This is a genomic window from Saccharothrix lopnurensis, assembly GCF_042658445.1.
GTDB lineage: Bacteria > Actinomycetota > Actinomycetes > Mycobacteriales > Pseudonocardiaceae > Actinosynnema > Actinosynnema lopnurensis.
Genome location: NZ_JBHSQO010000017.1, coordinates 1 through 44,351, shown reverse-complemented (window position 1 = coordinate 44,351; position 44,351 = coordinate 1). Strand labels below are relative to the sequence as shown.

Here is a 44,351-nt window from a genome sequence, read left to right as displayed (position 1 = left end):
GGCCCGGCACCGCGAGGTGCCGGGCCCGCGACCGGTCGTCAGCCGGTTGTCAGCCGGTCGTGCAGGTGAGCGCCGAGGCGCCGGGCGCCCCGGTGGCCGTGCCGAGGAACCCGAAGGTGGTGCTGCCGCCCGCCGGGACCGAGCCGTTGTGGGAGGCGTTGCGGGCGGTGACCGTCGTCCCCTGGCTGGTGACGGTGGCGTTCCACGCCTGGCTGATCGCGCCGCCGTTGGTGAACGTCCAGGACACGGTCCAGTTGGTCAGCGCCGAGGTGCCTGCGGTGACCCGGACCTCGCCCTGGAACCCGCCGGGCCACTGGTTGGTGACCGCGTACGTCGCGCTGCACCCGGACGGCAACGGCGGCGTGGTGGTCGTGGTGGTGGTGGTCGTCGTGGTCGTGGTCGTGGTCGTCGTCGTGCCGGTCGTGGTCGTGGTGGTGGGTGTCGTCGTCGTGGTCCCGCCCCACCCGGCCGTCGAGTCCAGCCACGCGGCCCGGCGCAGCATCCAGTCCCGCATGGCCTGCACCTGGCCCTGCCAGGTGGGCGCGGTCGGCGTGTTGAAGAAGCCGATCATCCGCGTGGAGAGGTTCGGCCAGCGCTGGAAGTTGCGCTGCGCGGCGTTGGTCAGCGGCCTGGAGAGGCCGTCGACCCTGGTCTGGAGGGAGGCGTCGGACAGCGGCCCGCGGCGCAGCGACTGCCAGCGCGCCTTCAGCTCGTTGACGAAGGCCGGGTCCCGCAGGAGCTGGGTGAACCAGTCGTTGGCCTGCGGCTGCCTGGTCTGCTGGTACTGCCACCCCGCGACCTGGTCGTTCTGGAAGAACCCGCCCACGCCGAAGGTGAGGTCGAAGTCCCACAGCGGACCGGCGAAGATCTTGCCGTCGCGGTCCTTGTGGAAGTAGGTGCTGCGCAGGTAGGCGTCCATGTTCCGGCTCAACTCGTTGACGATCATGTGGTTGATGAAGGAACCGACGTCGATGTACTTGCGGTAGCCGGTGTTCGGGTCGGCGAAGTTCGGCGCCCGCAGCACGTCGTGGAACTCCTGGAGGTGACCTCGCAGCCACTCGCGCTGGGCGGGCTGCAACGGGTCGGGGTCGACCACCTCCAGGTAGTTCCAGCAGGTCGCCGCGGGACCGGTGCACGGCAGCGTCGGCTCCTCGGCGGCCATCCACTCGAACTTCCAGATGTACCCGCCGGTGATCTTGGGCAGGGTGAGGTCGTCCTCGTCCAGCTGCTTGAGGTTGAGCCGCGCCTTGTTGTTCTTGATCGTCTCGACGATCATGTAGACGCCCATGTAGTCGTTGGCGCCCACGCCGGTGCTGTCGGTGTTGAGGTAGAACTCCGCGAACGAGTACCGCGGCACCTGGAGGCCCATCTCCCGACCGAGGTCGTAGACGAGGGCCTCGCGGATCAGCGACTTGTCCGGGAACGGCCCGCGCAGCACCCAGTCGGAGTCGGCGGGCATCCCCAGCACCGGGTAGTCGGCGTCGTCGTCGTCGTTGTCCCAGAACTCGATGCGGTAAGGCGCCTTCTCGAACGAGGACGACGACTGCCCGCGCAGCCGGAACCCGGAGCGGGTGGCCACCGCCGGGGCCGCGGCCAGGGACGTCGTCCCGCCGGCGGTCGGCTGGAAGATCATGGTGGCGGCGTGGAAGTCCTCCCGGGCGGGCTTGCCCGCGCCGTAGGAGTCGATCAGGACCACCGGCAGGTCGTGGGCGGTGGTCGCGGTGGCCTCGCGGGCGACGTACATGGCCGTCCCGGGCGCGCCGGAGGCCGCCTGGCCGACGAACGCCTGCGCCCGCAGCTGGGTGGTGGCGGTGAACCGGAGCGGCGTGCCGGGGTAGAGCGGTGACTGCGCGGTGGGCAGCTGCCCGTTGGTGGTGTAGCGGATCTGGGCCCCGCTGACGGTGGTGCCCAGGGACACCGACACCTGTCCCTGGAAGGTGCCGCTGGGCACGGAGAAGGTGATGTCGCCGACGAGGCTCTCCGCCGAGGCGGCCGCGGTGACGGCGTCGGCTGCCGAGGTGTCGGCCGCGGAGGTGTCGGCAGCGGAGGTGTCGGCAGCCGGGGCGCTCGCGGCGGGGTCGGCCGATCCGGGTCCGGGTTCGGCGCCGGCCGCCAGCGGTAACGGCAGGAGGAGTCCGGCGATGAGCGCGGCGGCGACCGCGATGCCCTTGGTGCGGGGTGTCGACGCGGCGCCGCTGCCGCGTGGGGTCAAGCGCACGATGCCTCCTGCTCGGTTCGGGGGGAGTGGGACGTCGCCGAGACCAGGGGCGACGCGGTGCCGCGGCGGGCCGGGGCGGCGGCGCGGAAGTGGCGGCGCAGCGTCCGCCGCCACGGCGCGTCGGGCAGGTCCAGCCGCAGCGCGGCCAGACCGGTGGCGTACTTGGAGATGCGGGCGGGCCTCAGGCCCTCCTGCCACAGCAGGCGGTCGACCGGGGTGGCGGCCGAGGTGCTCTTGGTCTCGACCACGGCGACGCCGGGCAGCCGCAGCACCGAGTCCGAGGCGCGCCAGATCAGCGCGGTGTCGACGGTGACCCGGCTGTTGGTGGCGGGCAGCAGCAGGGTGGTGCGGTGGTAGTCGGTCACCAGCACCGGGTCCAGGGCGCTGTCCGCGCCGGGACCCAGCGACTCGCGGCCGAGCGCCTCGTCGACGAAGTCGCGCCCCGGCCGCACGGTGCCGCAGTCCCGGACGTGGTAGGGCAGCCGGTGCTTGGTGATGTTGCCCCGCGCCCCGCTGATCTTGACCTCCAGCCAGCACTGGCCGGAGTCGAGGTAGGTGCGGGTGCGCACCTTGAACCGCCTGCGCCTGCGGTAGGCCGCGCAGTGGTAGCTGTCCAGCCCGGGGGTGTCGAAGTACACCGACTCGTAGCGGAAGGTGCGCTCGCCGTCGATGTCCAGCACCCGGGCGGACGGCCTGAGCTGCTCCAGCAGGCGCGGCAGCGCCTCGGTCGGGACGAGGTACTTGCGGTCCACCCTGGTCTGGAGCGCGGCGCGCTCGATCAGCTCGGCGAGGCTGACCGGGGCGATCCGCGCCAGGACCGGCGTGATGGCGATCGTGGTCATCGGTGTGCTCCGGAACGTGCGGGCGAGCCGGACGCGGTGGCCGGCCCGCGAGCGGTCAGCGCGTAGCGGACGTCGACGATCGTGGTCTCGTTCACCAGGTCGATCCGCTGGATGGTGGCGGTGTGCACCCGGCCGTTGAGCAGCTGCTCCAGGTGGGCGATCAGCACGACGTGGTCGGTGATGGCCGAGTCCAGCACCAGGATCTGGTGCCGGTAGTGCCGGAACAGCCGCCGGTGGTCGCCCAGGAACATGGTCAGCAGGATCAGCGCCATCAGACCGCCGTTGAGCCACGCCGAGGAGGTGCTCAGCGCGCCGAGCAGGCCCAGGGCGAGGGCGGAGAAGTAGTACGCGACCTCGTGCTGGTCGAGCTCCGTCGAGCGCAGGCGGATGATGGACAGCACGCCGAACAGCGCCATCCCCAGGCCGAGCCCGGCCCCGACGTTGCTGGTGCTCAGCGCGCTCGCCACCGCCAGGACGCCGATGTTGACGCCCAGGTAGGCGACGACCAGGTCGCGCCGGCGGTGTCGCGGGAAGTAAAGCCCGAAGACGAGCAACACCACCGCGCAGATGTCGATCGCGAACAGGACGAGTTGTGGCATCTCGTACGTCCTCCTGAGCCGGTGCGGGATCGGCCGGGCACCGCCCGCTTCTTGGCGGGGGTCTGCAGGACGGTCGCCGAAACTTTCGAACCTGTGGGTAAACTTTCGGGAACTCCCCGCAAACGATAGGTGCATCCGAGGTGTCGCGTCAATGACCTTCCGGTGCCTCGCGGTGCGCCAAAAGGAGCAAACTTTCCCTGCTCCGGCTTGTTCGGCGGGGGTTGTTGCCGCCGTCTGACGGGCACCGAAGGTCGGTGCGGAGCGTATCGGTACTACGCCACCCAACGTCGAAAGTTTCGGTTTGGGCTGCTGGGAACCGGCGGTGTGGTTCCGGGGGAGTGGGGATCGGTCGCGAGGGTGCCCGGCCGGCACGACCGGGCCGCGCCGTGGGCCGCGTCCAGGCCGGGGCGGGTGCCCCGCGTCGGCCGGGCGCGCGCTGTCTATCCTTCGCTGCGGTCGACCACGGTCACGGGCTCGACGCCGGGACCTGTCCGGAGAGGTGGGTGCGGTGTCCTCCCCCAAGGGGTCTTCCCCAGAGGTGCCCCGCCAGGCGCCCTCCCCGGTCGTCGACGGGCGGGCCCGGGGGCACGGCCTGACGGTCCAGGCGTGGTTCTTCCTGCTGCTCGCGGTGATGTGCCTGCTGGTGCTGGTCGGCGCGGTGGTGGGCGCGGAGGTGCTGCGGCACACCGCCCGGGTGTCGGACCAGCAGCTCCAGGGCGTCCTGCCGGCGCGCGCCGAGGCGTACCGGTTGCAGAACGCCCTGGTGGACCAGGAGAACGGCGCGCGCGGCTACGCCGTCACCGCCGAACCGCAGTTCCTCGCCCCCTACACCGAGGGCGTGGAGGTCGAGCGGCAGGCCGTCGCCCGGTTGCGGGAGCTGCTGCCCGGTCGCGAGCGGCTGCTGGCGGACGTGGCGTCGATCGAGGAGGCGGCGCGCACCTGGCGCCGCGACTACGCCGACCCGCTGGTGGCCGGCGTGTCGCCGGGGACGCCGAGCCGGGTCGACGTCGAGCTCGCCGAGCGGGGCAAGGTCGCCTTCGACCGCCTGCGCGGGCTGTTCGAGACCCAGAACGAGGACCTGCTGGAGGCCCAGGGGGAGGGGCGGGGGGAACTGCTGCGCGCCCGTTCGGTGCGCAACTGGGTCTTCGGCACCGTGGTCGCCGGCCTGCTGCTGACCGCCGCCGCGCTCGCCCTGGTGGTGCGCACGATGGTGGTCGGGCCGCTGGACGAGCTGCGCACGACCTCCCGCCGCGTCGCCCGCGGCGAGTTCGACCTGCGCATCGTGCCCCACGGACCGGCGGACCTGCGTTCGGTCGCCGAGGACGTGGAGGACATGCGCGGGCGCATCGTCGAGGCGCTGGAGGCCGCGCGCGCCAGGCAGGAGCGCCTGGCCGAGCAGGCCGCCGCCCTGGACGCGCGGGCGGAGGAGCTGCGCCGGTCCAACGCGGAGCTGGAGCAGTTCGCCTACGTGGCCTCCCACGACCTCCAGGAACCGCTGCGCAAGGTCGCCTCGTTCTGCCAGCTGCTGGAGAAGCGCTACCGCGCCGTGCTCGACGACCGCGGCGTGCAGTACATCGACTTCGCGGTGGACGGGGCCAAGCGGATGCAGGTGCTGATCAACGACCTGCTGACCTTCTCCCGCGTCGGCAGGCTCAACAGCAACCAGACCAGGGTCTCCCTGGACCGCGGCCTCGACCGGGCGCTGGACAACCTGGCCACCGCGATCGAGGAGAGCGGCGCCCGCGTCGAGCGGCCCGAGCGCCTCCCGGACGTCGTCGCCGACCCCACCCTGCTGACCATGCTGTGGCAGAACCTCGTCGGCAACGCGATCAAGTTCCGCGACCCCGACCGCCCGCCGGTGATCCGGATCAGCTGCGAGGCGGGCGCGCACCCCGACGGGACGGCGGTCTGGGAGCTGGCCGTGACCGACAACGGCATCGGCATCCCGGTCGAGTTCGCCGAGAAGGTGTTCGTCATCTTCCAGCGCCTGCACGCCCGCGACGCCTACACCGGCACCGGCATCGGGCTGGCCATCTGCAAGAAGATCGTCGAGCACCACGGCGGCGCGATCGCCCTGGACACCGACCACTCGCCGGGCGCCCGGCTGCGGTTCACCCTCCCGGTCCCGGTCGACGCGGTCGTGGCGAGCCCGGCGGAGGCCGTGCCGGCCTGAGCGCGGCCTGGCCTGAGCACGGTCCGGCCTGCGCGGTGGCCCGGTCGCGGTCAGGCGGTCGTGGGCCAGCGGGTGTGGAATTCGTCGATCCGGTAGGCGTGGGTGTGGCGCCGCCGCCCGCCGAGGGTGACCGGCGTGGTGGTGGCGGTGGCCAGCACCCCCGCGAGCGGGTAGCACAGCAGCCGGCACGCGTGCGAGAGCGAGAAGTCCGCGGCGAACACCGCGGGCAGGTGGGCGGGGCGGGCGGAGCGGCGCAGCAGGCGGCCGCCGGGGTGAGGACGAGCGAGCAGCCCGCGCCGAGCAGGGCCCACAGCACCAGCAGCGCGGGCCACCGGGCGGCGTCGAGCAGGGCGGTGACCGGCACGGAGAGCGCCGGCACGGCGGTCAGGCCGGCGCAGGCGCGCAGCACCACGGTGCGGCCGGGGTGGTGCGCCAGGACCCGGGGCGGCGCCAGGGCGGCGGTCAGCGAGCCGAGACCGTGGTGAGCGCTGCGGCGGCGAGCAGCGGGCCGAGCAGGCTCTCCAGGTCGTAGGCCAGGCGCGACAGGCTCAGGGCGCGGGTGTGGTCGCGCTCGTCGGGCAGGAGTTCCGGGATCACCGCCCGGAAGACCGGGGTGAACGCCGCCGACGCCGCCTGGAGCAGGAACACCAGCGCGTAGACCTGCCACACCCGGTCGACCCAGGGCAGGCCCAGCGCGAGGTCGGCGCGGACCAGGTCGAGGCCGACCAGCAGGGGGTGCGCGGCAGCCGGGCGGCCAGCGCGCCCGCGAGGGGCGCGACTCCCACGTAGGCCACCATCTTGATCGCCAGCGCGGTGCCCAGGACGGTCCCGGCGTCGGGCCCGGCGAGGTCGTGGGCGAGCAGGGCGAGCGCCACGGTGGCCAGGCCGGTGCCCACCAGGGCGATCGCCTGCGCGGTGAACAACCGGCGGTACGCGCGGTGGGCGAGCACGGTCGGCACGGCGGTCTCCCGTCGGTGGCGAACCGTGGCACTGTACGTGCCCGGGTACCGGTGCGACGACGCCGCAACAGCACCTGACCTGCAACAGCCACCTCTTGGCGGGCTGCCGGCGGGGTCAGGCGACGGGCAGGCCGAGCAGCGCGGCGACCACCCCGAGACCGGCGCAGGTGAGCAGCACCCGCGACATCGGCCAGCGGAGCGCGAAGACCAGCACCAGGGCGATCCCGGTGATCGCGGCGGCCACGGGGCGGAAGCTCGCGAGCTCGGGCAGGTCCGGGCGCAGCGGCCCGAACCGGTGGACCCGGCCGTCGGCGAAGAGGGTGTGCACGGCGAAGTACAGGGCGAGGTTGGCGATCACCCCGACCACGGCGGCGGTGATGCCGGTCAGCGCGGCGGAGAGGAAGCGGTTGTGCCGCAGGCGTTCCACGTGGGGCGCGCCGAGCAGCACGAACAGGAAGCAGGGCACGAAGGTGACCCAGGTCGTCAGCAGCGCGCCCACCACCCCGGCGACCCACGGGTCCAGCTCGCCGGGGTGGTGGTAAGCCCCCAGGAACGCCACGAACTGCACCACCATGATCAGCGGGCCGGGCGTGGACTCGGCCAGCGCCAGGCCGCGCACCATGTCCCGCGCGGAGAGCCAGCCGTAGACCTCGACCGCGCGCTGGGCGACGAAGGCGAGCACGGCGTAGGCGCCGCCGAAGGTCACCACGGCGGTGCCGGAGAAGAAGAGCCCCTGGTGGGTGAGCGTGCTGCCCGTCCCGGTGAGCACCGCGACCGCGACCACCGGGGCGGCCCAGGCGAGCAGGCCGACGCCGAGCACGGTCAGGCCGCGGCGGGCCGAGGAGGTCTCCTGGTGCGGGACGTCGTCGGGGATCAGCGGCGCGGGGCCGTCGTCCGCGGCGTCGTGCCCCCGGGCACGGGCGGTGGCCGGGACGAACCGGCCCAGCGCCCAGCCCGCGCCGGCGGCCGCCGCGACGACGACCGGGAACGGGACCGCGAACAGCGCGAGCGCGGCGAACCCGGTGACGGCGATCGCGACCAGTGCGGGGTGGCCCAGCGCGGTCCGGCCGACGCGCACGACGGCCTGGGCGACGATCGCGACCACCGCCGGGGCGAGCCCCGCCAGCACCGCGAGCACGGCGGTGGTGTCGCCGAAGGCCACGTAGACCGCCGACAGCGCGAGCAGGGCCAGCACGCCGGGCAGCACGAACAGGGTCCCCGCGATCAGGCCGCCGCGACGGCCGTTCAGCAGCCACCCCACGTAGATCGCCAGCTGCTGGGCCTCCGGGCCGGGCAGCACCATGCAGTAGTTCAGCGCGTGCAGGAAGCGCTGCCTGCCGATCCAGCGCCTCTCCTCCACCAGCGTCCGCTGCATGACCGCGATCTGGCCCGCCGGCCCGCCGAAGGTCTGGAGCGAGATCAGGAACCACGCCCGGGTCGCCGTGCGCAGCGGCACCACGTCCCGGTCCGGGGTCGGGGTCGGGGTCATCGGCGGTTCCCTCCTGCGGCCTCCCACGTGGGCACGAGCAAGGTAGTCGCGACCGCGTCCCGGGGCGTGCGGCGCCCACGTGCTGGGCGGGCGGGGTGGCCGACCGGTTGCCGCGGCGTTGCGGGACCTCGACCACCGGGTGTCCGGTAGCCGGCGATGACCCTCCCGCTCGTCCCCGGGCGACCGGCTCCCGGCTCAGGGCCGGCGCGCCTGGATCAGCCACGCCGCCGAGCCGTACCGCACCCCCGGTCGGTCAGGTGGTCGGCCATGTCCGCCCGCAGGTCGGCCACGGCGCGCGCCCGGTCGGCCTCGTCCAGGCCGTCCGTCAGGACGGTCGAGCCCGGCTCGATCGCCGCCGCGGTCAGGAGCCGGTCCTGGTAGCCGGCGACGCCCTCGTCGAAGCGCTCGGCGCGGGCCGCCCAGTACGCGCCCTGGTCACCGTCCCAGGCGCGCAGCTGCTCGGCGTTCGACGGGTCGACCCGCATCGTCGTCCCCTCGCGCACCGCTGAATCCCCCCGGGTCCGGCGGCGGGCTCGTGCCCCCCGCCGGGCGAACCTACGGGGGACGCCGCACCGGGGCGACCCGATTTACCGGGGTCAGGGCATCCGCGCCCAGAAGTCCAGGTGGTGGCCCGCCGCGTAGTCGGTGCCGCCGATCCGGTCGGGCGCCAGGGACTGGACGTGCTCGAAGCGGGGCCAGGCGGGCAGGCCGTCGCCGCTGGGTTCGCCGCCGCTGGGTTCGCCGCCGCTGGGTTCGCCGCCGCTGGGTTCGCCGCCGCTGGGTTCGCCGCGGGCGGCGAAGGCCGCCCAGTACCGGTTCACCCGGTCGCCCAGCTCCCGCTGCGCCGGCGACAGGGGCGGTCCGCCGGGCAGGTCGAACTGGTAGGCCAGCTCGGCGGCGTGCTGGGCCCCGGCCGGGAACCCCGGCACGGGCACGGGCGGCGGCGCGTCCGGGTCGGCGAACTCGTAGAACCAGGTGTCGGTGTGCTCCGCGAGGGCGCGGCCCAGGTCCCAGGCCGGCCGCGCCCAGGCCCGGTCGGTGCAGATCCGCGCCCAGGCGAGGCCGGGGGTCGGGAAGCGGTCGAGCGGGTAGCGCGCGGCGACCTCGTCCGCCGCGTCGCCGAACGCCTCGGCCAGCAGCCGCGGGAGGTCCCCGGCGGTGACCGGGTCGCCGGCCAGGTCCGCGAAGAGGCTGACGTAGAACCGCGCCTCGTCGCTCGTGGTGCCCACCACCACCGGCACCCGGTGGAAGCGGCCGCCGGGCAGGGCCGTCGCGGGCGACTCGGGCAGCGCCGGGCCGCCGAAGGCCGGTCGGGTGAAGGCGGCGGAGGCCGGGAGCAGGTCCGCCACCGGCACCCGGCGCAGCCGCGCGAGCGCCGTCGCCGGGTCGCCGCCCCGCTCGACCCAGCCGTGCTCGACGGCGGTGGCGACGCCGAGCCGCTCCAGCTCCGCCGACGGGGTCCACCGGGTCGGGAGCGCCGGCACACCGGGGATCAGGGTGTGCGCCGGCGTCGGGCCCAGCACCCCGAACGGGCTCTGGAGCACCGCCCGGTGGAACAGCCCGGCCGACCCGGGCGACACCAGGTGCGCGGCGACCAGGAGCGCCCCGTACGACGACCCGACCAGGGTCACGTTCGCCGGGTCGCCGCCGAACCGCCCGATCTCCCGCCGCACCCAGCGCAGCGCCGCCTGCTGGTCCAGCAGGCCGAAGGAGCCGCTGCCGGCCAGGCCCGGGTAGCCGAAGCAGCCCAGCACGCCGAGCCGGGCGTTCGGCGCCACGACGACCACGTCCCCGGTGACGGCGAGCCGGTGGCGGTCGTGGGTGGAGGCGTTCCCGCTCGTCCCGCCGCCGCCGTGCAGCCAGACCACCACCGGGCGCCCGGTCCCGGGGGTCGTCGGCGTCCCCGGCGTCTCCGGCGCGGTGACGTCCAGCGTCAGGCAGTCCTCGTCGAGGGAGGCGGTGCCGTCGAACGCCTGGGCCGCCTGCGGCGGGGGGTTCCCGGGTTCGGTGGCGTCCCGGACGCCGGACCACGGCTCGACCGGTGCGGGCGGGCGCCACCGCCGGTCCCCGACCGGGGCCGCGGCGTAGGGGATGCCCCGGAACGAGAGGTGCCCGTCGAGCCGCCGGCCGCGGACGACGCCCGCGCCGAGCCGCACGGTGGCGTGCCGGGCCGTCACGGGTGCCCCGGCGGAGGTGGCAATATGGTCATATTGCTACGGTAGCCGCACGGGATCGCCCCTGTCTCGGGGGTTTCCGCCCGCGCCGTGCCGAGAGGGGGTGTCAGCGATCGACCGAACCGCGCCGCCCGGTGAACACCGCGGCGACGGCCCGACCCAGCACCTCCCGGACCGGGAACGAGCCCGCGCCCGACAGGACCACCTGGTCGGCCAGGCCCTGCACGGTCGCCAGGATCATGCGGGCCGCCGGCACCGCGTCCACCCCGGCCTCCACCTCGCCGCGCGCCACGCCGTCCTCGACCACCGCCGTGACGTAGCCGAGGATGTCGCGGCCCGCCTTGCGCGCGACCTCCGCCAGCTCGGGGTGGTGCAGCGCCTGCACCTGGAGCCCCTGCCGGACGCGGTACTCGACGTCCCGCTCCGCGTCGAGCGGCAGCAGTTCGACCAGGGTGTCCAGCAGCACCCGCGCGACCGGGAGACCGGCCGCCGCGCCGTCCCGGACGCGGACGCGGACCCGTTCGCCCAGCCTGTCCGCGGCGTCCTCGTAGGCGAAGCGGAGCAGCGCGTCCTTGCCGGTGAAGTAGTGCTGGATGAGCCCGACCGAGACCCCTGCCTCGGCCGCCACCCGCGAGAACGAGACGGCGGCGAACCCCTCCGCGGCGAGCAGCCGCTGGAACGCCCGCGCGACCTGGGCCCGACGCTGATCGTGATCGGCAACCCGCGGCACCCCGGTAGCGTACAACCGCCGGTAGCCCCCGAAGTCCCACCGCCCCACCGGATTGGACCCCCGCACATGCGCGCCACGCTCGGCGAAGCCCTGAAATCGGCCCTCAAGGAACGGGACCGCGTGGCGATCGCCGCGCTCCGCTCCGCCCTGTCGGCGATCGACAACGCCGAGGCCGTGCCCGTCGAGGCCCCGGCGGGGCCCGCGGCGGGCGGCGAGCACATCGCGGGCGCGGTGGCCGGGCTCGGCGCGGCGGAGGCGGAGCGCCGGCAGCTCACCGAGGCGGACGTGCGGTCGATCGTGGAGGAAGAGGCGCGGGAGCGCTCGGTGGCGGCGGCGGAGTACGAGCGGCTGGGCCGCGACGACGTGGCGGAGCGGTTGCGCGCGGAGGCCGGGGTGCTGGAGCGGCACCTGGGGTCGAGCGCCTGAACCGGCTGACGGGGGAGCCCGCGACGTCCGCCGTCGGGCCCCGCCGTCGAGTTCCCCGCAGTCGAACCGGACCACACCGGGGGACCACCGCTCAGCCGGGGAACAACCGTTCCTCCGCCGCCCGCCAGTCCCCGGTACCCCCGCCCGGCTCGTACCGCGCCAACCCGGTCGAGGCCCGCACCAGGGCGCGCAGCTCCGCCAGCCCACCGCTCACCACCCCGAGCGCCCGCGCCTGCACCAGGGCGTTCCCGCAGGCGGCCGCCTCGACCGGCCCGGCCACCACGGGCAGCCCGCAGGCGTCGGCGGTGAGCCGGCACAGCAGCGCGTTGCGCGCGCCCCCGCCGACGACGTGCACGACGTCGACCTGCCGGCCCGACAGGTCGGCCGCCTCGCGCACCGCCCGGCGGTGCGCCAGCGCCAGGCTGTCCAGCACGCACCGCACGACCGCGGCGGGTGTCGTGGGCGGGGGCTGCCCGGTGCGGGCGCAGGCGGCGGCGAGGCGGGCCGGCATGTCACCCGGCGGGATGAACGCCGGATCGCCCGCGTCGACCACGGCGGCGAGGGCGGGCTCGTCGGCCGCGGCCGCCAGCAAGGGGCCCAGGGCCGGGTCGCCCCACTCGCGCAGGCACTCCTGGAGCAGCCACAGGCCCATCACGTTGCGCAGGTGGCGCACCGTGCCGTCCACGCCCAGCTCGTTGGAGAAGTTGGCCCGGCGGCCGGCCCCGGTCAGCACCGGCCCGGCCAGCTCCACGCCGACCAGCGACCACGTACCGGTGGCGACGTAGGCGAAACGGCTCCCCTCGGCGGGCACCGCGACCACGGCCGAGGCCGTGTCGTGCGACCCGACCGCCACCACCGGCACCGGCCCGGTCAGGCCGGTCTCGGCCAGCACGTGCGGCAGCAGGTCGCCGACCACCGTCCCCGCCTCCACCAGGGGCGGGAACAGGTCGGGGTCGAGGTCCAGGCGCGCCATCAGCTCCCGCGACCACGTCCGGGTCCGCGCGTCCAGCAGGCCCGTGGTGGAGGCGTTGGTGACCTCCGCGACGCGCGCCCCGGTCAGCCAGTGGCCCAGCAGGTCCGGGACGAGGAGCAGCTGCCGGGCGGCCGCCAGCTGCGGCGTGCCCGCGGCGGCGGCCAGCTGGTAGACGGTGTTGAACGGCAGCACCTGCACCCCGGTCACGCCGTACAGCTCGGCGGCGGGCACGCGGGCGTGCACGGCGTCGGCCGCGCCGTCGGTGCGCGCGTCCCGGTAGTGGACCGGGTTGCCCAGCAGCGCCCCGGTGGCGTCGAGCAGGCCGTAGTCCACCGCCCACGAGTCGACGCCGACCGCGTCCAGCCGCGGCTCGACCGCCCGCAGGCCGTCGAGCACGCCGCGGTGCAGCGCGAGCACGTCCCAGTGCAGCGTGCCCCCGAGCCGCACCGGCCGGTTGGGGAACCGGTGCGCCTCGGTGAAGTTCATACGGTCGGGGGCGATGTCGAAGGCCATGACGCGTCCGCTGGACGCGCCCAGGTCCACCGCCGCGACCCGCGCGCGCGCCGTCACCGCAGGAACGCGGCGGCGACGCCGGAATCGACCGGGACGTGCAGCCCGGTGGTCTGGGACAGGTCGCCGCCGGTGAGCGCGAAGACCGCGGCGGCGACGTGCTCGGGCAGCACCTCGCGGCCGAGCAGGGTGCGCTTGGCGTAGTAGGCGCCCAGCTCCTCCTCCTTCACCCCGTAGACGGCGGCGCGCTGGGCGCCCCAGCCCCCGGCGAAGATGCCCGAGCCGCGCACCACGCCGTCGGGGTTGACGCCGTTGACGCGGATGCCGTGCGGGCCCAGCTCGGCGGCCAGCAGCCGCACCTGGTGCGCCTGGTCGGCCTTGGCGGCGCCGTAGGCGACGTTGTTGGGCCCGGCGAACACGCCGTTCTTGCTGGAGATGTAGACGACGTCGCCGCCGATGCCCTGGTCGACCATCACGCGCGCGGCGGCCCGCGAGACCAGGAACGAGCCCTTGGCCATCACGTCGTGCTGGAGGTCCCAGTCGTGGGCGGTGGTCTCCAGCAGCGGCTTGGAGATCGACAACCCGGCGTTGTTCACCACCAGGTCCACCCCGCCGAAGGCGAGCACGGCCTCCGCGAACGCCCGCGCCACGGCGTCCTCGTCGGACACGTCCGCGCCCACGCCGATCGCCACGTCGGTCGACCCGATCGCGCCGGCGACCGCCGCGGCCTTCTCCGCGTCCAGGTCGGCCACGACCACGCAGGCGCCCTCGGCGGCCAACCGCTCGGCGACGGCCTTGCCGATGCCCGAGGCCGCGCCCGTCACCAGCGCCACGCGCGCGGCCAGCGGCTTGGGCCTGGGCCGGCGCGCCAGCTTGGCCTCCTCCAGCGCCCAGTACTCGATGCGGAACTTCTCCGACTCCGGGATGGGCCGGTAGGTCGACACGGACTCCGCGCCGCGCATCACGTTGACGGCGTTGACGTAGAACTCGCCCGCGACGCGCGCGGTCTGCTTGTCGCGGCCGAAGGAGAACATGCCCACGCCGGGCACCAGCACGACGGCCGGGTCCGCGCCGCGCATCGCCGGCGAGTCCGCGCCGGCGTGCCGCTCGTAGTAGGCGCGGTAGTCCTCCCGGTAGGCGGCGTGGAGCTCCCGGAGCCGCGCGGTGACCTCCTCGACGGTCGCGGTGCCGGGCAGGTCGACCACCAGCGGCTTGACCTTGGTGCGCAGGAAGTGGTCCGGGCACGAGGTGCCCAGCTCGGCCAGCGGCGCGAGCTTCTCCCGGGCCAGGAAGTCCAGCACGGCCCCGCTGTCGGTGTAGTGGCCGACCTGCGGGTGGTCGGTCGAGACCAGGCCGCGCACGGTGGGGAGGAGGGCGGCGGCCCTGGCGCGGCGCTCGGCCTCGGGCAGCGGCTCGTAGCCCGGCACGACCGCGCCGAACGGCTCGGCGACCCCGTGCTCGGCCAGGAACTCCTCCGCCGTGCGGATGATCTCCAGCGAGTTCGCCTCGCACTCCTCGGACGTCCCGCCCCACGCGGTGATGCCGTGCCCGCCGAGGACGCAGCCGATCGCGGCCGGGTTGGCGTCCGCCACCGCCGCGATGTCCAGCCCGAGCTGGAAGCCCGGTCGCCGCCACGGCACCCAGACGACCCGGTCGCCGAAGCACCGCCGGGTCAGCTCCTCGCCGTCGGCCGCGGTGGCCAGCGCGATGCCCGAGTCGGGGTGCAGGTGGTCCACGTGCGGCGCGTCGACCAGGCCGTGCATGGCGGTGTCGATCGACGGGGCCGCGCCGCCCCGGCCGTGCAGGCAGTGGTCGAACGCGGCGACCACCTCGTCCTCCCGCTCCACGCCGGGGTAGACGTCGACGAGGGCGCGCAGCCGGTCCAGGCGCAGCACGGCCAGCCCCGCCTCGGTGAGCGTGCCCAGGTCGCCGCCCGAGCCCTTCACCCAGAGCAGGTCCACCCGCTCGCCGGTGACCGGGTCGGTGCCGCCGCCCTTGGCGGAGGTGTTGCCCCCGGCGTAGTTGGTGTTGCGCGGGTCGGCGCCCAGCCGGTTCGAGCGCTCGACCAGCCGGGCCGCGGTGGTGTTGTCGGTCATGCGGGAAGGCTCCTCGTGGGGCGGGGGGTGGTCAGGACCAGCCGGCCTGGGTGCCGCCGACGCGCTCGGCGGCGATCTTCGCGGCGTAGCCGGAGGCGCGGTAGGCGGCCATCGGGTCGCGGGGCAGGCCCCTGGCCTCGCGGCGGTCGGCGAGCGCGCCGCGCACGTCGGTGTGGAAGGCGTCCATCAGCACGTCGTGCGCGCCGATCACGTCGCCCTCCTCCTGCGCGGCGGTCAGCGCGGCCGTGTCCACCAGCAGCGCCTTGGCCAGGGCCTGCTCGACGTTGAGGACCGAGCGGACCTGGCCGGCGATCTTGTCCTCGATGTTGTGGCACTGGTCGAGCATGAAGTTGACGCCCGACCCGGGCCGGTGCGCGCCCTGCGCGACGATCTCGACCATGATCCGGAACAGCTGGAACGGGTCGGCCGAGCCCACGATGAGGTCGTCGTCGGCGTAGAAGCGGGAGTTGAAGTCGAACGCGCCCAGCCGCCCGGCCCGCAGCAGCTGCACGACGATGAACTCGATGTTGGTGCCCGGCGCGTGGTGGCCGGTGTCGAGCACGACCTGCGCGCGCTCGCCGAGGGCCTGGCAGTGCAGCAGCGCGGTCCCCCAGTCGGGGATGTCCATGGTGTAGAAGTACGGCTCGAAGAACTTGTACTCCACCAGCAGGCGGTGCTCGGGGTCCAGCGCGGCGTAGATCTCCCGCAGCGACCCGGCCAGCCGGTCCTGCCGGCCGCGCAGCGAGTCCTGGCCCGCGTAGTTCGTGCCGTCGGGCAGCCACAGCTTGAGGTCGGTGGAGCCGGTGGCGCGCATGACGTCGACGCAGTCGAGGTGGTGGGCGACGGCCTTGGCCCGCACGCGCGGGTCGACGTGGGTCAGCGAGCCGAGCCGGTAGTCGTCGTCCTGGAACAGGTTCGAGTTGATGCCACCGATCCGCACGCCCAGCTCCTCGGCGTGGGCGCGCAGCCGGCCGAAGTCCTCGACCCGGTCCCACGGGACGTGCAGCGAGACCCGGGGGGCCAACCCGGTCAGCGCGTGCACCCGCGCGGCGTCGGCGATCTTCTCGAACGGGTCACGCGGGGTGCCCGGTGTGGTGAAGACCTTGAAGCGGGTGCCGGAGTTCCCGTACGCCCAACTCGGCACCTCGATGGTGAACCCGTCGAGGTCGGACAGTGCCTCCTGCGGCGACATCATCACGTCGTTCCTCCCGGGAGCGCGAATACCGGCGAACACGGACGCTAGTAGGTCTTGGAACGTTTCACAACAGGGTCCGAAGTGGATCTCCCAGTCGGGCTCCGCCGGCATCGCCCCTGCTAGGCTCCTCCGAACACCGGGTGCCTTGACGTTTCAGTCCGCAGCCGGTCGGTAGCGGAGGGAGAGGTGCGCAGTGGCCGCGCCGAGCATGAAAGACGTAGCCGCGCACGCGGGGGTCGCGCTGGGCACGGTGTCGAACGTCCTCAACCACCCGGAGATGGTGACCGAGCGCACCCGCAAGCGCGTGCTGGACGCCATCGCCGAACTGGGCTTCGTGCGCAACGAGTCGGCCAGGCAGCTGCGCGGGGGCACCAGCCGCACCCTCGCCTACGTCGTGCTCGACACGCGCAACCCGTTCTTCACCGACGTGGCCGCCGGCGCGCAGCAGGTGGCGGACGAGGCCGGCCGCGCGCTGTTCCTGTGCGACGGCGGCGAGGACGCCGTGCGCCAGGCCAACTACCTCGACCTGCTCGAACAGCAGCGCGTGGAGGGCATCCTCATCACCCCCGTGGAGGCCGACGACCCGCGCATCACCGCCGTGGTGGCCCGGGGCACACCGGTCGTGGTCGTCGACCGGGGCGCCGGACCCGACCGCTGCTCGGTGTCGGTCGACGACGTCCTGGGCGGCGACCTCGCCGTCTCCCACCTGCTCGACGCCGGGCACCGCCGGATCGCCTTCATCGGCGGTCCCCGCGCCATCGGCCAGGTCGCGGACCGCGTCACCGGCGCCGAGCGGGCCCTCGTCCGCGCCGACGCCGAGCCGCTGACCCTGCTGGAGACCGCGCGGCTGGACGTCGCCGAGGGCAGGCGGGCCGGGGAACGCCTGGCCGGCCTGCCCGCCGCCCGCCGCCCGAGCGCGGCCTTCTGCGCCAACGACATGCTCGCCCTCGGCCTGCTCCAGCAGGCCGTGCGCCTGGGCCTGCGCGTGCCGGAGGACCTGGCGATCGTCGGCTACGACGACATCGAGTTCGCCGCGGCCGCCGCGGTCCCGCTCACCTCGGTGTCCCAGCCCCGGCAGCTGCTCGGGCGCACCGCGGCGGAACTCCTGCTGGCCGAGGCCCGGGACCCGGACGGGCACGAGCACGAGCGCCGGGTGTTCGAGCCGGAGCTGGTCGTGCGGGAGTCCACCCGCATCCGCCCGCTGGGCGGGGTGGCCTGAGGGGCCACCCCGCACCGCCGGGCGCGTCAGAAGTCGAACTGGTCGATGTTGTCCCGGTCGAACACCGAGGGCGGCCCGAGCACCACCACCCCGCCTGCCTCGATCGTGTACTCGCCGAGCCTGCCCGCCTCGAACGTCTCGCCCTCCTGGCCGGTGATCCGGCCGGACGCGAGCGCCGCGCCCGCGTAGGCGGCGAGGTAGCCCAGGTCGGCGGGCTTCCACAGGGCGAAGGACCGGACCGTGCCGTCCTTGACGAACTCCCGCATCTGGTTCGGCGTCCCCAGGCCGGTCAGCGCGACCCGGCCCTTGTACTCCGAACCGGACAGGTAGCGCGCCGCGGCGGCGACGCCGACGGTGGTGGGGGAGACGATCCCCTTGAGGTCGGGGTAGGAGCGCAGCAGGCCCTGGGTCTCCTGGAAGGACTTCTGGTCCTCGTCGTTGCCGTAGGCCACGGTGACCAGCTCGATCCCGCTGAACTCCGGCTTGGCCAGCTCCTGGCGCATCAGCTCGATCCACGCGTTCTGGTTGGTGGCGTTCGGCGTCGCGGACAGGATCGCGATCCTGCCCCGGCCGCCGATCTGCTCGGAGATCAGCTCGACCTGGTTGCGCGCGATGCCCTCGGGGCTCGCCTGGTTGACGAACACGTCGCGGCACCCGGGCTTGGTGTCGGAGTCGAACGTGACCACCTTGGCGCCCGCCTGGCGGGCGCTGGTGAGCGCGCCGCAGATGGCGTTCGGGTCGTTGGCCGAGGTCACGATGACGTCGGTGCCCTGCTGCGACAGCGTGTTGATGTAGCTGACCTGGGACGAGGCGCTGGCCTCGGAGGGGCCGACCTCCTTGTAGGAGCCCTTGAACTCCTCCACGGCGCTCTTGCCGCCCCCGTCGGCGACGGTGAAGTACGGGTTGTTCACCTGCTTGGGCAGGAACGCCACGTCCAGGCCCTCGGTCAGCGGTGCGTCCGGGTTCGCCAGGCCGGTCGACCGGTCGCCGGCGGGGGCGTCCTGCCCGGAGCCCCGGGTGGTGCCGCCGCACGCGGCGGTGACCAGCACGGCGGCCATCGCGGTGGCGATCAGGCCGAGGCGCAGGTCGCGCTTGAGCTGGGACATGGCTGTTCCTCTCACGGCGGGACTTCGTCGTTCCGCGGGTTCGCGGATCAGGTCGGGCGGCGTCGTCCGCGCCGCAGGCGGGCCCGGCCCAGGGTGACCGCGTTGGGCACCACGACCGAGGCGATGAGCAGGCCGCCGGTGACGACGTCGAGCGTGTCGGCGGCGACGTCGGCGAGCTGGAGGGCGTTGCGGACCGCGCCGAGCAGCAGCACCCCGGCCAGCACCCCGAGCAGGGTGCCGCGACCGCCGAAGATCGAGACGCCGCCGAGCAGGACCGCGGCGACCACGGCCAGCTCCAGCCCGGCCGCGTTGTCCGCCCGCGCGCTGGCGAACCGCAGCGTCCAGTACACCCCGGCCAGGCCCGACACCGCGCCGGAGACTACGAACAGCCAGGACTTGGCGCGGGCGACCCGGATGCCGGCGAACGCGGCGGCCTCGGCGTTGTTGCCCATCGCGTAGAGGGAGCGGCCGAACGGGGTGGCGTGCAGCACGACGCCGAACACCACCGCGAGCGCCAGCGCGACGACCACCGCCCACGGCACGCCCCCGCCCGCGACGGTGCTGCTCGCGGCGGCGGTCCAGTCGGCCGGGAAGTCCGCCACCGCCTGGTCGCCCAGCACCACGAACGCCAGGCCCCGGTAGGCGGCCAGGGTGCCGATGGTGACCGCGAGCGAGGGCAGCGCGAAGCGGGTCACGAACACCGCGTTCACCGCGCCCAGCACCGCGCCGAGCAGCACGACCAGCACCACGATCAGCTCCAGCGGCAGCCCGGCCACCCACAGCTGCCCCATCACCGCGCTGCACAGGCCGAGCGTGCTCGCCACCGACAGGTCGATCTCCCCGGTGATGACGATGAGCGTGAGCGGCAGCGCGATCAGCGCGATCGCGACCACGTCGAGCAGCAGGAACTGGGCGTTGCGGCCGGTGGCGAAACCGTCCACCGCCAGTCCGGCCACCACCACGACCGCGGCGAGCACGACCAGCAGCGCGGTGTCCCAGCGGGTCAGCGCGGACCGCAGCACCGCGCCCGCGTTCTCCGGGCGGCTGTTCTCCGGGCCGGCGCTCTTCGGGCTCGCGTTCTCCGGGTCTGCGTTCTCCGGACTCGTGTTCTCCGGACTCGTGTTCTCCGGCAGGGTGTCACGCGCCATGGGACGACCTCCCCCGCAAGCGGTTCGCCGTACGGGCCGCCAGCAGGCGGTCGATGCCGATGGCGGCCAGGATCAGGGCCCCGACGACCGCCTGCTGCCAGAACGGGTTGATCCGCAGCACCGCCAGGGAGCTGCCGATGGTGGTCAGCAGCAGCGCGCCGAGCGCGGCCCCGTGGGCGCTGCCGCTGCCGCCGAAGATGGCCACGCCGCCGACCACGGCCGCGGCGACGACCTGGAGTTCGATACCGGTGCCCGCGGTGGCGTCGACGGTGCCGAAGCGGGCCGCGTACAGCACGCCCGCCAGGCCGGCCAGCGCGCCGCAGACGACGAACGCGGTGAACACGCGGCGGCCGACCGGCAGGCCCGACAGCCGCGCGGCGGTCGGTTCGGAGCCGATCGCGTACAGCTCCCGGCCGCTGCGGTAGGAGCGCAGCCAGGACCCGACCACCAGCACCACGGCCACCGCGACCAGCGCGAGCACCGGCACGCCCAGCACGGTCGAGGTGCCCAGGGCCAGGAAGTCGCGCGGCAGGTCGGAGGCGTTGACCTGCTGCCCCCGCGCCCACGAGTGGTCGACGCCGCGGAAGACGTAGAGGGTGCCCAGCGTGATCACCAGCGCGGGCACCCGGGCGGCGGCGACCAGCGCCCCGTTCACCACGCCGCACAGCGCGCCGATCCCCACGCCGAGCAGGACCACCAGCGCGAGCGGCGTGCCCGGCGCGGAGCCGAGCAGCTTGCCGGTCGCGAAGGCGGCCAGCCCCAGCACCGACCCGACCGACAGGTCGATGTTGCGGGAGACGACCACCACGGTCTGCCCGACCGCGAGCACGACCAGGACCGCCGCGCCCAGCGCGAGGTCCCGCAGGCTCTGCGGGGCCAGGAAACCCGGGTTGTCCAGCACCGTCACCAGCACCAGCAGCGCGAGGGCCACGACGATGCCGAACTCCCGCGCCGCCCACGGCCGGCGGGCGGGCCCGGCCGCGTCGGGCGGGGCCGCCGCCCGCTCCTGTCGCGCGCTCACGCCGCCGACACCCCCTGCCCGGTGGCCGCCAGCAGGACCGACTCCTCGGTCGCCTCGGCGCGGGACAGCTCGGCCGCGATCCGCCCCTCGTGCACGACCAGCACCCGGTCGGCCATCCCGAGCACCTCCGGCAGCTCGGAGGACACCACCAGCACCGCCACGCCCTGAGCGGCCAGGCGCGACAGCAGCCGGTGCACCTCGGCCTTGGTGCCGACGTCGATGCCCCGGGTCGGCTCGTCGACGATCAGCACCCGCGGCCCGGTGGCCAGCCACTTGGCCAGCACCACCTTCTGCTGGTTGCCGCCCGACAGCGTGCCGACCGCGTCGGACAGCCGCCCGTACCCGACCCTCAGCCGCTCGGTCCACTCGCGCGCGGCGCGGCGCTCGGCCCGCCCGGTGAGCAGGCCCAGCCGCGCCAGCGACCCCAGCCGGGTGAGCGTCGCGTTGCGCTCGACCGACAGCTCCACGACCAGTCCCTGCTGCCGGCGGTCCTCCGGGACCAGCGCGACCCCGGCCGCCACGGCGGCGGCGGGCGAGCCCGGCCGCAGCTCGGCCCCCGCCACCCGCACCCGGCCCGCGTCGTAGCGGTCCACCCCGAAGACCGCGCGCACCACCTCGCTGCGCCCGGCGCCCACCAGGCCCGCCAGCGCCACGACCTCGCCCGCGCGCACCGAGAAGGACACGTCGGCGAACACCCCGCGCCGGGTCAGCCCGTCGACCTCCAGCACGACGTCGCCCGGCTCGACGTCCTCCTTCGGGAACAGCGCGGAGACGTCGCGGCCGACCATGCGGCGCACCACCTGCTCCACGCCGACCTCGGCCACCGGGTCGGTCGACACCCACGCGCCGTCCCTCATCACGGTGAGCCGTTGGCACAGCGCGAACACCTCGTCGAAGCGGTGGGAGATGAACAGCACCGCCGCGCCCTGCGCGCACAGCGCGCGGACCACCGCGAACAGCCGCTCCACCTCGACCCCGGACAGCGCGGCGGTCGGCTCGTCCATCACCAGCACCCGCGCGTCCAGGGACAGGGCCTTGGCGATCTCCACCAGCTGCTGGTCGGCGATGGACAGGCCGCGCGCGGGCCGGTCCGGGTCCAGGCGCACGCCGAGCCGGTCGAACAACCGCACCGCCCCGGCCCGCTGGGCCGCCCGGTCGACCCGGCCGAAGCGCCCCAGCGGCTGCCTGCCGATGAAGATGTTCTCCGCCACCGACAGGTCCGGGAACAGCGTCGGCTCCTGGTGGATGACCGCGATGCCCGCGTCGCGGGCGACCGCCGGGCTCGTCAGCCGCCGGACCTCGCCGTCGACGGCGATCGAGCCGCGGTCGGGCTCGTGCACCCCGGCGAGCACCTTGACCACGGTCGACTTCCCCGCGCCGTTCTCGCCCACCAGCGCGTGGGCCTCACCGCCGAACAGCGGGAACGACACACCGCGGACCGCCGCGACCGCGCCGAACGACTTGGTGACGTCGTGGACCTCCAGCAGCGGGGCCGCGCGTTCCGGGTCCATCCGGCACCTCCCGTACTGAAATGTTTCAAAGCGGTGATGAAGCGCGAGGTTAGGGGGCCTCGGAAGGGGGCGTCAACGGTTCGGCCGCAACGTTGTGGAGATGCGGAGTTCATCGTTGTGCTGCCGTGCTGGACCGGGCGCGCCTGGCTGGTACGTTTCAAGACCCTGTCCGCCGGGTGCGGGTTGCCGGGTTGCCGGGTGCCGTCGTCGGGCCGCCGGCAGCCGGTCGCGGTGCCGTGGTCCGGTCCACTGTGGACCGGGAGTGCCCACCCCGTCGCCGGGTACCCTCGGGGGACGATCCCGTTCCGGACGAGAGGGGCAGACGTGCCGGGGATTCGGCGGTCCGCGTTGGCGGGAGCGCTGCTGGTGGCGCTGGCGGCGTGCACGGCGGAGCCCTCGGGCGCCCCCGCGCCGGCCTCGACGTCCGGCGGCGAGCCACCCGCCGAGCGCGTGCACGTGTCGCTGGGCGACTCCTACGCGACCGGCTACCGGCCGGCCGCCGCCGGTGGGGCCCAGGGGTCCGCGGAGGGGTTCGCCGACCTCGTGGCCGAGCGGTCGGACCTGCGGCTGATCAACCTCGCGTGCAGCGGCGCCACCTCCGCCCAGCTGCGCGCCGAGCCCGGCTGCGACCCGGCCGACCGCGCCCTGGGCGCGCCGGACCCCGCCGGGCGCACCCAGCTGGACGCGGCCGTCGAGGCGCTGCGCGAGCACCGGGGGAGGGTGGGCCTGGTGACCGTGGTGATCGGCGGCAACGACCTGGCGCCGTGCGCGGGGGCGGCGGACCCGTTGGCGTGCGCGACCCGGGCCGTGGCCGACGTCCGGGCCAACCTGGCGGCCACCCTGCCCGTCCTGCGCGAGGCCGCCGGCGACGCCCCGGTGGTGGGCCTGACCTACCCGGACGTGTTCCTCGGCGCGTGGGTGAACCGGGCGTTCCCGAACGGCCAGGACCTCGCGCGCCTGTCGGTGTCGCTCTTCCGGGACTTCTTCAACAACGCGCTCAAGACCGAGTACGAGGCGGTGGGGGCGGAGTTCGTCGACATCACCGCCGCGACCGGCGGGTACGCGCCCCTGACCGAGGTGACCGACGACCCGACCTACGGCCGTGTCCCGTCCTCCGTGGCGCGGGTGTGCGCCCTGACCCACTTCTGCCGGCACGGCGACGTGCACCCGACGCCCGAGGGCCACGAGGAGATCGCCGACGCCGTCCTGGAGGCCACGGGCCGCTGACCCCGGTCGGAGCCGTCTAGGACGACCACCAGGAGAACCCGTGGTCCTGCTCCTCCGAGTCGCGCGGTCCGGGCATCCCGTCGTCGGTCTGGCCGGACCGGGCCCGCACGGCGGTCAACGCCTCGTCCACGGTCGGGCGCAGCGTCAGCAGGACGTCGACCTCGGTCACCCGCATGGGGTCCACCACGGTGCGCTGCCGGGCGACGACGGCGAACCCGACCCCGGTCTCGTAGGCGCGCTCGTGCACCTCCATCAGCACCGCGATGCCCAGCGAACCGAACACCACCACGTCGCCGAGGTCGACGATCAGCGCCGAGGGGTCGTCCTCCAGGCACGCGAACAGCTGCCGGCGCATGTCCTCGTAGCTGTCGGTGTCGATGTCGCCCTGCACCCCGGCGAACACCACGCCGCGGCGCCTGGCGACCCGGACCGCCACCCCGGGCCGGTCGAACCCGCCGTCCACGCCGTACCCGGGATCGGCGGTCGGCGGCTGCGGTCGGGTGCCCGGCGGAACTGGAGTCACCCGGGGTGTTTACCCCGTCCACGCCCGGTCGACACCCGCGCGCGATGAGGTCCGGCGCCGTGGGCGGTCCCCCGGTCAGGGGTTCAGGCTCAGGAAGGCGCACACGGTGGTGCCGTGCGGGGTGGTGTGCGTGCGGACGAGGTCGGCCAGGTGGTTGACCACCAGCAGGCCGCGGCCGCCCTCCCGGTCCCGGTCGGCCGGTCGGCGGCCGGCGAGCGGGTCGGTCAGCCGGCCGCCGTCCCCGACGGCGCAGACCAGGTGGTCCCCGTCCCGCCAGAGGCTCAGCCGGCAGCCCGCGCCGGTGTGGCGGAGGCTGTTGGTGACCAGTTCGGTGGCGACCAGCGCGAGGTCGGCCGCCCGCCCGGCGGGGAGCCCCAGGCGCTCCGCCTCCGCCACGGCGAACCGGCGCGCCGCGCCGGTGCCGGTGGTGCCGGTGACCGGGAGTTCGGCGGCGTCCGGACCGGCGTCGACCGGCCGGTTGTGGCGGCCGACGACGGCGTCCGGCGCGTAGTCCCCGCTGCCGTAGCGGCGGGTGGTCTCCCACACCTCGGGGTGGGTGGCCAGCGCGTCGGCCAGCACGTGCTCGTCGAGCGCGGCGGTGTCGTAGGGGCAGGCGATGGTGACGTCCCGGCCGGCGAAGGCGCGGTTGATCAGCGCCTCGTGCTGGGCGCACGCCGGGTACTCCACGTCCGTGCGCCCGGCCCAGATCGGTTCGCCGATGATGCGCACGTGCCGCTCGGGGTGGTCGTCGGCGAACCGGCGCAGCACCCCGGGGATGATCCGACCCGGGTTGCGGCCCTCGACCTCCATGTCCAGCAGCAGCACCGCGGCCGCGGCCGCGCCGAGCGCGTCGCGCAGCAGCCGCAGCCGTGCGCCGGGCACGGACGCGGCCACCGGGTGGCCCAGCTCCAGGCCGTCGAGCACGAAGGGCACGAGCAGGTCCAGGTACTCCTCCTCGGAGGCGTAGAACACCGCCGGGTGGACGAGGTCGCCGGGGGGAGGGGCGGTCGCGGTGGTCATGCGAGGTGCTCCACCCGGACGTCGAGGCCGAGCAGGTCCACCAGCGTGGCCACGCCGGGCCAGGCCGTGCGCAGCTCGACGGTCGCGCCGCGCTCGTCGGCGTGGTCGACCAGGCGCAGCAGGCCGCGGTGGTCGAGGAAGGACAGCTCGGCGGCGTCCAGCACCAGCCGACCGCCGCGGGGCGGCGGTTCGGCCCGCTCCAGCGCCAGCGCGAACAGGTCGCCGTTGCCCAGGTCCACTTCGCCGCCCAGGGCGGTGACCCGGTCGCCCGCCGCGTGCAGCCGGAAGCCGGGGTGGGGCGTGTTGGTGCTCGGGTGCATGCAGGCGATCTGCGCGAACGCGTGCTCGTCGACCTCCGCGCCGGAGTAGGCGCACATCGCCGAGAACGGGTGGTCGGCCATGTGGTGGTCGGCCTGGTGCTCGTAGCGGGCGAAGGCCGCCAGCTGCTCGGGCGTGCGCACCAGCGGGGTGCAGTCGGCCGCGACGCGGAACCCGGTGTACCCGGCGGCCAGGGCCGCCTCGGTGGCCTCGGCGTAGACCCGGACCTGGGCGGCGGGCTCGACCACCGCGCCGGCCGGGTAGGTCGCGCCCAGCGGCGTGACCTCGGCGGCGCCGGTCCGCAGCGCCTCGTCGACGCCCTCGACCCCGCGCAGGTCCGCGACCAGGGACCCGACGTCGCCGGGGCCGACGTAGCGGACCCGGTGCCCCAGGGCCAGGCCCTCGGCCAGGAATTCCCGGAGGCGGGCCAGGAACTCGTCCCGGTCGCCGTACCGCCAGCACACGTGGTCGTGGGCCCCCAGGCCCCGCACGTGCGTCACCAGCCCGGATCTCCGCATGTCGACACCTAACCACGTCGTCCCGGAGCACGACCACTCCTCGCGCGTGCCGCCGGGCACCGCGGTGGTCCGCCCGCACGCGGACCCGGACCACCGCCGTCCGGCCCCGCCGGAGGACCGGCCCGGTGCCCGGCGGGGGGCGCCACTGTCCATTGAGGTCAGGATCTGACCTCAATGGACAGTAACTTCCGGGCCATGACCGAAGCACCCACGACCATCCTCGTCTCCGGGGCCACCGGGAACGTCGGCCGCCCGCTGGTCGACCGGCTCCTGGCGGGCGGGCACCGGGTCCGCGCCCTCACCCGCGACCCGGCCCGAGCCCACCTCCCGGAGGGTACCGAACTGCTCCGGGGCAACCTGGCGGACACGGCGTCGCTCGCCGACGCCTTCACCGGGGTCACCGCCGCGCACCTGATCAGCTTCGGCGACGACTACGCCCCGCTGACCAACGGCGAGGAGATCCTCGAACTCGCGCGGGCGGCCGGTGTCCGCCGGGTGACCGTGCTCAAGGGCGACCTGGAGAAGACGGACCTGGACCGGGCCGTCGAGGCCGGCGGTCTCGACCACACCTGCCTGGCCCCGGTCGAATTCATGTCGAACGCGCTGGAGTGGGCCGACCAGGTCCGCGACGGGGGCGTGGTCCGCGACGGGTTCGCGGGGACGAGGAGCGCGGTGGTGCACGACGCGGACATCGCCGCGGTGGCCGCGACCGCCCTGACCACCGACGGCCACGCGGGTCGGGAGTACTGGCTGACCGGGCCCGAGGCGCTCACCGCGCCGGAGCGGGTGGCCGTGCTCGCCGACGTGCTCGGCCGCGACGTCCGGTTCGTCGAACTCACCCGCGACGAGGTGGTCCGGCGGTGGCGGGACCAGGGCTTCTCCGAGGACGACATCGAGTTCTTCGTCATGGTGCGCACGAACCCGCCGGAGGCCGGCTACACGCCCCTGCCCACGGTCCAGGAGGTCACCGGCAGGCCCGCCCGCACCTTCGCGCAGTGGGTGCGGGAGAACGCGGGGGCGTTCGGCGGGGCCTGAGCCCGCGCGACCGGGAACGGGCTCGCCGCGTGGTCGACGACCACGCGGCGAGCCCGTTGCTCCCGCTCAGGCGGTGGCGGACCTGCTCTCGTCCGCCTCGGTCTCCTCGACGAGCTGCTTCTCCTGCGCCCGCTCGATCCGGTACTCCCGGATGGAGTAGGCCAGCGCGGCGGCCCACACCAGGTAGATGACCGCGTAGACCGGCCACTTCACGCTGTCGCTCGCGTCGATCCAGTCGCTCCTGAGCAGCGTGCGGGTGTTGGTGAGGATGATGAGGCCGCCGACCGCCGAGCCGAGCACGCGCGGCGGGATGTGGCGGACCAGCCAGGCCGCGATCGGCGCGGCGATCACGCCGCCGATGAGCAGGGCGAAGACCCAGGTGAAGTCGATGCCCTGCGAGCCGATCCCGAACAGGAAGCCGAGGCTGGCGGCCACGGCCACCAGGAACTCGCTGGTGTCGATCGAGCCGATCGTCTTGCGGGGCTCCAGGCGGCCGCTGGCCAGGATGGCGGGGGTGCCGACCGGGCCCCAGCCGCCGCCGCCGGTGGAGTCGACGAAGCCCGCGACCAGGCCCAGCGGTCCCAGGAAGCGCTTGCGCAGCGGCTTGCCGAGGTTGTGCCGGGGCAGGCCGAACGTGGTGAACCGGACCAGGATGTACAGGCCCAGCGCCAGCAGGATCAGCGACATCACCGGCGCGGCGGTCTCGGTGGACAGGCTGGACAGGAACGTGGCCCCGGCGAAGGCGCCGACCGCGCCGGGTATGCCGATCTTCGCGACGACCTTCCAGTCCACGTTGCCGAAGCGCCAGTGGGCCAGACCGGAGACCAGCGTGGTGCCGATCTCGGCCAGGTGCACGGTCGCGGAGGCCGCCGCGGGGCTGGTGCCGATCGCCAGGAGCAGGGTGGTCGACGTGACGCCGTAGGCCATGCCCAGGCTCCCGTCGACGAGTTGGGCGCCCAGGCCCACCAACGCGAGCAGCACCAGTTGTCGCATTTTCGGCATCCATTCCCTCGCTGCGGATTGACAGCATCATCCGGACTTCGCGCCGGTCGGCCAACAGCGTCCACATGTCGGAACACGGGATTGCGCATGAGGAGGAACGCGTACTTCATCTCACTGCTGTGTCATCAGTGATGACCGAAAGATGCTGGTCACAAAGCTCGGGGACCGAGGAATGTGGCGGAGAACATCGGAGACCGAAGAAAAGGGTGGGAAATGTCGGGTACCGAGGAAAACCGGCGGGAAATGTCGGTGACCGAGTGATTGCGGTGACGGGACCCCGGCGGTGGTCCCGTCACCGACGGCGGTTCAGCCGGTGCGGTGCGGCGAGCACCCCCGCCGCCAGGATCGGTGCCAACGGTCTGGAGCGCGTGCGTCCGGTCCTATGGCGCGGGGGTGTCGCGGAGGGTGATGGCGCACCAGGAGACGGGGGGTAGGACGGCGCGTGGTCGGCCGTCGGTGGTGTCGGTGGTGAGGGGGCGGGGTTGGACGCGGTCGGGGTGGTGGGCGGTGTTGACGGCGGTGGGGTCCTGGTCGTGCAGCAGCCAGGCTTCGGTCACGTGGGCGGGGTGCGGGGGCAGGTGGAGTTCGACGGGTTGGGTGCGGTGCCGGTTGACGGCGAAGACGGTGGTGGTGCCGTCGTGGTCGTGGGTGGCGACGGCGTCGACGACGGGTACGTCGCCGTAGCGGGTGGTGGGTGTGGTGGGGGCGTGGACGGAGGTGTGCAGGACGTGTCCGCGGGCGAGGCGTGAGGTGAGGGCGAAGGGGTGGAAGGTGGTCTGCCGCCAGGCGGGGCCGCCGGGTTCGGTGCGGATGGGGGCGATGGCGTTGACCAGTTGGGCCTGGCAGGCGGCGGCGACCCGGTCGGCGTGGCGCAGCAGGGAGATGAGCAGGTTGCCGACGACGACGGCGTCGGTGACGTCGTAGGTGTCCTCGATGAGGGGTGGGGCGGTGCGCCACTCGGTGGGCGGGTCGGCTTGGAAGCGGCTGAGGTACCAGACGTTCCACTCGTCGAAGGACAGGGTGATGCGCTTGTCGCTCTTGAGGCGGGCGCCGACGGCGTCGGCGGTGGCGACGACGCGGTCGATGAAGCGGTCCATGTCGACGGCGGAGGCGAGGAAGCTGTCCACGTCGTCGTCGAGGGGGTCGTAGTAGGCGTGCAGGGAGATGTGGTCGACGAGGTCGTAGCAGAGTTCGAGGACGGTGGACTCCCACTGGCCGAAGGTGGGCATCCGGGAGTGGGAGCTGCCGCAGGCGACGAGTTCGAGGTCGGGTTCGGCCTGGCGGAGGGCGCGGGCGGTTTCGGCGGCGAGGCGGCCGTATTCGTGGGCGGTTTTGTGGCCGGTCTGCCAGGGGCCGTCGAGTTCGTTGCCGAGGCACCAGAGGCGCACGTCGTGGGGTTGGTCGGTGCCGTTGGCGCGGCGCAGGTCGGACAGGTGGGTGCCGCCGGGGTGGTTGAGGTATTCGTGGACGTCGAGGGCTTCGGCGACGCCGCGGGTGCCGAGGTTGATCGCGTACATGATCTCGACGTCGGCTTTGCGGGCCCACCGGGCGAATTCGTCGATGCCGACCTGGTTGGTCTCGATGCTGCGCCAGGCCGGGTCGCGGCGGACGGGGCGGTCGGCGTGGGGGCCGATGCCGTCTTCCCAGCGGTAGCCGGAGACGAAGTTGCCGCCGGGGTAGCGGACGAGTTCGACGCCGAGTTCGCGGGTGAGGGCGAGTACGTCGCCGCGGAAGCCGTCCTCGTCGGCGGTGGGGTGGTCGGGTTCGTGGATGCCGGTGTGGACGCAGCGGCCGAGGTGTTCGACGAAGGAGCCGAACAGCCTGCGTCGCACGGGGGCGAGGACGTGGTCGGGGGTGTAGGCGAGGGTGGCGGTCAGCACGGTTCTCCTGCGGTGGTGGGGGGTGGGGTCATTTGAGGGCGCCGGTGGTGGCGCCGCCGCGCCAGAAGCGCTGGAGCAGGACGAAGGCGACGACGAGGGGGACGACGGCGAGGAGGGAGCCGGTGACGACGAGGTTGAACAGCACCCTGGTGCCGGCTTCCTGTTGTGCGGTGTTGAACCAGGTGGTGAGGCCGACGGTGAGGGGGTGGAGGTCGGCGTCGCTGAGCATGACCAGGGGCAGGAAGTAGTTGTTCCAGGTGGCGACGAGGGTGAAGAGGAAGACGGTGACGAGGGCGGGGCGCAGCAGGGGCAGGACGACCTGCCAGAAGATGCGCAGTTCGCCGGCGCGGTCGACGCGGGCGGCGTCGAGCAGTTCGACGGGGACGCTGTCGGTGACGTAGACGCGGACCAGGTAGGTGCCGAAGGGGCTGAGGAGGGAGGGCAGCACGACGGCCCAGGGGGTGTCGACGAGGTCCACTTCGGACAGGATGAGGTAGGTGGGCAGGACGAGGGCGGTGGCGGGCACCATGATCATGCCGAGCAGGGCGGTGTCGAACAGTCGTTTGCCGGGGAAGGTGAACCGGGCGAGGCCGTAGCCGGCGAGGGCGGCCAGGGTGGTGGCGCCGGCGGCGCTGAGCCCGGAGTAGAGGGCGGTGTTGCGCAGCCAGCGGCCGTAGGCGCCGTCGTCCTCGCGGAAGAGTTGCCGGAGGTTGTCGAGGAGGCTGAAGTCCTCGCCGAACCACAGGGCGGGGCTGGAGAGCAGGTCGGCCTGGCTCTTGGTGGCGGCGATCACCACCCACAGCAGCGGTACGAGGAAGTAGAGCATCCCGGCGGCCATGAGGGCGTGCGGCAGGCGGTGTCCCGGGCGGTTCACGTGAGCCCTCCTCGGTGTCGGCGCACGAGGACGACGGCGTAGGCCACGACGAAGACGACGAAGCCGAGGGTGAAGGAGATGGCGGCGGAGTAGTGGAAGTCGGAGTAGGCGAACGCCTGGTTGTAGGCGTAGAGGTTGGGGGTGTAGCCGGAGGAGATGTTGGGTGCGAAGCGGGCCATGATGGCGGGTTCGGTGAAGAACTGCATGGTGCCGATGACGGTGAACACGGCGGCCAGGGCGATGGCCCGGCGGATGGCGGGCACTTTCACCCGCAGGGCGATCTGGACGGGGGTCGCGCCGTCGATGACGGCGGCTTCGCGCAGTTCGCGCGGTACGCCTTGGAGCGCGGAGTACAGCACGATCATGTTGTAGCCGGTCCAGGCCCAGGTGACGATGTTGCCGAGGGAGGCCAGCAGCAGGGTGCCGCCGAAGAAGTCGAGGGGTTGGCCGCCGACGAGGGTGGGCAGGTCGGCGAAGGGGCCGAAGGTGCGGCTGTAGAGGAAGCCCCACATCAGGGCGCCGATGACGGTGGGCACGGCGTAGGGCATGAAGGCGATGAGGCGGAACGCGGCGGCGAACCTGGTGGTGACGGCGTCGAGGGCGAGGGCGGCGACGAGGGCGGCGCCGAGCATGAGGGGGATCTGCACGGCGCCGAAGACGACGACGCGCAGCAGCCCGTCGAGCAGGACGGGGTCGGTGAAGGCGCGCGCGTAGTTGTCCAGGCCGGTGAAGCGGGTGCCCAGGGCGAGGCTGCGGCTGGACAGGCTCAGCCGGAACGCGTAGGCCAGGGGCACCACGAGGAAGGCGAGGACGACGAGGAAGAAGGGCAGGACGAACAGGGCTCCGGCGACGGGGTGGGCGGTGGACCGGCGGGTGCGTCGTCGTGGTGGCGGGGTGGGTGTGGTGGCGCCGGTGGTGGGCGTCCGGTCGGTGCGTGTCCTGGTCATGGGGTCTCCTGGCGTGGTCGGCGCCCGCGGTGCTACCGGCTGACCTGGAAGCCCTGCTGTTCGGCGTAGGCGACGACGTTGCGCTGGGTCTCCTCCAGCACCGTGGCCCACTCGCGGGTGCCTTCCATGGCCTCGGCGGCGCGGTCGGTCAGCTCCCCGAAGACGAAGTCCTGGAACGGGGTGTACTGGAACTCGCCGAGCTTCTCGGAGACGGGCACGAAGATTTCGTTGATCTTCTGGCCGTTGAAGAAGTCGTAGGACTTGCCGGTGAAGGCGGGGTCGGCGGCGACTTCTTTGACGAGGGGGTGGAGGAACGCCTTGTTGAGGCCGATGTCCCAGGCGGGTTTGGAGCGGCCGAACAGCTCGCGCGCGACCTTGGTGGCGGCCTCGGGGTTCTTGGCCTGCTTGGTGACGGTGAAGGTGGAGCCGCCCCAGTCGCCGTGTTCGTCGGCGCCGGCGGTCCACTGCGGCATCGGCGCGACGGCCCACTTGCCGGCGGTGTTCTTCAGGGCGCCGGCGATGTAGCCGGGGGTCCAGCCGGCGGCGGCCCAGGTCCAGTACCTGCCGGAGTCCAGCGCGGCGCCGGCGTCGGCGGTGAAGAACGGGTCTTTGGCCATCAGGTCGCGGTCGACGAGGTCGCCGAGCAGGTCCACGACCTTCCGGCAGTCCCGCGCGGTGAGGTCGATGCGCACCCGGTCGGGGGCTTGGGCGCGGGAGTAGCCGTAGGGGCGGCAGCCGGCCTGCCACATCAGGCCGTTGAGCCAGCCGCCGTCGGTGCCGAAGCTGGCGATGAACGCGTCGGGGTCGACGGCCTTGACCCGTTCGGCGGCCCGGGTGTACTCGGCCCAGGTGGTGGGCACGGGGATGCCGTGGGTGTCGAAGAGGTCCTTGCGGTACATCAGGGCCATCGGGCCGCCGTCGACGGGGATGGCGTAGACGCGGTCGCCGTCGGTGGCCTGGCTCCACGCCCACTCGGCGTAGAGGTCCCGGTCCTCGCGGGCGCCGTACGGGCCCATGTCGAGGAGTGCGTCGAGGATGACGAACGTGGGGATCTGCTGGAACTCGACCATGGCGACGTCGGGGGCGCCCTTGCCGGCGGTGAACGCCGTTTTGAGCTTGGCGTACTGGTCGGGGCCGGTGCCGACGTTGGTCCACTCGACCTGGACGTCGTCGTGGGCGGCGTTGAAGGCGTCGACCACGCCTTTGAACTCGGGGTACCAGGCCCACACCGACACCCGGACCGGGCCGTCGCCGTCGTCGCCGTCGTCGGTGCCGCCGCAGGCCGCCGAGGCGAGCAGGCAGCCCGCGACCAGCACCGACCCGACGGCCCGCCGCACCTTGCGCGACCGGTTGACACGAAGCACGAGGCAGCACCTTTCCGTCGCGGCACACCAGTGGGCACGCGCGACTGCCAGCACGGAGCGTCATCGGCACGTGGGGAGGGGTGGCGTGCCGAGTGGTGATCCCGCAGGGCGAATGCCGGGGCTCGCCGGGATCGGTCGGGTGTCGCACCACGCCGGGTACTCGGTCGCGCGGGACCGGTGAACCGCCGTGATACCGGGCTTTGCTGCGCTGCAAAGCACTATGGCCCGCGTTTTGCCGCGCTGCAAGACCCAATCGGTGTGGAACCGGACCAACCCCCGTCCCGGGACCGGCGCGTCGGCTTGGTCCCGGCGCGGCTCGCCGGGCACACTCCTTGCAGCGCTGCAACGGCGGACGGGCCGCGCAGGGGACCCGCGGGAGAGACATGCGCGATGCCACGCTGCGTGACGTGGCCCTGCTCGCCGGGGTCTCCCCGCGCACGGTGTCCAACGTCGTCAACGGCTACGCCCGGGTCACCGAGGGCACCCGGCGGAAGGTCGAGCACGCCATCGCCGAACTGGGCTACCGGCCCAACGTGCTGGCCCGCAACCTGGCCAACGGGCGCTCCGGGCAGCTCGCCGTGGTCGTGCCCTACCTGGACACGCCCTACTTCGCCGAACTGCTCCAGGCCATCATCCCCCGGGCCCGCGACCGCGGCTACAACGTCCTGGTCGACCAGACCGACGGCGACCCCGACCACGAGCGCGACCTGCTGCGCCGCGGCGGCCGGGGCCTGCTGTTCGACGGCATGATCCTCAGCCCCCTCGGCCTGGCCCAGGACGACCTGCCCGACGACCCCTCCCTGCCCCTGGTCGTGCTGGGCGAACGGGTCTCCAACGGCGTCTTCGACCACGTCGGCATCGACGACGTCGCCGCCTCCCGCGCCGCCACCGCGCACCTGATCGGCCTGGGCCGCCGCCGCATCGCCGCCATCGGCGACCAGCCCTACCCCACCGGCGAGGCCGCCCAGCTGCGCACCCGCGGCTACCGGCAGGCCCACGCCGAGGCCGGCCTGCCGGTCGACGAGTCGCTCGTCGTCGGCACCCCGCGCTTCAACCGCGCCGACGGCGCCGGCGCCATGGCCGCCCTGCTCGACCGCGACGACCCGCCCGACGCGGTCTTCTGCTACAGCGACCTGGTGGCGCTGGGCGCGCTGCACGTCGCGCTGGGACGGGGCCTGCGCGTGCCCGAGGACATCGCGCTGATCGGCTACGACGACATCGAGGACGGCCGCTACTCCAACCCCCCGATCAGCACCGTCTCACCCGACAAGGCCGCCATCGCCGCCACCGCCGTGGACCGGCTCCTGGAGCGCATCGCCCGCGACCGGCCGCTGCCCGGCGTGGAGGTGCGCGCCGGACACCGGCTGATCGTCCGGCACAGCACCGCCGGACGGGCCGCGCCGGACCCCGGCTGACCGCGCGGTACGGCACCGACCGGACGGGCCGCGCCGAACCCCGGCACGGCACCCGCCGGGCAGGCCGCGCCGGACCCGGCTGAGCGGCCGGAGAGCCGGACCGGCGTCCACACGGGACGGTCGCCCGCCTACCCCACGCGCGGCGCCGAGCCCACCGACCGCGAGGCCGACGCCGGACCCGCGACGGCGGCGCGCGCCGGAAGCCGACCGGACCGCACCGGCCTCCCCGCGAACAGGAACCCGACGCACACCAGCGCGCTCCAGGGCAGCGGCCCCTCCCACAGCCCCCCGTCCGCCGACCAGGCGAAGCCCGTCGCCGCCAGGCCCAGCAACCCGGTGGCGGCCAGCACCGCCGCCACCGCCGGCCGCGCCGCCGGACCCGGCCCGTCACCGGCGCGGCGCGCCTCGAAGCGGCCGAACACCCGCAGCAACCCCACCAGGACCAGCGCCGTGACCCCCACCCACACCGGCGCGACCGCGATCCACAGCACCGTCCCCGGCTCCGGCGTGCGGTAGCCGAAACCCAGCACGGCAATCCCGGCGACCACCACCAGCGCGGGCATGTGCCACAGGTAGACGCTCATGAAACGCGGACCCAGCAGGCGCAGCGCCGCGGCCACCGGCGGACGCCGCCCGAACGCGTCCAGCACCGGGCGCAGCGCCAGCAGCAGACCCACCTGCCCGATCCCCAGCGCGAGCAGCAGCACGCTCGGCGGGCTCATGTTCGACACGGGCGCGCCCGGCATCCCGATCATGCTCACCGGGTACGGCCCGAACGCGACCATCAGCGCCGTGACGCCGAAACCCGCGGCCGACAGCGCCAGCGCGCCGCGACGGCCCAGCGCGCCCAACCGGCCCTCGGCGTAGTGGAAACCGACCTGGTGCACCGCCACCCACACGAACACCGCGTTCGCGTAGCCGATCAGCGGCAGGTCCCGGAACCGGGCCAGGTCCACCAGCACCCCGGCCACCCCCAGCACCACCGGCACGGCCAGGCCCCACCGGCGGTGCGCGGCCACCGCGAGCGGCGTGACCAGCACCGTGAGCAGGTAGACCGCGAGGAACCACAGCAGCTGCGCGGCCACCGCGCCGGCGAGCCGGACGGGCTGCTCGGCGACCCCGGCGACACGCAGCAGCACCGGCGCCACCAGCCACACCCCCAGCAGCGGCAGCGCGGGCAGCAGCAGGCGCCGCACGCGCGCGTTCAACCAGTCGCGGCCGGTGCCGCCCGCCGCGTGCACCCGGCGCAGGGACAGCAGGTTGGCCGCGCCGCCCGCGAAGAACACCAGCGGCATCACCTGGGACAGCCAGGTGAACAGCCACCAGCCCGGTGTGGCCAGCGCGTTGCCCGCGGTCAGCCGACCGGCCGAGTAGCCCAGCACCGGCATCAACCAGTGCTGGGCCACGACACCGACGATGGCCAGGGCGCGGACCACGTCGAGGAACAGATCGCGCACACCGGGGTGCGACGAGCTCGAAGACATGATCTCAAGCCTGGCAGCGGATCCCGCCCCGCACAGCGGTGCGAGCCCCCCTCCTGGGCTCCACCTTCCCCCACCCCTGGGGTGGGGCAAGGCCCACCCCGATCAGTGCCCGACCACCCCCGGGGACTCGGCCCTGCCACCCCTGACCGCGAAGGAACCGGCCACCGCCGTCAGCGAGAACACCGCCGCCAGCAGCAGCGCCGAGTGCAGCCCGCCCATGTCGGCGCCCACCGCGGACTCGCCGGCCGCCAGCAGGTCGGCGGCCCGCCCGCTCATCACGCTCACCAGCAGCGCCACCCCCGCCGCCGCGGCCAGCTGCTGGGTCGTGCTGAAGACCGCGCTGCCGTGCGAGTAGAGCCGGGACGGCAGCGCGCCCAGGCCGGCGGAGAACAGCGGCGTGAACGAGAACGCCAGGCCCAGGCTCAGCACCAGGTGGAACACCAGCACCAGCGCGCCGGGCGTCGCGGCGTCGAACCCGGTCGCGAACCACAGCGACGCGCTGGTCGCCGTCGTGCCGACGATCAGCAGCACCCGCGGCCCCACCCGGTCGTAGAGCCGGCCCACCACCGGCGACAGCAGGCCCATCAACAGCCCGCCGGGCAGCAGCAGCAGACCCGTGGCCAGCGGGTCGAGCCCCAGCACGTTCTGGATGTAGATCGGCAGGATCGTGGCCACGCCCAGCAGCAGGCCCATCATCACCATCATCAGCGCGCTGGCCAGGGTGAACATGCGGAACGCGAACGTCCTGAGGTCCAGCAGGGCGCGTTCGCGGCGCTGGAGCGACACCTGCCGCAGCACGAACGCCGTGATGCCCGCCACCCCCACCACCAGCGACAGCCACAGCGTGGTGTTCGCCGCCCCGCCGGAGTGCCCGATGCTCGACAGGCCGTAGACCAGCCCGCCGAAACCGAACACCGACAGCACCACCGACGGCACGTCCAGCGGGGCCCGGCTCGACTCGCCGACGTCGGTCACCATGCGCAGCCCCAGCACCATCGCCGCCAACGAGATCGGCAGCACCGCCCAGAACATCGCCCGCCAGCCGAACAGGTCCAGCACCACGCCCGACACCGTCGGACCGATCGCCGGCGCCACCGAGATGACGATCGAGATGTTGCCCATCAGCGCGCCGCGACGGGCCGGCGGCACCAGCGTCATCACCGTCGTCATCAGCAGCGGGAGCATGATCGCGGTGCCGAACGCCTGCACCACGCGCGCGCCGAGCAGCACCGGAAAGCCCGGGGCCAGCGCCGCGATCAGGGTGCCCGTGCTGAACAGGCCCATGGCCACGCCGAACAGCACCCGCGTGCCGACCCGCTGGATCAGGTAGCCGGTGACCGGGATGACCACCGACATCGTCAGCAGGAAGCCCGCGGTCAGCCACTGCCCCACCGACGCGGTCACGTCCAGCTCGGTCAGCAGCACCGGCAGCGCCACGCCCATGATCGTCTCGTTGAGGATGACGACGAACGTGGCGACGAGCAGCACCCCGATCACGGTGCGGTCCGCCCGGCTGAGCGCGTGCGGCGACGTCGCGACGTCGGGCACGTCGGTGGAAGTCATGCGGAGGATCCCCCAGGGAACAAAGGGCGCGAGAATGGGCGACGGCGCCCCGAACACCACTCACAATACCGGGCGGCTCGGCCGGCGAACGTCCATTTTCCCCGCCGGTGAACGGGGTGCGGCCGGTCACAACACCCGGTGGCGCGACCACCCCGCCGCCCCGCCCCGCCACCTCGCCCCGCCGACCACCTCACCCCGCCACGCCCGCCCCGCCGACCACCCCGCGCCGCCACGCCCACCCCTCCCGCCCCGACCTGAACTAGGCTCGACAGTGCCCGGAGGGAGCGCACGTGACGGATGAGGAACTGCTCGTCGAGTTCGCCCTGACCCGCCTCGACCACCCCGACCTCGACCTGGAGGAGATCGCCGCCCTCGTGGTCCGCCGGGTGGGCCCCGACCACGAGCTGGAGTTCGCCTCCCGCTCCCTCGCCGCCCGCGACGAACTGCGCGGCGCGGTCTTCCCCTCGGCCGTCGAGCACGTGCTGCGGGTGGTGCTGACCCTGCGCGGCCCCGCCGACTGACACCGCGCCGACACCGCGCCGACACCCCACCGGAACCGCGTCGGGATGGCGGTTGATCCCCGCGGTGGCCACCGCCATGATGACCCTCAGTCGGTGACTGACCAACAAGGGGGTTGTCCGGTGAAGAAGTACCGAACAGCGGTCGTCGGGCTGGTGGCGGGGCTCCTCGCGGCGGTCGTGCCGGCCGTGGTCGTGCCGGCGCCCGCGCAGGCGGCCACGACGCTGCCCGCGGCGAACTTCCGGCTCAAGGCCACCGGCTACTCCGGGCTGATCGACGACCTGGACGCCGCGCTGCCCAACGTCGGCGTGCCGACCGTCGTCGGCGACGGCAACCGCGCCGCCACCACCTGCTCGCCCGCGGCGGCCAACCGGGTCGCCGCGTTCTGCTGGAACAGCGGGGACGACGACGTCGCCTACTGGATGCCCCAGGGCATCACCACGACCGCCGACGCCTACGGCGAGGCCACCTACGAGGGCACGACGGCGATCCTGGTCAGCTGGTACGACAACGGCTCCGACGGGATCGGGCGGGGCGTGCGGATCTCCTTCGTCGACCACTCCACCCCCTCCGCGCCCACCTACCGCCACGTGCTGCTGGTCGAGCCCTACACCAACGGCTCGGGCCAGGCGTCGTTCCGGGCGGTGCACCAGCACGCGGGCGGCGTGTTCTGGTACGGCCACTACCTCTACGTGGCCGCCACGGGCAGCGGCTTCCGCGTCTTCGACCTGCGCCACCTCTGGCAGACCAGCACCACCGACGGCACCGCGATCGGCCGCCAGGCCGACGGCAGCCACCAGGCGTTCGGCTACAAGTACGTGCTGCCGCAGGTGTTCGCCTACACCCAGTCGACCACCAACGGGCACGCCGCCATCCGCTTCTCGTTCGCCTCGCTCGACCGCACCAGCACCCCGGACAGCGTCGTGGTCGGCGAGTACGCCAACCCCGGCGCGGGCAGCCGCCTGTTCCGCTTCCCGATCGACCACACCGACCGGATGCTCGCCGAGTCCGCCGACGGCTACGCCCGCGCGAGCGAGGCGTACGAGGTGTCGGTGCAGAGCATGCAGGGCGCGACCGCGATCAACGGCAAGTTCCACCTGTCCACCAGCGACGGCAGCGGCAACCGGGGCGACCTGGCCACGTTCACGCCCGGCGGCCCGGTCGTCGTGCACCACGACGTGCTGCCGGTCGGGCCCGAGGACCTCTCCTACTGGCCCGCCAGGGGACAGCTCTGGTCGCTCACTGAGTACGCGGGCACCCGCTCGGTCTTCGCGGTGCGCGCCTCCGCGTACTGACCACGCCCCCACGGCACCGCGAGCAGGTGCGCCCCCGGCCCGGTCGGGTACCGTCGCCCCCGTCGATCACACCGGGGAGGCCGCGATGGCGGAGCGAGTGGTCCGGGCAGGGGACGTCCGGCTCTGGAGCGAGGACCTGGGCGATCCGGCGGACCCGCCGCTGCTGCTGGTCATGGGCGCCAACGCCTCGGCTGCGGCGTGGCCGGACGCCTTCGTCGAACTCCTGGTCCGGGGCGGCTGCCGGGTCGTCCGCTACGACCACCGCGACACCGGCAGGTCCACCGCGGTGCCCGCCGGGGAAGCCGACTACGACCTGGGCGACCTGACCCGGGACGCGGTGGCGGTCCTCGACGCCCACGACATCGGGCGGGCGCACGTGGTCGGGCTGTCCATGGGCGGGCTGATCGGCCAGCTGCTGGCCGTCGACCACCCCGACCGCCTCCGCACCCTCACCCTCGCCCTGACCGGCGCGCTCGACATGGGCAGCACCGAGGAGCCGCGCTCGGACCAGGGCGAGCGCCTGGAGCGGCTGATCGCGCTGACCGAGCCGGGCGCGGACGAGGAGGCCGAGCTGACGCGGCGCGTCGCGCTGTGGCGGGAGCTGCACGGCGACGTGCTGCCGTTCGACGCCGCGGAGTACCGGCGGCTGGAGGAGGGCGTCATCGCGCACGCCGGCACCTCCACCCCGTCCACCGGGCACGTGCGGCTGGGCGCGGTGGCGGTGCCGCGCGACGGGGACGACCTGCGCCGGGTCACCACGCCCACCCTGGTCGTCCAGGGCACCGAGGACCCCTTCTACCCGCCCGGCTTCGGCCGCCACCTGGCCGGCCTGCTGCCGGACGCGCGGCTGCTGGAGGTCCCCGGGCTCGGGCACTCCCTGCCCGCCGCCGTGCACCGGCTCGTGGCCGACGAGATCCTGGCGCACGTCCGCAGCCACCCCTGAGCCCGCGCGGGTCCCGACCACCACGCGGACCGTCCCGAGTGGACTACCGCGGTGCCGGGAGCCCGCCGGAACGCGACCGCCGGAACGCGACCGCCGGAACCGGCGAACGGCGGAACCCCGGCACCCCCCGCGGAGGAGGGGCACCGGGGTTCCGCGCGTGGTCACCGGTCGGCGTCGACCAGGGCCTTGTCCCGCGACCGCGACCCGTCGTCCTCCAGGGCCGCGCCCTCCACGTCGAGCACGGGCAGCCAGCGCAGCCACCCCGGCAGCCACCACGCCTTCCCGCCCAGCAGCGCCAGGGCGGCCGGGACGAGGACCATGCGGACCACGAAGGCGTCCACCAGGATGCCGATCGCCAGCGCGAAGGCGATCGACTTGATCGGGCCCTCGCCCGCCGGGACGAACCCGGCGAACACCGAGAACATGATCAGCGCGGCGGCCACCACCACGGGCGCGGCCCGGTGGAAGCCGGTGGTGATCGAGTCGCGCGGCGACGCGCCGCGGTGGTGCGCCTCGTGCATCCGGGACACCAGGAAGATCTGGTAGTCCATGGCGAGGCCGAACAGGATGCCGACCATCAGGATCGGCGTCAGGCTCAGCAGCGGCCCGGTGCCGTCGAGGTTGACCGCCCCGGCCAGCCAGCCCCACTGGAACACCGCCACCGTCGCGCCCAGCGAGGCGCCGATGGTGAGCAGGAAGCCCAGCACGCCCACCAGCGGGACCAGGATCGACCGGAACACCAGGACCAGCAGGATCAGCGCCAGCCCGACGACCAGGGCCAGGTAGACCGGCATGGCCTCGTCCAGGGCGACCGCGACGTCCGTGCTCACCGCGGTGGCGCCGGTGACGTAGGTGGTCGCGCCGTCGACCCCGGCCAGGTGGGCGCGCAGGTCGTCGACCAGCCGCTCGGTGGCCTCGGTGGCGGGCCCGGACTCCGGGATCACGGTCAGCATCGCGGCCGAGCCGTCGGCGTTGGGCGTCGGCGGCGTGACCAGGGCCACGTCGTCGATGCCCTGGATGGCCTGGACGGTCCCGGCGGCGGTCCGCGCGGCGTTCTCGCCCTCGAACAGCACCACCAGCGGGCCGTTGAAGCCCTCGCCGAAGCCGTCGGACAGCAGCCGGTCCGCGCGCTCCTGGGTGGAGCCGGCGGGCGGCGCCATGACCAGGGTGGTCTGCATGGAGGTGACGGGCAGCGCGATGATCCCCAGGCCGATGACGGCCAGCAGCAGCGTCGCGATCCGGTTGCGGGTCACCCCGCCGACCCAGCCGCGGAAGAACCCGCGGTCCCGGACCTCCCCGACGCCCCGCGCGTCCGGAGCGGACCGGTCGGCGGGGGACTGTGCGGCGGGGGACAGGTCGGCGGCGGCGGCGGCCGGCACGGGCGCGGTGCGCTGCTTGCGGGGCAGCGCGCGCTTGCCGATGTAGCCCAGCACCGCCGGCACGAGGGTGATGGCGACCAGCACGGCGACGACGATCGTCAGCGCGGCGGCGACGCCCATCTGGGTCAGGAACGGGATGCCCACCACGGTCAACCCGGCCAGGGCGATGACCACGGTCAGCCCGGCGGTCACCACCGCGGAACCCGCCGTGCCCACCGCGGTGCCGATGGCGTCGCCGACGTCCTTGCCCTCGCGCAGCTCCTGCCGGTAGCGGTTGATGATGAACAACGCGTAGTCGATGCCCACCGCCAGGCCCAGCATCGCGGCCAGGATCGGGGTGGTGGACTGGAGGTCCATGAACCCGGTGGCGATGGTGATGCCCAGCGCGCCGATGCCCACGCCGACCGCGGCGGTGAGCAGGTTCATCCCGGCCACCACCAGCGAGCCGTAGGTCAGGGCCAGGATCACCAGGGCGATCACCACGCCGATGACCTCGGCCGCGCCGCCGATGTGCGGGGGCGCCTGGATGGCCTCGCCGCCGACCTCGACGGTCAGCCCGCCGGCGCGCGCGCCCTCGACGGCCCCGGTCAGCGCGGTGCGCTGCTCCTCGGTGACCTCACCGACCTTGGCCTCGTAGGTGACGGTGCTGTAGGCCGTGTCCTGGCCCGGGTTCACGGCCGGGGCCCGCGGGTCGAGCGGGTTGGTCGCCGAGGTCACACCGGGCAGCGTGCCCAGCTCCGCCACCAGCGCGGTGACGCGCTGGGCGTTCTCCGGGGTCGTGAGCTGCTGCCCCTCGGGGGCCTTGACCACCACGCGGGCGTTCGCACCGCCCTGGGAGCCGAACTCCTCCTTGATCTTGTCCAGGGCGGTGGTGGACTCCTGCCCGGGGATGGAGAAGGAGTTGGCCGTCGGGCCGGACAGGGTCACCGCGCCGAAGGCGGTGCCCGCGAGCACCAGCAGCCACAGCAGGACGACGACCAGCCGGCGCCGGTGGGCGCCGAAGCCGAGTCGGTAGAGCAGGCGTGCCATGGGGGATCAGTCCTCCACCTGGACGAGGTCGGACGGGGAAGGGGGAGTGGCACGGTCGTGACCGAGCGCGTCGAGGCAGGTCGTGACGATGTGGGGCCGCCAGCCGGTCTTGTCGCCGGCGCGGTTGGCGGACAGGCTGAGCACGGCCAGGGCGGCGAGCATCCCGACGACCCGGACCAGCCGCTCGGTGTCGCCCGAGTCCGGGTCGACCCCGAACACGTCGAAGACGAGCCGGTCCACGCCGGCCAGCCCGTTGTCCTCGTCGGCGTCCTCGTCGGTGCCCAGCGTGTTGATCGCCCGGGACGCCAGCGCCACCAGACCGGGCCGTTCGAGGGCGAAGTCCACCAGCAGCTCGACGGACCGCCGGTCGCGCGCCGGGCCGCCCGGCAGCGGCGCCACCCGGTCCAGCACGAGTTGGCTCTGCGTGCGGCCCATCTCCATCGCGGCCTCGAACAGGGCTTCCTTGCTGGGGTAGTGGTGCAGCAGCCCCGCCTTGGACAGGCCGACCGCGTCGGCGAGGTCCTTCAGCGACGTGTGGGCGAACCCGTGCCGCGCGAACAACCCCGCGGCGCGGTCGAGTATCCGCTCGTCGACGTACTGCCGGGCCAGTCGTGCCATGTGCCCGACGGTACCCAGTGACCTACCGCTTCGGTCGGTCAACCGACCGATCCGGTAGGTGTGCTTGATCACGCCGGCGCGATCCGGGCCGCTCCGGGAACCGCGGTGCGCCACCCCGCGTCGATCGCAGCGTACGGCGCACGGGAAACGCGAGGGACATGGCTGACGAGGTGTTCGGCCCCTACCGGATCGGGCGGCTGCTCGGGCGCGGGGGGATGGGGGAGGTGCACCGCGCGCACGACGTGGTGCACGACCGGGTCGTGGCGCTCAAGCGGCTCGCGCCCGCCCTCAACGACGACGACGCCTTCCGGGCCCGCTTCCGGCGCGAGGCGCAGGTGGTGGCCAGGCTGCGCGAGCCGCACGTCATCCCGATCCACGCCTACGGCGAGATCGACGGGCGCCTCTACCTGGACATGCGCCTGGTCGAGGGCTCCGACCTGACCGACGTGATCGCGCGCGGACCGCTGGAGCCCGAGCGGGCGGTGCGGATCGTGGAGCAGGTGGCGAGCGCGCTCGACGCCGCGCACGCCGACGGGCTCGTGCACCGCGACGTGAAGCCGTCCAACGTGCTCGTCGCGCCGGGCGACTTCGTGTACCTGGTGGACTTCGGCATCGCGCGCAGCGCCTCGCCCTCCGAGACGCACATCACGGCCTCGGGCGACGTGATCGGCACCCTCGACCACATGGCGCCCGAGCGGTTCGAGAACGGGCCGGTCGACGCGCGGACCGACGTCTACGCGCTGGCCTGCGTGCTGTTCGCCTGCCTGTCCGGGCGGCGGCCCTTCGAGGTCGACGGCACCGCGGCCCAGATCTGGGCCCACCTGCGGGAGGCGCCGCCGAAGGCCCGGGACCTCAACCCCGCGGTGCCGGCCGCGCTGGACCACGTGATCGCCCGCGGCATGGCCAAGGACCCGGCCGACCGGCACGGGAGCGCGGGCGCCCTGGACGCCGCCGCCCGAGCCGCGCTCGCCGCCGCGCCCCCGGCAGGGCCGGCCGCGCCCTGGACCCC

General features: G+C 74.0%; 39 protein-coding genes. 10 read left to right on the top strand and 29 right to left on the bottom strand.

The features are described 5' to 3' along the window. Positions 1–49 precede the first annotated feature (49 nt). The 3 genes from ACFP3R_RS18470 to ACFP3R_RS18460 are packed head-to-tail and all read right to left on the bottom strand — an operon-like array spanning position 50 to position 3,659. Positions 50–2,218: a CotH kinase family protein gene (locus tag ACFP3R_RS18470; RefSeq protein ID WP_380637465.1), complete on the bottom strand. Its 2,169-nt coding sequence runs from the start codon at positions 2,216–2,218 to the stop codon at positions 50–52. Then, positions 2,209–3,060 carry a polyphosphate polymerase domain-containing protein gene (locus ACFP3R_RS18465; protein WP_380637464.1) on the bottom strand — a complete coding sequence of 284 codons (852 nt, stop codon included), beginning with the start codon at positions 3,058–3,060 and terminating at the stop codon, positions 2,209–2,211. The genes ACFP3R_RS18470 and ACFP3R_RS18465 overlap by 10 nt, the downstream gene beginning before the upstream one ends. Then, on the bottom strand, positions 3,057–3,659 hold the full coding sequence (locus tag ACFP3R_RS18460) for a DUF4956 domain-containing protein (protein WP_380637463.1): 603 nt from the start codon (positions 3,657–3,659) through the stop codon (positions 3,057–3,059). The genes ACFP3R_RS18465 and ACFP3R_RS18460 overlap by 4 nt, the downstream gene beginning before the upstream one ends. Before the next feature lie 508 nt (positions 3,660–4,167). Between ACFP3R_RS18460 and ACFP3R_RS18455 the strand changes: the two genes are divergently transcribed. Further along, entirely contained in the window at positions 4,168–5,832 is a 1,665-nt protein-coding gene (locus ACFP3R_RS18455; RefSeq protein ID WP_380637462.1) for a sensor histidine kinase, read from the top strand. 50 nt (positions 5,833–5,882) lie between these two features. Here ACFP3R_RS18455 and ACFP3R_RS37830 read toward each other — a convergent pair whose 3' ends face one another. The 7 genes from ACFP3R_RS37830 to ACFP3R_RS18430 all read right to left on the bottom strand — a co-directional run bounded on the left by ACFP3R_RS37830 (position 5,883) and on the right by ACFP3R_RS18430 (position 11,184). After that, positions 5,883–6,143 carry a hypothetical protein gene (locus ACFP3R_RS37830; protein ID WP_417750598.1) on the bottom strand — a complete coding sequence of 87 codons (261 nt, stop codon included), beginning with the start codon at positions 6,141–6,143 and terminating at the stop codon, positions 5,883–5,885. A 151-nt stretch (positions 6,144–6,294) separates the two neighbouring features. Beyond that, positions 6,295–6,429 carry a hypothetical protein gene (locus tag ACFP3R_RS37885; RefSeq protein WP_465269995.1) on the bottom strand — a complete coding sequence of 45 codons (135 nt, stop codon included), beginning with the start codon at positions 6,427–6,429 and terminating at the stop codon, positions 6,295–6,297. Next, positions 6,426–6,791 carry a hypothetical protein gene (locus ACFP3R_RS37825; protein ID WP_465269994.1) on the bottom strand — a complete coding sequence of 122 codons (366 nt, stop codon included), beginning with the start codon at positions 6,789–6,791 and terminating at the stop codon, positions 6,426–6,428. The genes ACFP3R_RS37885 and ACFP3R_RS37825 overlap by 4 nt, the downstream gene beginning before the upstream one ends. Before the next feature lie 115 nt (positions 6,792–6,906). Next, positions 6,907–8,280, bottom strand: a complete 1,374-nt coding sequence (gene chrA / locus ACFP3R_RS18445; protein ID WP_380637461.1) for a chromate efflux transporter — start codon at positions 8,278–8,280, stop codon at positions 6,907–6,909. A gap of 215 nt (positions 8,281–8,495) precedes the next feature. Next, entirely contained in the window at positions 8,496–8,783 is a 288-nt protein-coding gene (locus tag ACFP3R_RS18440) for a hypothetical protein (RefSeq protein ID WP_380637460.1), read from the bottom strand. A 93-nt stretch (positions 8,784–8,876) separates the two neighbouring features. After that, positions 8,877–10,457, bottom strand: a complete 1,581-nt coding sequence (locus ACFP3R_RS18435; RefSeq protein ID WP_380637459.1) for a carboxylesterase/lipase family protein — start codon at positions 10,455–10,457, stop codon at positions 8,877–8,879. 103 nt (positions 10,458–10,560) lie between these two features. Beyond that, positions 10,561–11,184: a TetR/AcrR family transcriptional regulator gene (locus tag ACFP3R_RS18430; RefSeq protein ID WP_380637458.1), complete on the bottom strand. Its 624-nt coding sequence runs from the start codon at positions 11,182–11,184 to the stop codon at positions 10,561–10,563. A 66-nt stretch (positions 11,185–11,250) separates the two neighbouring features. On the opposite strand from ACFP3R_RS18430, the gene ACFP3R_RS18425 reads away from it, so the two are divergent. Continuing rightward, entirely contained in the window at positions 11,251–11,610 is a 360-nt protein-coding gene (locus tag ACFP3R_RS18425; RefSeq protein ID WP_380637457.1) for a GatB/YqeY domain-containing protein, read from the top strand. 91 nt (positions 11,611–11,701) lie between these two features. Here the strand turns inward: ACFP3R_RS18425 and ACFP3R_RS18420 are convergent, their stop codons facing one another. From ACFP3R_RS18420 to rhaI, 3 genes are read right to left on the bottom strand one after another with little or no spacing between them, the layout of a single operon-like run. After that, positions 11,702–13,153, bottom strand: a complete 1,452-nt coding sequence (locus ACFP3R_RS18420) for a rhamnulokinase (protein WP_380637456.1) — start codon at positions 13,151–13,153, stop codon at positions 11,702–11,704. Next, a complete protein-coding gene (locus ACFP3R_RS18415) occupies positions 13,150–15,189 on the bottom strand; it encodes a bifunctional aldolase/short-chain dehydrogenase (protein WP_380637455.1) in 2,040 nt (679 codons plus the stop codon). The genes ACFP3R_RS18420 and ACFP3R_RS18415 overlap by 4 nt, the downstream gene beginning before the upstream one ends. A 31-nt stretch (positions 15,190–15,220) precedes the next feature. After that, complete coding sequence (gene rhaI / locus ACFP3R_RS18410) at positions 15,221–16,381, bottom strand: L-rhamnose isomerase (RefSeq protein ID WP_380637542.1); 1,161 nt, start codon at positions 16,379–16,381, stop codon at positions 15,221–15,223. Positions 16,382–16,592: 211 nt separating this feature from the next. Here rhaI and ACFP3R_RS18405 point away from each other — a divergent pair, with 211 nt between their 5' ends. Further along, positions 16,593–17,603, top strand: a complete 1,011-nt coding sequence (locus ACFP3R_RS18405; RefSeq protein WP_380637454.1) for a LacI family DNA-binding transcriptional regulator — start codon at positions 16,593–16,595, stop codon at positions 17,601–17,603. 26 nt (positions 17,604–17,629) lie between these two features. On the opposite strand, the gene rhaS is transcribed toward ACFP3R_RS18405, so the two are convergent. Genes rhaS through ACFP3R_RS18385 form a run of 4 tightly spaced genes read right to left on the bottom strand, consistent with a single transcriptional unit; the run spans position 17,630 to position 22,389 of the window. After that, on the bottom strand, positions 17,630–18,709 hold the full coding sequence (rhaS, locus tag ACFP3R_RS18400) for a rhamnose ABC transporter substrate-binding protein (RefSeq protein WP_380637453.1): 1,080 nt from the start codon (positions 18,707–18,709) through the stop codon (positions 17,630–17,632). A gap of 47 nt (positions 18,710–18,756) precedes the next feature. After that, the gene (locus ACFP3R_RS18395; protein WP_380637452.1) at positions 18,757–19,857 is read right to left on the bottom strand and encodes an ABC transporter permease; all 1,101 of its coding nucleotides are present in this window, start codon (positions 19,855–19,857) and stop codon (positions 18,757–18,759) included. Next, positions 19,847–20,878 carry an ABC transporter permease gene (locus ACFP3R_RS18390; protein WP_380637451.1) on the bottom strand — a complete coding sequence of 344 codons (1,032 nt, stop codon included), beginning with the start codon at positions 20,876–20,878 and terminating at the stop codon, positions 19,847–19,849. The genes ACFP3R_RS18395 and ACFP3R_RS18390 overlap by 11 nt, the downstream gene beginning before the upstream one ends. Then, positions 20,875–22,389: a sugar ABC transporter ATP-binding protein gene (locus ACFP3R_RS18385; protein ID WP_380637450.1), complete on the bottom strand. Its 1,515-nt coding sequence runs from the start codon at positions 22,387–22,389 to the stop codon at positions 20,875–20,877. Before ACFP3R_RS18385 ends, ACFP3R_RS18390 begins: the two co-directional genes overlap by 4 nt. 324 nt (positions 22,390–22,713) lie before the next feature. On the opposite strand from ACFP3R_RS18385, the gene ACFP3R_RS18380 reads away from it, so the two are divergent. Beyond that, complete coding sequence (locus tag ACFP3R_RS18380; RefSeq protein WP_380637449.1) at positions 22,714–23,616, top strand: GDSL-type esterase/lipase family protein; 903 nt, start codon at positions 22,714–22,716, stop codon at positions 23,614–23,616. Positions 23,617–23,632: 16 nt separating this feature from the next. Here ACFP3R_RS18380 and ACFP3R_RS18375 read toward each other — a convergent pair whose 3' ends face one another. From ACFP3R_RS18375 to ACFP3R_RS18365, 3 genes are all read right to left on the bottom strand, one after another. Beyond that, entirely contained in the window at positions 23,633–24,139 is a 507-nt protein-coding gene (locus ACFP3R_RS18375; protein WP_380637448.1) for an STAS domain-containing protein, read from the bottom strand. A gap of 75 nt (positions 24,140–24,214) precedes the next feature. Then, entirely contained in the window at positions 24,215–25,159 is a 945-nt protein-coding gene (locus ACFP3R_RS18370; protein ID WP_380637447.1) for an anti-sigma factor RsbA family regulatory protein, read from the bottom strand. Next, complete coding sequence (locus ACFP3R_RS18365; RefSeq protein ID WP_380637446.1) at positions 25,156–25,995, bottom strand: MEDS domain-containing protein; 840 nt, start codon at positions 25,993–25,995, stop codon at positions 25,156–25,158. The genes ACFP3R_RS18370 and ACFP3R_RS18365 overlap by 4 nt, the downstream gene beginning before the upstream one ends. A gap of 195 nt (positions 25,996–26,190) precedes the next feature. Between ACFP3R_RS18365 and ACFP3R_RS18360 the strand changes: the two genes are divergently transcribed. After that, positions 26,191–27,030 (top strand): SDR family oxidoreductase, encoded by an 840-nt coding sequence (locus tag ACFP3R_RS18360; protein WP_380637445.1) that lies wholly within the window; start codon positions 26,191–26,193, stop codon positions 27,028–27,030. A 66-nt stretch (positions 27,031–27,096) separates the two neighbouring features. Here ACFP3R_RS18360 and ACFP3R_RS18355 read toward each other — a convergent pair whose 3' ends face one another. From ACFP3R_RS18355 to ACFP3R_RS18335, 5 genes are all read right to left on the bottom strand, one after another. Further along, entirely contained in the window at positions 27,097–28,023 is a 927-nt protein-coding gene (locus tag ACFP3R_RS18355; protein ID WP_380637444.1) for a sulfite exporter TauE/SafE family protein, read from the bottom strand. Positions 28,024–28,412: 389 nt separating this feature from the next. Beyond that, positions 28,413–29,912, bottom strand: a complete 1,500-nt coding sequence (gene arfA, locus ACFP3R_RS18350) for an arabinosylfuranosidase ArfA (RefSeq protein ID WP_417750597.1) — start codon at positions 29,910–29,912, stop codon at positions 28,413–28,415. Positions 29,913–29,940: 28 nt separating this feature from the next. Then, complete coding sequence (locus ACFP3R_RS18345) at positions 29,941–30,786, bottom strand: carbohydrate ABC transporter permease (protein ID WP_380637443.1); 846 nt, start codon at positions 30,784–30,786, stop codon at positions 29,941–29,943. Further along, positions 30,783–31,733, bottom strand: a complete 951-nt coding sequence (locus ACFP3R_RS18340; RefSeq protein ID WP_380637442.1) for a carbohydrate ABC transporter permease — start codon at positions 31,731–31,733, stop codon at positions 30,783–30,785. Before ACFP3R_RS18340 ends, ACFP3R_RS18345 begins: the two co-directional genes overlap by 4 nt. Positions 31,734–31,765: 32 nt before the next feature. After that, complete coding sequence (locus ACFP3R_RS18335) at positions 31,766–33,097, bottom strand: ABC transporter substrate-binding protein (protein WP_380637441.1); 1,332 nt, start codon at positions 33,095–33,097, stop codon at positions 31,766–31,768. A gap of 383 nt (positions 33,098–33,480) precedes the next feature. Between ACFP3R_RS18335 and ACFP3R_RS18330 the strand changes: the two genes are divergently transcribed. Then, positions 33,481–34,512 carry a LacI family DNA-binding transcriptional regulator gene (locus ACFP3R_RS18330; RefSeq protein ID WP_380637440.1) on the top strand — a complete coding sequence of 344 codons (1,032 nt, stop codon included), beginning with the start codon at positions 33,481–33,483 and terminating at the stop codon, positions 34,510–34,512. Between the two features lie 128 nt (positions 34,513–34,640). Here the strand turns inward: ACFP3R_RS18330 and ACFP3R_RS18325 are convergent, their stop codons facing one another. Both ACFP3R_RS18325 and ACFP3R_RS18320 read right to left on the bottom strand, forming a co-directional pair. Beyond that, a complete protein-coding gene (locus ACFP3R_RS18325; RefSeq protein ID WP_380637439.1) occupies positions 34,641–35,996 on the bottom strand; it encodes an acyltransferase family protein in 1,356 nt (451 codons plus the stop codon). A gap of 102 nt (positions 35,997–36,098) precedes the next feature. Then, entirely contained in the window at positions 36,099–37,559 is a 1,461-nt protein-coding gene (locus ACFP3R_RS18320) for a DHA2 family efflux MFS transporter permease subunit (RefSeq protein WP_380637438.1), read from the bottom strand. 290 nt (positions 37,560–37,849) lie between these two features. Here ACFP3R_RS18320 and ACFP3R_RS18315 point away from each other — a divergent pair, with 290 nt between their 5' ends. The 3 genes from ACFP3R_RS18315 (at position 37,850) to ACFP3R_RS18305 (ending at position 40,316) form a co-directional block, all read left to right on the top strand. Then, positions 37,850–38,080 (top strand): hypothetical protein, encoded by a 231-nt coding sequence (locus ACFP3R_RS18315; RefSeq protein ID WP_380637437.1) that lies wholly within the window; start codon positions 37,850–37,852, stop codon positions 38,078–38,080. 120 nt (positions 38,081–38,200) lie between these two features. Continuing rightward, entirely contained in the window at positions 38,201–39,373 is a 1,173-nt protein-coding gene (locus ACFP3R_RS18310; RefSeq protein WP_380637436.1) for a hypothetical protein, read from the top strand. Between the two features lie 85 nt (positions 39,374–39,458). Continuing rightward, positions 39,459–40,316, top strand: a complete 858-nt coding sequence (locus tag ACFP3R_RS18305) for an alpha/beta fold hydrolase (protein WP_380637435.1) — start codon at positions 39,459–39,461, stop codon at positions 40,314–40,316. A gap of 161 nt (positions 40,317–40,477) precedes the next feature. Here ACFP3R_RS18305 and ACFP3R_RS18300 read toward each other — a convergent pair whose 3' ends face one another. Together ACFP3R_RS18300 and ACFP3R_RS18295 are read right to left on the bottom strand one after the other, a co-directional pair. Further along, a complete protein-coding gene (locus ACFP3R_RS18300; protein ID WP_380637434.1) occupies positions 40,478–42,724 on the bottom strand; it encodes an MMPL family transporter in 2,247 nt (748 codons plus the stop codon). 6 nt (positions 42,725–42,730) lie between these two features. After that, on the bottom strand, positions 42,731–43,342 hold the full coding sequence (locus tag ACFP3R_RS18295; protein WP_380637433.1) for a TetR/AcrR family transcriptional regulator: 612 nt from the start codon (positions 43,340–43,342) through the stop codon (positions 42,731–42,733). Between the two features lie 158 nt (positions 43,343–43,500). On the opposite strand from ACFP3R_RS18295, the gene ACFP3R_RS18290 reads away from it, so the two are divergent. Continuing rightward, positions 43,501–44,351, top strand: an 851-nt coding sequence (locus tag ACFP3R_RS18290) for a serine/threonine-protein kinase (protein ID WP_380637432.1), incomplete at its 3' end; no start/stop codon positions are given.

What these genes read in the sequence shown, in the direction of transcription:
- ACFP3R_RS18465 (WP_380637464.1), bottom strand. Translation starts at nt 3,060, where the DNA reads ATGACCACGATCGCCATCACGCCGGTCCTGGCGCGGATCGCCCCGGTC.
- ACFP3R_RS18460 (WP_380637463.1), bottom strand. Translation starts at nt 3,659, where the DNA reads ATGCCACAACTCGTCCTGTTCGCGATCGACATCTGCGCGGTGGTGTTG.
- chrA (WP_380637461.1), bottom strand. Translation starts at nt 8,280, where the DNA reads ATGACCCCGACCCCGACCCCGGACCGGGACGTGGTGCCGCTGCGCACG.
- ACFP3R_RS18425 (WP_380637457.1), top strand. Translation starts at nt 11,251, where the DNA reads ATGCGCGCCACGCTCGGCGAAGCCCTGAAATCGGCCCTCAAGGAACGG.
- ACFP3R_RS18415 (WP_380637455.1), bottom strand. Translation starts at nt 15,189, where the DNA reads ATGACCGACAACACCACCGCGGCCCGGCTGGTCGAGCGCTCGAACCGG.
- rhaI (WP_380637542.1), bottom strand. Translation starts at nt 16,381, where the DNA reads ATGTCGCCGCAGGAGGCACTGTCCGACCTCGACGGGTTCACCATCGAG.
- ACFP3R_RS18405 (WP_380637454.1), top strand. Translation starts at nt 16,593, where the DNA reads ATGAAAGACGTAGCCGCGCACGCGGGGGTCGCGCTGGGCACGGTGTCG.
- rhaS (WP_380637453.1), bottom strand. Translation starts at nt 18,709, where the DNA reads ATGTCCCAGCTCAAGCGCGACCTGCGCCTCGGCCTGATCGCCACCGCG.
- ACFP3R_RS18395 (WP_380637452.1), bottom strand. Translation starts at nt 19,857, where the DNA reads ATGGCGCGTGACACCCTGCCGGAGAACACGAGTCCGGAGAACACGAGT.
- ACFP3R_RS18385 (WP_380637450.1), bottom strand. Translation starts at nt 22,389, where the DNA reads ATGGACCCGGAACGCGCGGCCCCGCTGCTGGAGGTCCACGACGTCACC.
- ACFP3R_RS18370 (WP_380637447.1), bottom strand. Translation starts at nt 25,159, where the DNA reads ATGACCACCGCGACCGCCCCTCCCCCCGGCGACCTCGTCCACCCGGCG.
- ACFP3R_RS18365 (WP_380637446.1), bottom strand. Translation starts at nt 25,995, where the DNA reads ATGCGGAGATCCGGGCTGGTGACGCACGTGCGGGGCCTGGGGGCCCAC.
- ACFP3R_RS18360 (WP_380637445.1), top strand. Translation starts at nt 26,191, where the DNA reads ATGACCGAAGCACCCACGACCATCCTCGTCTCCGGGGCCACCGGGAAC.
- ACFP3R_RS18355 (WP_380637444.1), bottom strand. Translation starts at nt 28,023, where the DNA reads ATGCGACAACTGGTGCTGCTCGCGTTGGTGGGCCTGGGCGCCCAACTC.
- ACFP3R_RS18340 (WP_380637442.1), bottom strand. Translation starts at nt 31,733, where the DNA reads ATGACCAGGACACGCACCGACCGGACGCCCACCACCGGCGCCACCACA.
- ACFP3R_RS18330 (WP_380637440.1), top strand. Translation starts at nt 33,481, where the DNA reads ATGCGCGATGCCACGCTGCGTGACGTGGCCCTGCTCGCCGGGGTCTCC.
- ACFP3R_RS18325 (WP_380637439.1), bottom strand. Translation starts at nt 35,996, where the DNA reads ATGTCTTCGAGCTCGTCGCACCCCGGTGTGCGCGATCTGTTCCTCGAC.
- ACFP3R_RS18320 (WP_380637438.1), bottom strand. Translation starts at nt 37,559, where the DNA reads ATGACTTCCACCGACGTGCCCGACGTCGCGACGTCGCCGCACGCGCTC.
- ACFP3R_RS18305 (WP_380637435.1), top strand. Translation starts at nt 39,459, where the DNA reads ATGGCGGAGCGAGTGGTCCGGGCAGGGGACGTCCGGCTCTGGAGCGAG.
- ACFP3R_RS18300 (WP_380637434.1), bottom strand. Translation starts at nt 42,724, where the DNA reads ATGGCACGCCTGCTCTACCGACTCGGCTTCGGCGCCCACCGGCGCCGG.
- ACFP3R_RS18295 (WP_380637433.1), bottom strand. Translation starts at nt 43,342, where the DNA reads ATGGCACGACTGGCCCGGCAGTACGTCGACGAGCGGATACTCGACCGC.